The organism is Paenibacillus sp. NPDC101420, assembly GCF_050277435.1.
In the GTDB taxonomy this organism is placed as follows: domain Bacteria; phylum Bacillota; class Bacilli; order Paenibacillales; family Paenibacillaceae; genus Paenibacillus_AQ.
In genome coordinates this window covers 576717-621680 of record NZ_JBNNSE010000003.1, presented here as the reverse complement: position 1 = coordinate 621680, position 44964 = coordinate 576717, and the positions used below count along the sequence as shown (strand labels likewise).

The window sequence follows — 44964 nt, the reverse complement described above, 5'->3', positions numbered from 1 at the left end:
TACGCATCGTCGCCTTGGTGGGCCGTTACCCCACCAACTAGCTAATGCGCCGCAGGCCCATCCCTCAGTGACAGATTGCTCCGTCTTTCATTCTTTCTTCAGGAGAAAAAAGAAATTATCCGGTATTAGCTACCGTTTCCGGTAGTTATCCCAGTCTAAGGGGCAGGTTGCCTACGTGTTACTCACCCGTCCGCCGCTAAGTTATTTTGAAAGCAAGCTTTCAAAATAACTCCGCTCGACTTGCATGTATTAGGCACGCCGCCAGCGTTCGTCCTGAGCCAGGATCAAACTCTCCAATTAGTATTGAAAAGAGCGATATGCTCATTTTGAAACTGACGATTCATTAAATGAATCTTTTAAAAATTAACGCGTTCCATTTGTTCAGTTTTCAAAGAACTTGCTCCCGGCATTTCGACATCAACTGTCTCTTGCACAGGAATTATAGTATATCATGTTGTCGTATTTCTTGTCAACTTATTTTTTTCATCGTTTGTGTTTCATTTGTCCGATGCGTCATAAGCACAAGAGATAATATACCATGCTGTTCTTATGTTTGCAAGCTTTTTTTGAAATAAAAATAATCTACGAATAAATACTTTCAAACTAGCACAAAACAACACAAATTGATTCCAATAATCCTTAATTTATGGCTAAATAGAATTTATCGTAATCCCATATATTAACTTCTATTGATACGTACGAGAGGAGTCTAAATGAAAAACAATCCATCTAGTGCTGCGACCCAAACAAACACCAAGGACAAGGAGCAGCGTAATCTGCAGCAAGCAACAATCTATAAGATTTTGCTGGCTGTCAGCTTTGTTCATTTATTTAATGATTCTATTCAGGCAGTCATCCCTGCAATCTTTCCTATTCTCAAAGATAACTTGATGCTCTCCTTCGCTCAGATCGGGTGGATCTCCTTTGCTTTAAACATGACGTCCTCCGTTATCCAACCAGTCATTGGGTATGCGGCAGATCGTAAGCCACGTCCTATATTGTTACCACTGGGTATGTGCAGCACATTTCTAGGCGTACTTTTATTGGCTTATGCCAACAACTATATTCTTGTATTGTTTTCCGTCATGCTAATCGGCTTCGGATCTGCTACCTTTCATCCCGAAGGCATGCGTGTTGCTCATATGGCTGCCGGTCAGCGGAAAGGTCTGTCGCAATCTATTTTTCAAGTCGGCGGCAATGCTGGACAATCTTTAGGACCAATGCTCACGAAATGGATTTTCATTCCCTTTGGGCAGATCGGCGCTCTTGGCTTCACTATCGTTGCGGCTGCCGGAATTGCCGTACAGACCTATGTCGCTCGCTGGTATCGAGAGATGCTGGATGCGGGATATACGTTTCATAAAAAATCAACAGCTCGCGCAATCGATCCTGCCCGCCGCAAAAGTATTCGAACGGCAACAATCATCCTTGTGTTCCTAGTCTTTGTAAGATCTTGGTACGGCGCTTCTATCGGCAGTTACTACGCTTTCTATTTAATGGACAAATATCAAATGACGCTTGATAAGGCCCAAATCTATATTTTTATGTATCTGGCAGCTGGAGCTGTCGGTACATTCTTTGGAGGCCCACTGGCAGACCGCTTCGGACGGCGTAATCTCATTCTTCTCTCTATGGTCGGAACAGTGCCCTTCGCACTGGCTCTACCCTTCGTGAACCAAATGTGGGCAGCTATACTCTTACTGATTGGCGGCTTCATCCTTTTGTCCAGCTTCTCTGTTACTGTAATCTATGCTCAGATGCTTTATCCAGGCAATATCGGAACAGTTTCAGGGTTAATCACTGGTCTTGCTTTTGGGCTCGGAGGAATTGGCTCCTTGGTACTCGGCAATCTGATTGACAGCATTGGAATTTCAAAAGTGTTTATAGCTTGTGGATTCCTACCTCTTTTGGGTTTCCTTGCTCTCCTGCTTCCTAGAGACGAGAAACTAGAAGAATGGGCCGCTCAATAAACATCAGTAACATCAGTAACCACTTAACGCCTTACTCATGACTGTAGAAAATAGAGCGGCAGCCTTCCCGCTGCCCTCTGTCATATAATTATCCTTATTTGTACGATCAAACCCCATCCACACTGCAGCTGTCCATTCCGAAGTATAACCAACAAACCACAAATCCCGGTTAGCTTTCTTGCTTACGCCTGACAGATCCAATTGGGTTGTTCCGGTTTTCCCCGCTACAGGCCTGTTCATTTGCGCTTTTTTGCCCGTTCCTTCATTGACAACATTACGTAGCATCATCGTCATTGCCTCTGCGGTTCGTTGCGATATTACCTGCCGTGATTCGGAGAGATGTGAATACACAACCTTCCCTTTTGAATCCATTATCGTGCGTACCATATGAGCCTCATTGAATTTACCTCCATTAGCAAAGACACCATAGGCTTGTGTCATTTTAAGTGGCGATACCCCATTATGAAGCCCTCCTAAAGCTATTGATAAATGGTTATCCTCCTCTGTCAGTACAATTCCTAATTTGGCTGCAAATTGCCGTGCAGAAGAGATTCCAACCTGCTTCAAAAGCCAAACAGCTGGCGCATTCACGGATTTTTGCAGCGCTCTACTCATTGTGATTTGACCTTGATACACACCGTTCAAATTCTCAGGTACATAGTTTCCATAAGCGTATTTGCGATCAGAAAGTATGCTATTCGGGCTAAACTTCCCGCTCTCTAGCGCGGGTCCATAATCAATGATCGGCTTGAAGCTGGAGCCTGGCTGCCGCGCATCAATTGTAGCTCTGTTCAAGCTCCCCTCATTTTGTTCACGCCCACCAATTAGTGCCACCACTTCACCTGTACGATGATCCATTATGGTCATAGCTGCTTCTACCTGCTGATCTTTTCCGTTAGGCGGGAAAGAAGAACCCTTTAGAAAAGCCTGCTCTAGCGCCTGCTGTGCTTTAATGTTCAACCCTGTAACAATAGTGTAGCCACCCGTTCGAAGCTCCTCCACAGACTTCCCAGTGATCTGAGCCGCTTCCTTAAGCGTAGCGTCCACATAATGCACACCAATGACTTCTACTTTGTTCGCAGCGGGAGGTTGATACTTTTTATCTCTGGCCTCAAGCATTTGTTCTTTAGTAATCAGTCCTTGATCTAACATAATCTGTAGAACGAGATTCCTTCTTGTTTTGGATAATGTACTATTGTCTACCGGATTATAAATAGACGGTCCTTTAGGGTTTCCCGCCAAGGTGGCGATTTGCCATATTTCTAGTTTTTTCAAATCGGATACGCCGAAGTAACGCTCCGCAGCTGCCTTTACTCCATATTGTCCACGCCCCATGTAAATCTGATTGAGGTAAAGCCCTAAAATCTCTTGTTTTGATAACTGCCTTTCCAATGCAAGAGCAATGGATGCTTCGTTTAGCTTACGTATGACATTCTTGTTCCTATTCAAATAAAGATTGCGAGCTAGCTGCTGAGTAATACTACTCCCGCCCTCGGAGAGATCCATATCCACAATATTATTTAGAAAAGCGCGAGAAATTCCTTTATAATCTAATCCCTGATGCCTATAAAAGCGCCGGTCCTCCACCGCTAAAAACGTATTTATCAATAATGCAGGCATTTCCTCCAGCTCCGCTGAATGTCTATACCCCGAGCCCGGTAAAGGGATCATTCGTAATGTCGTCCCATCCGAGGTCTTAATGATGCTCGATTCCGGCAGCTGAAGTTTATCCTCTTGCTGTTTAACCACTTGCCCGCCGTATTGAAATACGTAAAGCAAACCCACGAGCGCTATTATTATTCCAATGATACTCCCATCAAATAATAAATACCCCAGACGGAGTATCCGGGTACGCACGATCCATCTGCCATCCTTGCCTGAATGGGCTACACTTTGTTTTTTTTCGGTAACGGCATTCATGATTCTATAATCAGGTTCTCTAAGAACCGCTCCATACTACGGGCTTCAACACTCGCTGTTTCAAGAAGTGCTTGGGCTTCCATCCCATCATCCGTGTTGTCAGCCTCCTCTACCTCACGGAGAGCACGGAGAATTGCCCGAGTTCTTATCAATAAAGCTACAGCTGGTGTGTCCTGCATCGTTTCTGTTGCTACGCCTCTATTCGGAACTTCAATTCTTTGCATGCGATTCAGGTTAGCGGCGATTTGGCCTACTTCTCCTCCAGAGAGGACCTTGATTTCTTTTGTTACTCCCTTGTCTGCCAACTCTAAGGTTCCAATCAGTACCGTGTGCAAATCATCGGCAATTTTCTGTGAACGGAGAATAAACAACCCACTGAAGAATAGAACAAATAGAATTATGACGCTAGGGATTGTTCCAACATGATTAATGATCCAATGGATAAGACGAACAAAAAAGACGCCTGATTTCCCCGAATAATGAGAATACAGCAAAGCAACAGCCCGCTGGACAGCAAAAAGAAAGGCAGCACTCAAAAGAGCACTCCCTATAAAAATATAAAGATAATGGATGCGAACCGTCCGAAGTTTGTGCATAGTCATCCCCTCCTTGTGCTCACAAGGATATCTTCCAAATCTTAAGAACCCGCCAAGAGTTTTCTTAAGATTCTATGAAGAATGGGAAATAGGTGATAAAATCCGTCCGAAGCGGGGAGCTTTCTACATAAATAACGCCATTGTGGCGTTCGATGATACTTTTGGAAATGGCAAGACCTAGGCCTGAACCGCCTGTATGCTGTGAACGAGACTTCTCTGCTCGATAGAATCGTTCAAAAATAAACGGAATATCACTCTCTGCGATCATCTCTCCAAAATTGCTAATGCGGATAACCGCTTCATTTCCCCTTTTACTGAAACCAATCTCCACTTTCCCGCCGCTTCTACCGTAACGGATCGCGTTCGTAATCAAATTTTCATAAGCACGAACTAATTCTTTAGGGGAAGCCTCTATCCACAACTCATCAGCTTGGTCATCGATCTCATAGGTCATTTCAGCCTTTGTTAGTTCGGGAACTGACTCTTCCGCTAGCTGCCGTATAAATGCTTTTAAATCTAATCGCTCCATAACCAGAGGGTATTCCCCACTATTTACGCGTGTATATTCAAAAAGATCGTCGATCAGTTTACGCAGCACAAGGGATTTGTTGTAGGCTATGCTCACGTAATATCGTATTTCTACTTCTTCCTGGCATCGATCTTGCTCGATATATTCCAGAAAACCGAGGACAGAGGTAAGGGGGGTTCGTAAATCGTGGGAGACACCTGTGATCAAATCATTTTTTGCATTCACTGCTTTACGTTCCTCTTCCACGGAGTGCTGCAAACGTTCAGCCATTTCATTAATATTCTCAGCCAGCACTCCCAGCTCGTCCGTGGTTCTGACTTCAATTCGGTGCGACATCCCGGAGCTTGTGATTTCCCGAATTCCTTTGGTGATCTCCTCCAGATACAGTACTATTTTACGAGTATAGATAAAAAAGAACAGCAAAAAGCTGATAATACCAGCTGCGGTCAGCAGTGGCATAGAGCCAATATGATTAATGATCCAGCGTAAGATACGTGAATAGGGAGCCGACTCTGACACTGGATTCAGATAGATCATGAAATTAACGAGCTGGTAACCTGCAAACAGCAGTAATCCACCGGAAAGCACACTAAGCAAAAAGGCGTATATAAACTTCCAACGAATCGTAGTTATATATTTTGAATTCAAGAAGCCTCACCTAATCCTTTCAGGAAGGTCCATCTAATTTATACCCAACTCCCCAGACGGTTTGTATATAACGGGGGCGCTTCGAATCCACTTCGATTTTATCGCGGAGGTTACGAATATGTACCATAACAGTATTACCCCCATCTAAAAATGGTTCGTTCCACACCTTATCGTATATCTGCTCTAAGCTGAGCACTTGACCTTGGTGCCTTGCCAAAAGTTCTAAAATAGAAAATTCCCGGGGGGTCAGCTTAATCTTCTGCTGGTCTATATGTACCTCATGCTTAGACGTATCTATAGTTAAATCTTCAAAGCTCAGTTTGCTGTCATTCCCTAGGCTATTACTATCTTTATTGAAAGCGTGATAACGACGCAGCTGTGACTTAACTCGTGCCACAATCTCCAAAGGATTAAACGGCTTGCCCACGTAGTCGTCCGCTCCTATGCTAAGTCCTGAGATTTTGTCCATATCCGTATTTTTGGCTGAAAGGATGATAATTGGCATCTTCCGCTCTTCACGGATCTTCATACATGCAGCTAATCCATCCATCTTAGGCATCATGACATCAAGAATAATCAGATCTACTTCTTCCTTCTGCAGACACGCCAGTGCCTCCATCCCATCATAAGCTTTAAGCAGGCGATAGCCCTCATTACAGAGGTATATCGATAACAGCTCTACAATTTCCTTCTCATCATCTACTAACAATATCGTTTCTCTCTTCACAGGAGGGGGTTCCTTTCAAATATAGTAATAATTATCTTTAGCTTCTATATTAGCAGATCCATTGAACGTTTTTCCTCGAAAATAGAAACATGTACTTAAAATCGAACGACAATAAGTAGGTTACGCAAAAAAAGGGTACCCGCTCCACTCGTACTTAAACGAAATGGAACTGGTACCCTTTTAGAATTTAGTAAAAATATGCTTACATCTCCAGCAGTCGAATCAGCTCATCCTCATCCTCGATGACCTGAATGCCCAGCTGCTGTGCTTTGGCCAGTTTACTACCTGCCTTCTCGCCGGCAATAACCAAATCCGTCTTCTTAGATACACTTCCAGACACCTTCGCTCCGAGTGCTTCCAGACGTTCGGCGGCTTCGTCACGTGTAAGCTTTTGTAATGAACCGGTCAACACTACCGTTTTTCCGCTAAAGAAGGAATCCGTGCTAACAGGGCGTGCGGCCTCAGGAGCTTTTGCTTCAACCCCAAGCGCCCGCAACCGAGCAACATTCGCCACAACTATAGGATCTGCGAAGAAGTTAACAATACTCTCGGCGACAATCCCGCCAATGTCTGGCAACTCGGCAAGTTCTTCCGCTTTAGCCTGCATCACAGCATCCAGATCGCGGAAATGATCAGCCAGCATCTTAGTTGTTGCTTTACCTGTGTTAGGGATTCCTAACGCAAAGAGGAATGAGGCGAGATCGCGACCTTTGCTATCCTCTAACGCTTGCAGCAAATTCTGTGCTTTTTTCTCCCCGAAACGGTTCAGCTGTACAAGCTGCTCAAAGGACAACTCATACAGATCCGCAGAGTCATGAACATTAAGCTCGTCGTAGAGCTGACCTGCTGTCTTCTCACTAAACGTCTCAATATCCATCGCATCACGCGAAGCGAAATGAGTGATCCGACTAATAATTTGCGGTCTACAGTTCAGCTTATTATTACAGAAAAGATGCGCACCACGCATTTCTAGCGGAAATCCACAAGCCGGGCAATCCTCAGGGAAAATAATTTCTCCTCCGTCATTCTCTTCTGTTACCTTGCCGAGAATTTCCGGGATAACATCATTAGAACGCCGAATAAACACTCGTGAGCCTAAGGCGAATTTCAAGTTTTTGCGCTCAATATCGCCCACATTATTTAATGTGCAATTCTGCACGGTAACTCCAGCAAGCTCTACGGCTTCAACACGAGCTAAAGGAGTCACTTTACCTGTACGTCCTACATTCCAGCTAACAGACTCAAGCACGGTCGTTGTTTCTTCAGCTTCAAATTTATAAGCCACTGCCCAGCGAGGGAACTTGTCAGTGTAACCAAGAACTTCACGAATACGGAAATCCGTTACCTTGATCACCGCTCCATCAATGAGGTAATCAAGACTTGAACGACTCTCCTCGATTCCAGCAAGCTGCTCAGTCACATCATCGAAATCATTACAGTAAGTCAGATAAGGATTAACTTTGAATTTATTATTCCGTAGAAAATCCATCATCTCCTGATGATCGGCGAACTCTACACCTTCGCCAAAACCTACATTATAGAAATATGCATTCAAACGACGTTCTGCAGTAGTCTTCGGGTTTAGATTGCGCAGTGCTCCTGCCGCCGCATTACGCGCATTCTTAAGTGGCTCTGCAGCCCGGGTATTATAATCAGCGAGCACAGATAGATTCATAATCCCTTCGCCCTGTACTTCAATGACCCCTTCTTTAAAAGGAATCGTTAATGGAACAGACTTAATGGTCTTCACCTGAGCAAGTATTCCTTCCCCAATGACACCATTACCACGCGTCGATGCCTGTTCGAGAACACCATTCCGATAGGTTAGATTCAGCGTCAAGCCATCAAACTTCAGTTCTACTGCATAACAAGGAGCAGGAAGAGGGTTGCCTGGGTTCTTAAGATTGTACTCATTCACTAAGCGAAGTACCCGCGTATTCCAGCTCCGCAGCTGTTCAATATTCTGTGCTTTATCGAGACTCCAAAGCGGAGCCAGATGCCGATGCGGCGTGAAGCCCTTAAGCAGCTCTCCACCTACACGTTGTGTAGGTGAATCTGGTAGTACGAAGCCACTCTCAGCCTCCAGTGCTACAAGCTTGTCGTATAAAACATCATATTCCTTATCGCTGACTAGCGGAGCATCCAGCGTGTAATAGTGGTAATTATAATTATTTAACTCCGCAACAAGCTCTTCCATCACATGCATAGCATCCATGCAGGTACATCCCTCCGTCAATAAGTTTCCTAATGATTAGCGTGGTCTAAATATCCGTTCGTTAATCGTTTCCTACTATTATTCCACCCTGGTAATCGGTGCAAACCCTGCAAGCAGTCGTTTTACACCCACTGGTGCCGGAAAAGCAATTTGCAGCTCCGTATCATTCCCGGTGCCCTTCACAGCTACAACGGTGCCAGTACCCCATTTGCCATGCGAAACCTTATCACCCGCTTTGTATTCGCCAGCTGCTGCAGCCCCTGCTCCAGTAGCGCGCTGTGCGCCTCCGGAGGTTACTGTCACGCTGCTCTTGCTTGTCGCTGCGGACGCTGTGCTTCCGCTGCCAATCGGCGCCGCACCAGCAGCTCCACTTCGGCCGCCGAAGTTCCCACGACTGCCGCCACTGAAGCCGCGTCCGCCGTAAGCACCGCCTACCTCCGAGCCTCCGCGTTGGAAGCGGTCCTGTGTCTTCGCGGTATCTTCCTTCAACTCCTCCGGAATCTCTTCAATGAAGCGGGACGGCTGATTCGCCGTCGTCCGCCCAAAGAGCGTACGCATCCGCGCGCAAGAGAGAAACAATTGTTTCTCGGCGCGGGTGATCCCTACATACGCAAGCCGGCGTTCCTCTTCGAGCTCATCGTTGTCTTGGAAGGCTCGGCTGTGCGGGAACACGCCTTCTTCCATCCCGACGATAAATACCGTTGGGAACTCCAGACCTTTGGCGCTGTGCATCGTCATCAGGACTACAGCGTCACTACGGTCCTCTTCATCATCATTCACACTATCAATATCTGCGATAAGTGCAAGATCCGTGAGAAAAGAGACAAGCGATTTGTCCTCGTTATTCTTTTCAAACTCCATCGTCACGGACAAGAACTCATCGATATTCTCTAGTCGCGAGCGAGATTCGAGAGTGTTTTCATTTTGCAGCTCCAAACGGTACTGCGACATCTCCAGTATTTTTTCCGTCAGTTCTGTTACGGACAAGAACTCCACCATACGGTGCAGAGCTTCAATCATATCGTAGAACTCTACTAGCATATTCCGCGTCCGTCCGGCAAAGCCCAAATCATCTACAGTTTGTAGTACGCGGAAAATAGAAACACCACGCTCACCAGCCGCAGCTGCCAGCTTACCAACCGTTGTATCCCCTAATCCCCGCTTAGGTACATTAATAATACGCGTAAGGCTGATATCATCATCAGGGTTAGACAACAGGCGTAAATAAGCGAGCAGATCTTTGATTTCTTTACGATCATAGAACTTAATCCCGCCTACGATTTGATACGGAATATCAGATTTAATTAGAATTTCCTCGATTACCCGTGACTGGGCATTCGTACGATACAGTATCGCATGATTCTGGTAGGCTTGACCCTGTTTCACATTTCTGCTGATTTCTCCGGTTACAAAGTAACCTTCATCATGCTCGGAGTCCGCCCGGTATACCTTAATCTTGGCACCTTCCTCGGAATCGGTCCACAGCTTCTTCGGCTTACGTCCACTATTGAGTGCGATCACACCATTGGCTGCATTCAAGATATTAGCAGTTGAACGGTAGTTCTGCTCTAGAAGAATGGTCTTCGCTTCTGGATAGTCCTCTTCAAAATTAAGAATGTTCGTAATATCCGCTCCGCGCCAGCGATAAATCGACTGGTCACTATCCCCTACCACACAAATCCGGTGGTGGCTATCAGCGAGCATACGGCACAACATATACTGCGCTCTGTTCGTATCCTGATACTCATCCACGTGGATGTATTTGAATTTCTTTTGGTAGAAATCAAGTACCTCGGGAACTTCCTTAAACAGTTCGATGGTCTTCATAATCAAATCATCAAAATCAAGCGAGTTATTGCTTCTTAGACGTCTTTGATACATCTTATATACCTTTGCAACTAAGCCTTCAAAATAATCGCCAACCTTCTGCTCATACTGCGCCGGAGTGATCAGCTCATTCTTGGATGCGCTAATGATAGCCTGCACAGCTTTTGGTTCGAATTTCTTCGTATCAATATTCAGTTCCTTCATACAGTTACGTATTACGGATAACTGATCTGTAGAGTCCAGAATGGAGAAGTTGGAGGTAAAACCAATCCGCTCGATATCCTTCCGCAAAATCCGAACACACATAGAGTGAAAGGTGGATACCCAGATATCTCTTCCCTCAGGTCCGACAAGCTTAGATACACGTTCCTGCATTTCCCGCGCGGCTTTATTCGTAAATGTAATCGCCAAAATCGCCCAAGGCGGCGCCTTTCGATTTGCAATCAGCCAGGCGATTCTGTGAGTCAACACTCTCGTCTTCCCACTGCCCGCACCAGCCATAATCAAAAGTGGTCCTTCAGTAGTTTCGACAGCCTGTCTTTGTGGAGGATTCAGTCGACTTACTGCGTCTTGTATGCTAATAAGTTGCATGTGTAACATGCTCCTTTCTAAATATAAAATCACAAATCATAAGTAGTCCTAAAAATAACCACTAAACATAAACGCCTTTGGCGTCCTTATAAGGACGGTAAGTGTTTATGCGAAGAATATAAGGATAATGTATAAGGTGAAACTTATACTTTCTTATAATTTAATCGAATTGCTCTTGTACTGTCTTTTTTACAGCCGCAACTGTTAGCAGTGCCTGCTGTACATCACTATAAATAATATTGCCGACCACTACTGTATCACATAGAGCTGCTGCCTGCTCGGCTTCCGCCTCACAAGTAATGCCCCCACCATAAAAAAGTTGGGCGTGATCCACCATTTCGCGTACTGTCCGCACAGTCTCCATATCCCCGAACCTACCGCTGTATTCAAGATAAACAATCGGCAGTGACATCAGCCTGTCCGCAACCTGAGCATAAGCAGCCGCTTCTTCAGCATCAATGGCCGTCTCAGCCCCTGTAATCCGTGCAACTGAAGAGGCACTATTCAGCACAATATAACCTTCCGTTAGAAGCGAATCCCATGGAATCATAAATCCATAGCGTTCAATAGCTCGGCGATGATGGCCTACAATCCAGGCTGGATCAGGCGTATTAAGCACCATAGGGATCATATAAAGATCAAATCCGGGAACAGCAGCTTCAAGTTCGGATACCTCAAGTGCACAAGGTAACTCAAACTGTTTTACTCTTGCTAGGAGATCCACTGTATTCTCATAGGTTACTCCTGTTGAGCCCCCTATCAGTATGGCATCCGTGCCAGATAAGCAAACGGCCTCCAAATCCTCATCTGAAATCATCCGGTCAGGGTCTAGCTTAAATACATGCCGCCAAGGTTTGATCATTTGCTGCACTGATTTCATGAGAATCATCCTTAATAGTCATTTGGGCAAGACAAAGACACTCCTGCCGCCGCAAAAGATATAGATCTAGTCTATGCCAGCACAGCAGGTGTGTCAATTTAAAGCGAACAAAAATGCGAACATTTTTTCGTATTTTTTAATGGCAATAAGTAGTCTAAGATTTCAACGTACACCTGAGATGTTAATCAAATCCTCTTCGGGTACAAAATCAGTGTAAAAACCATCCACGCCCATACGGGCCAGTTCCCTAATTTCAGCTTCTTCATTTACTGTATGAACATATACACGAGCGCCAGCCTTCTTCAGCTTTTTAACAAAGCTCTTGGTGGCTCGACCAACTGGCATGGTAATATCCACACCTGTTTTATTAACAAACTCAATAACTTGTTCATCCGTATCCTTGGATTGGTACAGAGTGTAAAGCACTTCTGGAAAAGAATACACCTTATTGATCTCATCAAGCATCGACTGATTATATATTTGTGGAACAATCCGATCTAATAAGGCTGGATCCCGGCGCTGCGCCGCTTCTACCAACAATGTAAATTGCTTATTTATAAGTTCAGGTTTGATTTCTTTCGTATCGGTCACGATATAGGCATCTGGATAATGCTGCATCAGATCAAGCAACTTCTCGACATCGATCGGGGAGTATATATTCAGGATTGGACTGTCCATGAATTCCTTATAATCTAGTACTACCCCTTGTTTATTAGCAGGAAGAACATCCAACTGACCTAAAAGCTTACTCATGTTGCCTGACCACTCATGCCTACCTACTAGCTGATCATCAGCCGATAATAACAAGTCTACTTCAAATACGCGAGTTCCCTGTGCATAATTAGCAACAAATGCTTCAAAAGCATTGGTGTATGTATGGCCGTTAATGCCACCCATGGCATGTGCTACGACCTTGTGAGCTTCAAAGCCACTTGCAGGCTGCTTGTCTTCATTACTAAAAGCGATTACAAGTAACATGATAAGAGCTCCAATTACAATCACGGTTGCAACAATCTTTTTCTTATCCATAGTTGAGAGTTTCCTTTGCGAAGTTTAGATTATAAAACAATAGATAAACAATACCCCGCTCTACCATAGGTAGAAACGGGGATCGTATAAAAGTTTAATAAATCCAAAATAAGTGCAGGAATCAATAAGCATTTTTGTTGACGAAGCCGTTGCGAATCGTTTTGAAAATAATTCGAATGTCAAACAGTAAAGACCAGTTCTCGATGTAGAAAATATCGTGTTTGATCCGCTCCTCGATGGAAGTGTCACCGCGGAGTCCATTGCTCTGTGCCCAACCTGTAATTCCAGGTCGTACATGGTGTTTTACCATATACTTCGGAATTTCATCACGGAACTGTTCCACATAATATGGGCGTTCTGGTCTAGGTCCAACCACACTCATATGTCCCAGTAACACATTAAAAAATTGCGGAAGCTCATCCAGACTTGTCTTACGGATAAAGGTTCCAAATCTTGTTCTACGAGGATCTTCACGCGTACTCCAGCCCGTATCCTCTTCGCCGTCCTGCTGCATCTTCATGGAGCGGAACTTATACATCATAAAATTACGACGGTTCAATCCCACACGTTCCTGCCTGAATATAATCGGTCCCGGAGAGGTCAGACGAACACCAAGAGCCACGATAAGCATCACAGGAGAGATCATAATAATAGCGAACAAAGAGAACACAATATCAAACAATCGTTTTGCCATCTTATTACCCGTCATATCTAGTGGAATATCACGAACATTAATCATCGGCATGCCTGCAAAGTTATCAAAGTAAGGGCGGGCTGGTAAGTAGTCGAAAAAGTCAGGGATAATCAATGTGCGCACGCCTGCTTTTTCACAGGCCGCAATAATTGAAGGATACTTCGAATGTGCATCAAGTGGCAGCGCAAGTATAACCTCATCCACAGGCAGCATTTCTAGCATTCCAGACAACTGGTCAACTGTTCCAAGAATCGGTTTATATCGTTGTTCCTCAATTCCATCCCATGTATGATAGTCATCCAGGAAACCAATCGCTTCGTACCCGAGCTCGGGGTATTGCTCTAGATTATTATAGAATCTTTTGCCTAACGTTCCTGCGCCTATAATGAGTACGAACTGGCGGTTGAGACCTTTTTCACGTAAAGATTTAAGCATCTTCTTCAGCACATAACGGTACAGCATAATAGAAAGAATGTTCAATCCCATGTAAAGAGCTAGATATGTTCGAGAGATATTTATTTCTTTCACGAAGAACATCAGACCGAGCAGAATGAAAATGCCCATAATATGCACTTGGAAAATCTTAATGAATTCATCGACAAACCTTTTCTTACGCTTCGGCAAATACAGCGACAGCAGTATACCGATTAGCACTGCAATTCCGCCATAAATCATACTCCAGTAAGCGTACGACTCTACAGGCAGCGGGTTTTCGTACTCCATCCAACCACTTCTAAACTTTAGCCACCAGGCTATAAGGAAGGACAGCTGGATGACAAGAAAGTCAGCCACCATATAGAGCTGTGTCAAAAATTTCTGATTACGCCGAATCATAAATTCACCTCAGTATTCTTTTCGTTACGTGCACCTGTTTCATTAGCGGAGTTAAGACTCTGAGCAGGTGATGGGACTGTTTTAGGTGAAGTTAAGGCATTCCGCAAAAGCGAAAGTGCGAACTTCACACCTACGCCGGCATATACTGTTCCATTTATCATACTGTTGTACTTCTTACTATAATGCTTACGATGAAATAAAATCATTGCCCGGTGGAATTCATAGACGATCTTAAACGGTCTGCGTCTGGCGCTGCCGCCTTTAAGATGTACGATAGAGGTCTTCGGATAATAATAAATCTCCCAACCAGCCTCTTTAATACGATAACACCAATCTAAATCCTCACCGTACATAAAGAACTCTTCATCCAATCCACCCACCTGGTTAATCGTCTCCCGCCGCAGCAGCATAAACGCACCAACCAGACAATCTATCGGGTAATCAAGATCAGGGTCCAGATAACCTAACTGGTAACCGTTAAACCTCGGACGATCCGGAAATAGCTTACTAAATCCAAAAGCATAATAGAACGAAGCAGACGGTGTAGGAAACCCCCGCTTGCAAGCTTTATCCAGCGAGCCATCCGGTAAAATAATCTTGCACCCTGACGCTCCTACATCAGGCCGACTATCCATAAAGGAGATCATCGTCTCTAGCGTATCCTTACGTACCACCGTATCTGAATTCAGCAGCAGCACATACCGTCCGGATGAAGCTTCCATCCCCTGATTATTAGCACGGGCAAAACCGACATTGTCGTTATTTGCGATCAACATTACACCTGGAAACTCTCTACTAATCTTCTCTACTGAATCATCATTGGAATTGTTGTCTATTAAAATAATCTCATAGGAATAGTTCGTTGCTGAGTCATACACCGACCTGAGACAATCCATCGTCAGGCGACACGTGTTGTAATTAACAATAAGTATGCTTACATCTACATTCACTGCGTAACGCTCCTGACAAATATAGTAATCTACCGACAATAATTATAACATAAAACCTCCCTGAGAGGAGGTGACGTTTCAGGGAGGTTTTTCCAGATGCGGTTTAGCTTTTGTGTTTCTTTCTCTCTTTTATCGCGGCTTGTATATACTCCCGCTTCTTTTTTAACGCAGGGAGCTGAGTAAAAAAGGACTTCCACGCTGTAATTAACTGTGGCTCTCTCAGAAGCATATAACCATGAGCTGCAATTTCATAGGGGAGAGAAATGAAGATTGTTTTCAGCAAAGTTCGAGTCGGTTCATTCTTGTAGATCATTTTGTAGCGGTTAATGTAAGATATTCGTCGGATGAACAACGGCTTAGTGTTACGACCAGACGTTTTCCAGCCACGTTCGTGATACCCGATCGCCTCAGCATCATAATATCCCTGCCAGCCAAATAACTCCGCCCTCCAAGCCACATCCACATCTTCCTTATAGGCAAAAAAGTCTGCATCAAAAAACTCGCCATCAACACTTATGTCGTCGATCATCCGTCGGGAATACATCGCAGCCGCTCCAGATACACCGAATACAGAACCCGATTGCGTCCATTGGTCAGCTGGCTCACCCGCACCGCGATCAAATGCACGGCGTACTCTGTTCATAAGGAGACCTGTGCTGTCTACCAGCCCATGATCTGCCTTTAGCAAAAGCTTGCCTGTGGCGCTGCCAATCTGCGGATTATTCTCCATCTGTGTGATTAGTCTGGAAATATAGTCTGGAGCAAGCGTTAGGTCAGGGTTAAGGACGAGCACGTAATCTGTTTCCGTAGCGGCAATCGCTTGATTGTGGGCTGGGGCGAAGCCTGTGTTAAGCTCATTCACCAGAAGGTCAATTGTTGGATATTGCTTTATCTCCCTTGCGGAGTTCATAGCTTCATGCCCCACCAAGAATGCAGCGGGTGAGTCCGAGTTAAACTGGTGATAGAACGTTCTGACCTTATCCGCCGAACCATCAGTTGAAGCGTTGTCCACTACGACAATTTTTTTGACCAAATAGTCCTGTGCCATTACTGCCTCTATACAATCTATGATGTCATCAGCACTATTATAGGTGACGATATGTACACTTACTGTTTTGTTATTCATGAGTATCCTCGACTTTGTAATTTCTTGTTAACTACACACTCCCTTCTTATTATAACGAAAGAATACAAAAAACTCCCGTATCGTTATAACCGATTTGGGAGTTTCAATTGCTACTATCTTATTCTTTTAGCTCTAAGAGGAAATCTCTCAGGCCCTCACGCCAAGGTCGAATATCCTCAAATCCATTCGTACGTATCGACAGATGCTCCATCACCGAATTCCGAGGACGCGGTGCAGGTCTTGGGAACTGTTCCGTAGCACAAGGTTCAAGCTTTGCGGTGAATTTCAAACCCAAAATATCCTCAGCCTCTGCAAAGATCGCCTGTGTAAATTCAAACCAAGTACATGAGTCGCTATTTGACGCATGGTATACACCATACTTCTCAGTTTGGATAAGCTCAAGTAAGAAACGAGCTAAATCAACTGTATAGGTAGGCGAACCCTTTTGGTCATCGACTACTTGAAGCATTGGCTTTTCTTGACCAAGCTTTAGCATTGTTTTGACAAAGTTATTCCCGTATTTACCATACACCCATGATGTGCGTACGATGAAATACTTAGAGGAGAGGGATTGAACGAGCACCTCGCCCGCACGTTTCGATTTACCATATATACTCTTAGGATCTGTATTATCATACTCATGGTAAGGCTGTACTCCCAAACCATCAAATACATAATCCGTACTAATGTACACCAGCTTAGCTCCAGCTTTTTCAGAAGCTAGCGCTACGTTTCGACTGCCCGTTGCATTAATTAAATAAGCTGCATCGATGTCACTTTCTGCCGCATCTACTGCTGTATGCGCAGCACAATGAATGACAGCATCCGGTCCAAACTCACCAATAACCTGGATACACTGATCCAGATCGGTTATATCCATCTCTTGACGGTCGCAGCCCATCACTTGGTGACCTTGATGCTGGAGTAGTAAAACTACGTCCTGACCCAATTGTCCAGCCGCGCCTGTAACAAGTACCTTCAGTTGAGCCATTATAGAGATTCTCCCAAACGATCGCCATATTGTAATTCAGCGTACTTCTGGTATTCCCCAGATTGAATGCGAGTCCACCATTCGCGGTTATTGAGATACCATTGGATGGTTTCTTTAATACCTGTTTCAAACGTATGTTTCGGCTTCCAACCCAGTTCGTTCATAATCTTGGTAGGATCAATTCCATAGCGGCGATCATGACCCGGACGGTCTTGAACATAAGTAATCAGTGAATCAGGTTTGCCAAGTTCCTGCAATACTGTGTTCACGATATGCACATTTGTACGTTCGTTATTGCCACCAATGTTGTATACTTCACCGTTCACGCCCTTGTGGATAACCAAATCAATCGCGCTGCAGTGATCCTCAACATACAACCAGTCACGGATATTCATCCCATCGCCATATACAGGCAACGCTTGATCCGTAAGTGCGCGGGAGATCATAAGCGGAATAAGCTTCTCAGGGAATTGGTACGGGCCATAATTGTTCGAGCAGCGGGTAATGTTCACTGGCAGTCCGAATGTCTCATGGTATGCACGTACAAGCAAGTCGCCACCAGCTTTACTTGCCGAATATGGACTGTTCGGAGTCAAAGGAGTTTCTTCAGTAAACAAACCGGTTGCTCCAAGTGATCCGTATACCTCATCCGTAGAAACCTGAACGAATTTAGTAACACTGTATTTTTTCGCCGCATCCAAAAGTACTTGTGTTCCAAGCACGTTCGTCTTCACAAACACTTCTGGCTCCAAAATACTCCGATCCACATGCGATTCAGCCGCGAAATTTACCACTACATCAACACCTTGGCTAAACAATGCATCCATTGCCTGTACATCTGTAATGTCTGCCTTTACGAATGTGTAGTTAGGATGATTCTCGATTGATTTTAAGTTCTCCAGATTACCTGCGTATGTTAACGCGTCTACGTTAACGATTTGGTAATCAGGGTGTTGTTGCAGCATGTATAATACAAAGTTGCTGCCGATAAAGCCGGCTCCGCCGGTAACTAGCAGTTTCATTTATAGCCCACCTTTTGTTCAATGAAATGTTATGTTTATAATTCGAAGTTAAGTTCCGCGTCCATTAGTACAGGATGACGTTGATCTTTATCCGATAATATCGGACTAGAAGTCGGCCAATCAATACCTAACGCTGGATCATTCCATAATATGCCGCGATCATTCTCAGGGGAATAATATTCGTCCACCTTGTATAACACTTGGGTATTAGGGACCAACGTGCAGAAGCCATGCGCGAAGCCTTTAGGTACAAGCAGTTGGCGTTTGTTATATTCGCTAAGAATTACGCCAACCCACTGACCAAATGTTGGTGAATTACGACGGATATCGACGATAACATCATAAATAACACCGGATAAGACGCGGATTAATTTTGTTTGGGCTTTAGGGTTCAGTTGGTAGTGAAGACCTCGTAGGACACCGACCTCTGCGGAGAGGGATTGATTATCTTGGATAAACTGATAGTTAACGCCGAGTTTATGCATGATTTCTTCGTTGTAGCTTTCCATAAAAAAACCCCGGTTGTCGCCATGGACAACCGGTTCTAGTAGGCTTGCGCCTTGTAACTTCAAAGGAGTGACATTCATTTTGGATCTCCTCCTCGTTTCTATAGTTTTAATTTTCCAAATTCATCATCAAACATAATATTCCTAGCCAATTCATTGGCTCTCGCTAGTGACGAATGCGTACCAGCATCAGTCCACCAACCGCCTAGAACATCATACGTCAGTTCATTTCTTTTAATATATGCATTATTTACATCTGTTATTTCAAGTTCTCCTCGATTTGAAGGAGTAAGCTTCTTAATAATCTCGAAAACTTTACTATCGAACATGTAAATTCCAGTAACGGCATATCCACTTTTCGGTTTAGCAGGCTTCTCCTCAATAGATATGATATTATCGCCTGCCAGTTCAGGCACACCGAAGCGTTGTGGATCAGAGACCTCTTGGATCAATATCTTAGCTCCGGTTCCTTGAGCTTTGAAGTTCTCAATATATTGAGAAATATCTTCTTCAAATACGTTATCCCCAAGAATAACTACACTTTGGTCATATCCAACAAATTGCTCAGCAAGTCCCAGTGCTTCTGCTATGCCGCCGGCTTCATCCTGAACTTTATAGGTAAAGGAAGCCCCCATAGAGTTACCGCTCCCAAGTAGACTTACCACATCACCCATATGTTCTTTACCAGTAACAATTAGAATATCCTGAATACCGGCCTGTTTGAGCTTATAGATTGCGTGGAAAATCATTGGGTACTTACCTACTGGAAGGAGATGTTTGTTGGTCACTTTTGTTAGAGGGTATAGACGAGAGCCTGTGCCTCCGGCTAGGATTATGCCCTTCATAAGCTACACCTATCTTCTTATTAAATTTATTGTCCCTAAAAATAAATGAGAGTTAAACGTATAGCTGTAGCATTCTACAGTCAATATCATCTTATAGTCCGAATGCTTAATTGATAACTTTTAATTTAGAAGCCGGCTTAATTTCGTCATCTATATTCAATTCTTCTTTTACTAAGAAAAGAGGTCTTCGTTTAGACTCATTATAGATTCTGCCTATATATTCTCCTATCACACCTAAGGTTATTAGTTGAACTCCACCAAAAAACAAAATAGCAACCATAAGAGAGGGATAACCAGGAACGGGATTACCTAAAGTGACTGTCGCTATAACTAGATAAGTTGCATACACTAGTGATAAGACCGCAATTAGTAGCCCTAAATAGGTTGCAAATTGTAATGGAGCAAAGGAAAATGAAGTTATTCCCTCAATAGCAAAATTCCAAAGCTTCCAGTAGTTAAAACTACTTTTCCCTGCATATCTAGGTTCTCTATAATAAGTAACACTAGTTTGCTTAAAACCAACCCAGCTAAATAACCCCTTCATGAATCTGTGTTGCTCAGGAAGTTGGTTTAATGCTTCAACCACCTGCTTAGTCATCAATCGAAAATCACCAGTATCAGCAGGAATTTCAAATCGTGTCATTTTTCCCATAATTCTATAAAATGTATGTGCAGTCGCCTTTTTTAACCAAGTTTCACCATCTCTTTTTATACGGGTTGCATATACAACATCATACCCTTCCTTCCACTTCTCAATAAGTAATGGAATAACCTCAGGTGGATCTTGTAAATCTGCATCGATAGGAATTACAATGTCAGCTTTAGAATATTTTAAACCCGCAGACATAGCAATCTCTTTACCAAAATTTCTTGATAGATTAATTACTTTAATACGACGATCACGATTGGCCAAACTTCGAAGTCTCTCCATTGTGTCGTCCTTACTTCCATCGTTTATACAAATAATCTCATAGTCGTAACTTTGACTTACAAGTATTTGAGTAAGTTTTTCATAAAAAACGTTTACGTTTTCTCCCTCATTATACATCGGAACAATAATAGACATATTAAAACTATTAGAAGTCATACCATGATCCTTTCTCAAATATTAAATTTTAGATTTCTTATTTCTTTCTTCTTCCATACGATACTATCTTTCATTTCTCATCCTCAGCTCATTAGTGCTCACCTTAATTAATGAGAAATTTCATCCAAAATTATATTTTCTACAGAAAGTGCTAATTTTCTTTGATCTTCGCTTATTCCTAACATATAAGGAGAAGTAGCATCAGGAAGAATTAATGAAATCTTCAATTGATCACTAACAATTTCTTTTGGGATAACAAATTGATAAGTACCATAAGAATTAATACTGACCCTTTTTATTTCTTGATTATTGGCGGTAACTATCAAATTTTGTACCTTTGTTTCGCCACCAAGAAGCGGTGACATTTTCATTGTCAAAATAAGATCATTTTCAGGTTTCTGTAAAGAAAAATTCAAATCTGCATGATCTCCTTCAGTCCATGTGGAAATTTCCTCTGTAGAACTCCATCCGACGCTTTTTATAATACTGGAATTTCCACTAACCCCAAAATTAACAATATCGCCATAGTTATAACGATAACTATACAAATCTAGATTTAAACTCACAATTTGTTGATCAACTACACCATTCGGTATAAGTACATTGAAACCATCGACCAATAACAATAAATCATTTATTTTCTTATTTTTCATGGCTTTCTCGAGTAATGAATTATCTACTATATATATACTTTTCGAATTCCATTCACCTCTTTCAAAAACCCCCATTAATTCGTTGTCATAGTTATCTTTCTTCTCATTATCATCTCTAGCTGTATAAAAAGAATTTATTGTCATACCTTTATTAGCTGCTAACATTGCAAAAGCAATGTTTTGATCATTCACCTTAGCGGGAACAAAAACAATATTTTTATATTTTTTTTCATCTAGCTTCGCCCACACTTCAGATTTTAATGGATTTTCCAATATTGTATCATTTGTGTACATATTATTATATTCATTAAATTTTCCTGAAAGGTCTGCAAACTGAATAGATAAAGCCACTACTAAAAAAATAATCGCCTGTTTTCTTTTATTATTTTTAATAATAGTAGATAAACTAAATAATATTAACAAGTAATATACAGGCCAAAAAAATCTACCTGATGCTCGAACTATCCCTAATAAACTCATAACAAATGCCGGTAAATTAATTTCTAGTATTACTTTATCTGAGTAGGTTATAACATTACTTAATGCAATAAGCGTAAATATTATACTTAATAATAATAATCCTATATTTCTTCGTATACTAAATTTCCTGTTATTAACCAATGTATAGAAGGACCAAAATAATAGTAAAATTACACCTAAACCTAAATAGTTAAAACCCTCACCTTGTCCATGTGAAGTCAATGGCTGATCTTTAAGAAAGTACTCTGACCATCCAAGTGGATTGAAAATTGAGTTAATATTCATAGAATAGTATCCAAAATCGCCTGTAGAACCAGATGAACCTATATAAAAATAACCAATAAACCAAAGGGTAAACAAAATCAACATAATTGTAGAGATTGAGTATAATATACATTCTCTTATATTTATTTCATTAGAAACAAGTAACTCTATCATTTTCAAAACAAAAATAGCAAAGATCATTATAAACAAATAGGGATGCACAAGAAGACTGACAAAAAATAAAAAAAGCCATTTCCTATGGATGTATGTCGATTTAAATAAATATAATCCGGCAAGTATTATCCAATGTCCCATCAAAGCCTCATGTGAAAATGACCGAAAAAGCATTATTGGACTCATTACAAAAAACATCACCCCTAATAGCTGCAGGGATAAATTTTGCGTTAATTTTCTCATAAGTAGTAATCCAAAAACACCTTGCAAAACGTAACAGAGTAACATCCATATTCCCATATATTGAAATACTGGGGGTAAAATAGGGTTGAAAATTTTCAAAATAAAAGCCAGCAATGGAACTGAATCAGTATATGTAATAGAAGTTCCTATAGGTGTATTAAGATTTTTAATAATTCCTGGAGGAAAACTCCATTCCTCACTTCTAAAAAAATGCCATCCAACAAAGTGTTGGGCCGGATCAACGCGAGTTAAAAGCCAGTTAATTGATGAAGTATCCAATGTATTAGGATTTAAAACGGTTATAAAGAAAACTGCTCCGAGGCCACCACCTAGTATTATCCCAATTGAACTGATTGTTCCTTTTCTAAGGCTCTTTGTCTTCTCATTAAATACAAGAAACAACATACTCATTAATAAAGACAATCCTAATGCCGTATATATAGTACCAAATCTCCAACTGAAAATAAATATTACCATGAGCACTAAAAGAGCAATCAAAAGGTTCTTTTTATTTGATAATTCGTGTTTCATGATTCCTCCAAAGTTTTAAATGTGATTTTTTTATGCCCAATAAAACCTAATATTGTATATAAACCTGATGAAAAAAGAATAATTAAATTATTCACTAAAACAATATTATCTATCATTCTTTCCATATAATCACTAATAAAGGCCCCTAACGAATAAGCAATTATATATGAAATTAAAGAAACTAAAAAAAACTTAGGAAAACTCGAGCCACTATTTCCATTATATTTGAAAGTATATCTCTTATTTAAAAAGAAGCTTACAATAATACCAATAAGATTTCCCAAAGCAGTGGCAAACCAATAGTTAAAATTAAAAATATTAAATAATATCAATACAGCCGATAAGCCTATTATTGTATTTATTACCCCAACACCTAAATATTTCACAAATTCATAGTACTTTTCTCGTTTCATTTAGAACCCCTTATACTTATTTTCCATTTAATAAACCCTATCAAAAAGAATAGGGATTCTGTTTGTAAAAACGAATCCCTTTCCTCTACTTCTAGTTTAAATGTATACATAAATTGGATCTTGTTAGATCTATTTAGGAAAAGACTTTTCAAAATAAAAAAAACATTAAAAATATTATAGAATACGAAATATTTGTTCTGCTATATAATTCAAGTGATTTTGATCAGCAGCATCAAGTCCTATCTCAATAAGTTTCTCTGAAACACGATCACAATACTGTAATTTAAAGTTTCGTCTTGCATTAACCATCTCTGTATCAGAGATACCATTTAAAATGTTGTTAATAATCCCACTTCGGTTGAGGTAATTCATTGCATAACGTGAAGCTTCCTTTGAATATTTTTCTCGCAAAGATTTATCATAGATCAAAACTTCAAGTTCTTTTTTTAGTTCCGATACTTCATTCTCACCATAACCCACTTTAACTATAGATTCATCAGGTAATTCGGAAAACCAACCAATATCAGTTACTATAGATGGCTTGCCAAAAAGCAAAGCACGGATCATACTAGCAGATGTCTCTCCCATATACGGATATCTCAAATTGACGACTATATCAGTTAATTTAATTAGTTTGTCAAATTCTTCAATAGTAGTAAAACCTGTTTGAATAACTATAGATTCTAATTTATATTTCTTTACTAATGGGTTAATATAATCCCCTTCACCAACTAGTAAATACTTTAAACCCTTTGTGTTCATATTCGAGAGGGCATGTAGTACTTGATGGATCCTCTTCGATTCAGCTACAAACCCAAATGAAGCAATAATCAAATCATTCTCACCAATATTATATTTGTTCCTTAAATGAATGGTTTCGTCAACAGATAACTCCTCATTATCTTGTGGCCCTATTTGAGGAATCACCCAACAACTAGCTTTTTCATCTACTGTAAGAATTTGTTTCTTGGCATACTCTGAATGTACTAAAATGCCTTTAGCATTTTCAATCAATCTCTTATTAAGTGGTAGATTTTCGGGATTCTTATATTGAAGAGCAGGCACATCATTTCTCAATATTGATTCCATTAGCTCTTTAGCATCAAAACCACCATTGTAATAAGCTTCTTTAATTAACATCTCTGAGTTATTAATCAACTCTAGATAAAAACCGGTAACTAAATAATACAATATGAGATCATGTAGGATTACATATCCATTATATTTCAAAAAAATATCATAAATATGAGAGTGATAGTACGGATTGTTCCCAATGTTATATATTATCGCATCATATTCAGGAAGCTTCTCAAGAAGTCCGGGATTATCAATATAATCCATAATCAAGAATTTATCCTCTAAATTAATTGGAACAAAACCAGAAACCCACAAATCGACTTCTGCCTTATCTGATAATGCAGTTACCAAATATTCAGAATAATCAGATATACCACTTTTCAAAGGATTAAACGGACTAAAATAAGCGATTCTCATGTAACTAGCCTCTCTATAACATAGTTCCAATCAACTTTCATTTGCTCTAACAGCTTTCTTCCCTGTTGTCCTAAGTCTCTTGCTTTTGGCTTATTATTGAATAAATAATTAATTTTCTCAGCTAACTCAAGGGGACTATTTCCAGTTACATACCCAGAATGCTCGTCCTTTACAAATTCCAATGGACCACCAGAGTCATTATGAGTTATAACAGGCTTAGAGGAAAAAAATGCCTCTAATGTAACATAACCATAATCCTCTTGATAAGGACCATTATAAATCGCTAGTGCATTAGAATAATATTTTCTCTTTTCTTCTTCTGAAATAAACCCTGCAAATAGAACTCTATTTTCAAGTTTGTTTTCCTTAATAATACTATATATCTTCTTTTTATAGCTTTCATCAAGTGTGCCAGCTAGAACAACTGTAATACTTTTATCGCAATATTTAAGCGATTCAATTAGAATATGTTGTCTCTTAATCTCTGTAATTCGTCCAGGATAGAATATATAGTTATCAAAAGCATCACAATAAAATTCTTCATGATTTGAGGGAGGATGATATAGAGGAATAGAATCTAATCCATTATATTTTTTCAAACGATCAGTTACCGTATTAGATATTGTATACAAACCTTTGCTTTCAGCTAAAAATTCACTATCATTTTTCATAATAATTTCTCTAGTTCTCTCACCGTTCTCCATACGATCTAAGTCCCCGTATTCAGTTCCCCATAGTTCGTATGCTTGACGGTGTTGATGCAACATCCAAGTCACTTTATGTTGATGCTGTACATAATACATTGGAAACTTTAAAGCAATAACCCTGTCAATTTTCACACCATTAACTTCTGTTAAATCAATCATCCTTGCAGTTAACATGCTATCAATTATATTTATAGATGGATACCACTTAAAAGGCATAGTTATAATATCAGCTTCATATCCTCGATCCGTTAGTTCTTTAAGTAGGTTAGAAGCTAAATATTCTGCCCCTCCCTTTATAAACGGAATTTGTACAGTTGCAATAGCTATTTTCATATATTTACTCCAATACTTAAATATTCATCAATATAGTCCTCAAACTTCTCCTTCAAAACTGATAATGAGAATCGCAATTGAAAGTTCTCTAGGCCTACATTAGTCAAATAATCATATATATCTCGATTATGAGCTACAGTATAAATTGCTGCAGCGAAATAATTAGAATCAAAAATATCAATTGCTAATTGATTATCACCCAATGTTTCTTTAACAGCTGCTCGATCTAGAGCAATAACAGGTTTATTAAAGTACTGAGCTTCTATTAGAGGGACTCCAAACCCTTCATGTTCACTTAGACAAAGGAAAATGTCACATCCAACAAAAAAGGATTTTAAAGTTTCTGCAGATATCTTATTAGTAAAAATGATATTATCCTCAAGACTATTCTTTCTAATCAATTCTTCAATTTCATGATTATATGAACTTATCTCTTGATCATATCCACCAATTACCCAAAACTTTATTTTCTCGCCATACATTTTCCGATAAGAATTAGCAACATGACAAATGTTTATATGTCCTTTATTAGGAGCCACCCTTCCAACGAACAATACATTTATACAGTTATTATTCCTTAATAGAGAAATCACTTCGTCTTGTTCTTGTATAACTGAAGCTAAAATTTCTATTTTATGAAATGGAGCTAAAATTCGAGTTTTCTCAACATCTACACCTAGTGATATTAATTCTTGATTATTATATTCTGAGTCACTCAAAAAATTAAATTCAGGATTATTGGCTAATCTTTTTGTTTGTTCTCTACCCATTGATGTCTGTCTTTTATAAATCTCACTGTAATTTTCAAAAAAATAAGAGGGCGTTATATTATGGTACTTAACAATCACTCTACATTTAGAGTGATTCAGTACCTCTTCGCCCAATTTCCAGTATATACTATGATGATAAATAAGCACGGTGGTTGCATTTTTAATTTTCTTTTTTAGATTTTCTAAATCGATACGTTGAACATTTTCACTTGTCATAAAATTCTCACAAAATACTCCAACATCAATCCCTTTTTTTTCAATAATTTTATACATTTCTTGTATATCATGTCCAATGGCATCGCCATCACTAATAGTTTGGTGTAGAATTATAAATTCCATTAATAGTAAGTCCACCACTTTCCATTATCATCTTTCTTATTCTATCTCCAAGCGATAATCGCATAATCTTGATTTCCATAAATCATCCCATATAGATCTCCGATAGCTTTGTTAAATTGTTCGGAATCCTCTGCATTAATTTGAGGAATATTAACATGATCTACTGGACTCAAGTACTTTCTTTCAGTCTTATGAAATCCAATTTCTTTTATCACAAAATCTAGTGTTTCAGGATGCACTGGTTTAGTATGGGTTGGGTCAATATAGAACCAATTGCTCATAGCGTATACACTTTGAGCATTTATAGTCTCAATTATAACCTTACCACCAGGCTTCAATGCATTGTGTATAAGAGTCAATAAGTATGCGTATTGTTCAAAACTTAGATGTTCTATAACTTGACACATAGTGATACAGTCATATGATTGCGGAGGTACCATTGACAAATATTGAATTGCATCCGCATACTTAACATTAAATCCTCTTTCAATGCAATATTCCACCATATCTTTATTTAGATCGATACCTTCTGCTGAAATTCCATTATCCATTAATAGTTCAATGAACTCTCCTCTTCCACAACCAATATCAAGTATTTTATCTGTTTGTGAAATATATTGAAGATATTGTTTTTGACGTTCTTTAATAGTTTTTCTCGATCCTCTAAATTTATTTTCAAAAAGCAAGTAGTCTATTTGGTAATCTTGAAGGTCTCTCTTTACTTCTATGTCCATTTGTTGCTGCTCTTCTTTAAATTCATTATAAGATGTAGGTATACCAGTTTCTATTTTCTTCAATTTCCTTCTAACAAATCCCAGTAACTCTTCCGTGATATCAAGTTTTTCATTTATTTGTTGCTGTTGATTATGTTCAATCACAAGTTGTTCTTTTAAAGCTTCAACATGATTAAAAACAAGAGAAAAATTATCTTCAATATTCTTTTCTGATGAATTAATTTTATCTAAAACATCTTTAGTTTTAATATCCTGTGTTTCTAGCAACTGATCCACAACCTTTATTAATCTGTTGTTCTCAGCTATTAAATGTTCTTTATCTTGAACTAGTTGTTCTAATTGCAATGAAATAGTATTAATTTTGTTGGACAATTGATGATCTTCTTTAATTAAATTATCAATCACGTTGTTTTTATAATTAGCCTGTTCTTTCATGATATTCAATGTCTTTGTCACGCTTGCATTATATTCTCTCTGTTTTTGAAATGCTGGGGCAATATACCATCTGAGCATTTTACGAATTACTTTTTTCCCAAAAACAATGAACTTTCCAATATTACCTCTATGCGATGTTATAACAAAATCGGGGCTAACTCCCCATTTTCTATTGACTTGTTCCAATTCTGTTGTTAACTGTAGCTGTAACTGGCTATAATCAGAGGAAGTTTGCATAACCTCTCCCTTTGGCTTTACATTGTTAAAATTATTGTTAATCCTGAGTAAAACATCTTCAAAACTCAAATCTTTTCTCGACATATTATTCACCCTTTACTAAAGCTTGCGGTTGTCTCAAGATAACTAACACCGTTAAAGTGGCTTTCTTTTCCAGAAATGACCTGGAATGTTGCTGCATGATCATACCAATCGTAATTCTTTGTAAGATGATTACTTTGGTCATGTACTGCTACTGTTATATTATAGGTTCCTGGACCAATATTAGCTATAAGATCAAATTCTACAACAACCTTGTCACCCTTACTGTAAACTCCTGATTCTGCACCTAAATAGAAAGTATTTGTTCCAAAAACATCGTTTCCTAAACGGTCTCTGATTTTAAATCCAACAGTTGGTTTTTCCACTTCTTTATTGCAAACCAACTCAACTTTTAAAGTAATAGGATCGCCTACTTGAACCGCGGAGACCTGCTTATTTGCCATTAAGATATCAACAGATGAAATACTAATATCTTTATTTCCGGACCTAGTTATCAGCTTTTTGTTAAGACCAACACTTTGGTTTATTTCATTTTCAGCTTCTCTTTTAGCAATAATAGCATTATAGTAGTCTAAAATTTCATCTGGATGACCATCTTTAATAGCCATTCCTTGATCTAGAAGAATTGCTCTATCGCATAGATTTTTCACTGCAGAAGGATCATGCGATACAAATAGCAAAGATGTTCCTTCTTCTCTAAATTTTCTTATTCTACTAAAACATTTGTGTTGAAAATAACTATCTCCTACAGAAAGGGCCTCATCCACTATAAGAATATCGGGACGAACGGCAGTTGCTGTGGAAAATGCCAATCTAACAGCCATCCCGCTAGAATAAGTCCTTACAGGTTCTTCTAAATAATCACCAATTTCAGCAAAATCAATAATGTCTGGTAATAGTTCATCTATCTGCGAATTATTCATCCCCATAATTTGTCCTAGCATGTAGATGTTTTGAATTCCAGTGAAATCCGGATGAAAACCTACACCCAATTCAAGCAGCGCCGCTACTCTTCCTTTCACTGTCACTGTTCCACTTGTTGGATAAGTAGTTCCTGTCAGAATTTTCAACAGAGTACTTTTCCCTGCCCCATTATGACCTATAAAACCAACCGATTCACCCTTACTGACTTTAAAACTAATATTTTTCAATACGGGTAGTCGTTTATAAGTCTCCCTTCCCGTTAACCATCCCTTAACCCTATTCCATTTATCAGGATACCTTTTATAGGTTTTACACAATTGATCAACATTAATGATTTCCATTACAATTCATCCACCATTTCTTTATCCAGCTTTTTGAAAATATAATATGCGGCAATTAAAAGAAATATCGATATCAACGTAACAGGAAGAAGGCTAGAGTAAGTAGGGACTTTATTATTTAAGAATATTGAATGAAAGCCCTCAGTAATAGGTACCATTATATTCCATTTATAAAACCATTGCATGCTCTCCGGAACAATAGATTTAGCATAAACGATTGGAGTTAACCAAGACCAAAACTGTAATACAATTCCTAAGAAGTGACCGACATCTCGAAAAAAGACATTCAATGTCCCTACAATAAGCCCTAAGCCCAACGCGAAAGCTTGTTGGATTATTAACAAAGGTATTACGTTTAATATTTCCCACCCAGGAACTCTACCAATAATCAATAAAAACACTAGATATAGAGCAGAGATAATTAAAAAATTTATAGTTACCGAAATCATAATGAAAATCGGCAGTGAAGATCTTGGGAAATTAACCTTTTTCAATAAAGATCCTTGGTCTAAAAATACACCTTGAAGACGAAGGAGAGTTTCATTAAAATACTGCCAAGGAAGCAGACCTGCGCATAAATAAATACTATAAGCTAATGTGTTATTCTCACCTGGCAAACGGGCACCCATTATTTGTGAGAAAATTAACGTATATACGAGTATTATTGCAAGTGGTTGTATAATAGACCATACGGATCCTAATACAGAATTCAAATATCTGGATTTAAAATCTCTTTTAACCATACCAACAATAAAATTCCTGTAATTCCAAAGTGATCTTATGATTTTTCTCACCCCAATATTTCATCAAATTACAAATTGCGATAATAATTCAAGATTTCATTTAGTGATGTCTTCACATCGATTTCTGGACTCCAATTTGTATCCTCTTTTATCTTCTTATTTGAACCCACCAAATATTTGTTTTCTATCGGTCTAAACCTGGTAGGATCTATTTCAACTTTTATAGAGCTATCAGATAAACTAATAAATTCATCTAATATTTCTTGAATTGAAAACCCCTTACCAGAACATACGTTATAAATCTCACCTGTTTTCCCTTTTAAAAGCAGCTCATAATAAGCCGCCACAATATCCCTCACGTCAGTAAAGTCTCTAACCGAGCTCAAGTTTCCCACTCTTATATGAGAGCTAATCCTACCCTTCTCAATATCAACAATTTGTTTTGCAAAGTCTTGTGTTACAAATCCCTCAGATTGTTTAGGACCAATGTGATTAAATGGTCTAACATGCAAGGCCTGAACTTGATAAGCTTGCACATATTGTTGTACTAGATAACAAGCAGAAAGTTTACTAACACCATAAGGATTTTTAGGACTAGTTAGATAACTTTCATCTACATACTCAAGCACTTCGGAGGAATTACCATATTCCTCCGAAGAACCAATACTAAGAAAAGTCGTGTACGGTGAATAATCTCTTATTGCATTGAGAATATTAACCGTTCCAATTGTATTATTTAAAATAGTAGTTTGTGGGTCTTCCCAGGCGAACTTGACATTACTTTGCCCTGCGAGATGAACAATATGAGTTGGTTTATGTCCCTTGATAACTTTATTAATCTGGTCAACATCTACTATATCTAAAGTAATAACATCACTATTTCCCACCTGATCTCTTGAAGAACCGATTGCATCAATATTCTTGTTCTCCAAAAAATCCATCATATACTCACCTACAAAACCAGTTGAGCCAGTGACGAGTACTCTCATATCAATTAACATTAAATCTGGATTTAACTCTCTCCAGATCACTATCTACCATCATTTTCACCAACTGTTCAAACCCAACTTCAAGCTCCCAGCCCAGTTTTTCTTTTGCTTTCGTGCAATCTCCGAGCAACAGATCTACTTCAGCAGGTCTAACGAATTTTTGATCAATTACAACGTAGTCTCTCCAATTTAACCCAACATGGGTAAAGGCTATTTCAACCAATTCTTCAATAGTATGTGTTTCGCCAGTTGAAATCACAAAATCATCTGCTTTGTCTTGTTGCAGCATCAACCACATAGCTCTGACATAATCACCTGCAAAGCCCCAATCTCTCTTCGCATCTAAATTACCTAAACGAAGTTCGCTCTGCAGGCCCAATTTAATTTTAGCAACAGCATCAGTAACTTTACGTGTTACAAATTCAATCCCCCGGCGCGGTGATTCATGATTAAACAGAATACCAGAGCAAGCATACATATTATAGCTTTCTCTATAGTTTACTGTGATCCAGTGCCCGTATACTTTAGCAACACCATAAGGACTACGAGGATAAAAGGGCGTAGTTTCTTTTTGTGGAGTTTCCACTACTTTACCAAACATTTCACTACTGGAAGCTTGATAGAATCTAGCATCTGGCTTTACTAAGCGTACAGCTTCAAGCATGTTGGTCACACCGATCCCAGTTGCTTGTCCTGTAGCAACGGGTTGGATCCAAGAAGTTGCCACAAACGATTGAGCCGCTAAGTTATATACTTCATCTGGATTGGAGACACGTACTGCATTAATCAGAGAGCCCATATCAAGCAAATCTCCATCAATAAATTCTATTTCATTCTGCAAATGTTCGATATTTTCAAGAATTGGTACACTTGTTCTACGGCGTAAACCGAACACTTTATATCCTTTAGAAAGTAAGAGTTCCGCCAAATATGAACCGTCTTGTCCAGTAATACCAGTAATAAGTGCGTGCTTAGTCATTGTAATAAATTCCCCTTTAATATTAATTGTTAATTACAAATATTGTTCAAGCTTCTGCATACGTAATTCTTTAAGCAGTAGCTTAACTTCTTGAGCCTTGTCTTTTGTACAAATTAAGGTTACATCTTCGGTATCAACTATTATTAAATCTTCAACCCCAAGAGTAGCGATTAACTTTCCATTACTCTCAATAATACAACGTTTAGTATCTAGGTTTAAAATATTGCCCTTAATAACATTACCATTCTCATCAAGATCACTTATTCTTTCTAAAGCAGTCCAACTACCAACATCATCCCATCCGAATACGCAAGGAATAACATAGATATTATTTACTTTCTCCATAATTCCATAATCAATAGATTGGTCTGGCATTTTAAGAAACTCAGAACGGATAATTGAGTCACGATCAACAGAATTAAAAACTGTTTTCATAGTCTCTAATATATCATGCATCTCTGGCATGAGTTCTTTAATGTATCCTCTGATAGTCTCGATTTTCCAAACGAAAATACCACTATTCCAGTAGAAATTACCAGATTCGAGATAAGATTGAGCCGTCTCCAAATCAGGTTTCTCAACAAATTTATTCACTTTATGAACACTCAACTGGTTGATTTCCTTGAATTGGTCACTACTTTCAATATATCCATACCCGGTCTCCGGATACGTAGGTTGAATACCGAGGGTAACAAGATTGCTATTATCCTGTGCTACCTCAACAGCAGTTTTCAAGATTTGTACAAACCCTTCTTCATTCTCAATAATATGATCTGAAGGTATGACTATCATAGTGCTATCCGGAAATCTGTCTTCAATAATAATGGATGCTAACCCAATACAAGGTGCTGTGTTTCTTCCGACTGGCTCAATAATAATATTCGCATGAGGCAAATGCGGTATTTGAGCTTTAATTAATTCAGCATACAGTTCATTAGTAACAATGAAAATTTGACTGATATCAATCAACTTTTCCAATCTAGCTATCGACTGCTGAATCATCGATTTATTCCCTGAGATGTTTAAAAATTGTTTTGGGAGGTTCGTTCGACTCTTAGGCCAGAAACGTTCTCCCTTTCCACCCGCCATGATTACACAAGTAATTGTCATTTCATCCTCCAAATTTCCACAAAGAGATATGTTCTAACCTCTTTTTAATCAATTCGCCTATTGCTTGTGGAGAGTAGTTCTTTTTAATATGCTCCTCACCTTTAGACGAAATTTTCTCATAAAAGTTCTCATCGTCACTAAGTTTTCGCATATATTGGCTCGCATGCTCCACATCAGGATCGGCCCAATATTGATAAGACTTATAAGGCCCATGATCGTGATCCAGCTGTACTAATCTATAATCCACTAAGCACGAATTGTTAAAGTCCATAAAATCCACATTAGATGACCAGTTTGTCCCAATAACCGGTTTACCTAGATACATAGCCTCTGCTAATCCAAGACCGAAGCCTTCGCTTCGATGAAGAGATACGTAACTATCAATTAAAGAAATTAATGCATTGGTATCATTCCTAGATAGAGTTCTATCTATCAAGAAAATATTTTTGTGATTACCAATAAGCTCATGTAGTTCATTCAACTCTTTCGAATCTTGCTCTACACTGTTCACCTTAATAACCAAACCAACAGAATCATCATCAGGTGGAAAAGCTAACTGGAATGCCTTAATAGAAGCTTGTGGGTTCTTTCTGGCCTGATAACTTTTCAGATCATACATAGAAAGAAAGAGAAACGTCTGTTCAGGCAAATTAAAATAAGACCTATCTCTAATATCAGTAATACTAACTTCAATACTATGAGGAATCTTAACAACAGGAACCGGACTTTTCATAGCAATGGAGTCAACTACAAACGTAGAGGGTGCCCAAATCTCATCCACTAAATTAAAACTTTCTTTCCATTCGTCTGGAAAATCAGGCAGTTCCCAATGCCAGAATCCAATATTATAGCGATCTTTAAAAATAGAGTTTCCGTAATGTGCATAGATTTCAATCATTTGCTCAGCATTAATATGAAACAAATTAAGATTATACTCAGGGTCTGACATTTCCTTATGTACCCAGGTATTATCATTCATGCTTGCAGAATTAGTACCTGTAAAATTGATAATTCCAAATGGAATTTCTACTGCATTCAAGCTTTTAGCTGCTATTCTGCAAGACTCTCCTATACCCATCTCCGCTCTAGAATACCCAACTAAATTCACACCCGTTAATGCACCGTTATTATTGTCCGATGTGCTATTCTTATGGATTGGGAAGGCTGTTTTAAGTAGCCCTTTTTTTATCTTCTGTCTAGTTTCAAAAGAAAACAATTTGACAGCTGTAGGCTTTAGTTTTACAGCTAATTTATAAAGTTTTTTATAAACAAAAGATTTAGCATTAGTCATAATCAATTAATCTTCCCGTTTCGTTTCATTTATTGATTCCTCCGTACATTGTCTGAATAATGTAAGTCACTTATAGTAATTAAAATCATAGAATCTGATTAAAGTAGCTCAATGATTATCTAATATGCTAAAATATTGTCGTACCTACAGGAAAAGGAGATTATAACGTGTCGAAACCAGTATACGGTAAAAACGCCGCTCAGTCGAGAAATGTTGAAAAGATAGCAATTCCGATCTGGGCATTGGTTGTTGCTTTCATTTTATTTTTGTGTTGGGCCCCATTTCAAGTGGGATTATTTAACGGACAACAATTAGACTTCGAGAAGCCAATCTATGTATCAGCACTACTAAGCGGCCTTTTGCTGCTAGTCTGCCTTGGCTTATACTACAAAAAATTCAAACTAGATGAACAGAGGGACTTAGTAGCTTCAGCTTCTATCTTACTGCCTCTGACCTACGCTTTATCATTGTTTGTCGCAGTTTCGCATTATACGGCGATGAATATGCTGTTTATTCAGAGCATGTATGTTGCAGTCTTCATTATAGCCTTTTATCTCTTGAAGCAAAAGCAAGTAAATGTTGTCATTCAAAATGCCATTCTAGCAATTGCTTATTTCATAGTAGGGTTTGGACTACTAAATTGGTTGGGGAGTAACAAACTAGCGGGAGCTCTAGTGGGTTGGTTCTCAAACACCGTAAGAAATAATATCTACTTAGATGCAGTAATGACGGACTCTAACGGACTTCGTCTGACTTCGATCTTTCAATATGCGAATACATACGCTGCATTCTTAATGGCCTTTCTCTTTGTAGCAATATTCGTGCTTATTCGCTCTAAAAAATGGTATGGAACGTTGACTCATGGCTTTATGTTAGTGCCCATCATTGTGTCGATCTTGTTAACCTTATCTCGCGGTGGCTTGGTCCTGCTACCTGTAGTATTCATACTTCTACTTCTGTTCCTAAAACCTGCACAGCAAATCCTTTGGATTCTGCATCTAGGAGTTGCCGGTATTGTATCTTTGCTCATTACGACACCCGTAACTAATCTAGGAATAGAGTTAAACGCGAATTTCACTTCTTCTTCCGCTTTAAAAGGTTGGGCATATCTATTAGGAGCTTCACTAGTTGTGGCTGGCCTATCTTGGGTCATTCAGCGTTTTGTCGCTCCCTGGTTGTATGCAAAACTAGAGAATTGGTCGTCACGTAAACGGACAGGTCTTTGGATCCCACTCGGATCTGTTGCTCTAGTAGCTATTGTAGCTTTCTTACTTATCGGTACGAGTGCAAAAAGCATCTTGCCTGATAATATGGAGACTCGTCTTGAAAATATCAATTTCCAACAACATAGTGTACTTGAACGGATTACTTTTTATAAAGATGCCATGAAGGTAGTAAAGGATTATCCCATCCTTGGAGCTGGTGGTGGAGGCTGGTCCTCACTATATGAGCACTATCAGAACAACCCTTATACTAGCCGCCAGGTGCACAACTTCTTCCTTCAATTTTTGATCGAGGTTGGGATTCTTGGTTTTATCGTATTTATGGGCTTCATTTTATATATTTTCTATAAATATATTCGTGGGTATGTTAAACGGGATAAAAATGATTTTGAGAATGGCTTCTTCTATCTAATCATTGCTTTATCGATTCTTGTGCACAGTTTACTTGATTTCAACATGAGTTATGCCTTTATGGGCATACTCGTTTTCCTTGGACTAGCTGGGATGGCAGTTGTGATGGACAGCAAAAAGTTACGAAAAAATTGGAATAAAACCGGTCTTCGGCTTGGATATTTCGCAGTGCTCACAGTAGGTACTGTATTCCTGTTATTCCTTTCGATCAGCTATATTGGCTCCAGTAATGCTGCTCTAAAGGGTAAGAATCTGATTAGAGTAAGTACTTCATACGAAGAAATTAAAGCGCCGTTGGTTGAAGCTTTAAAAACCCGTCCTAATCATCCTGAATCCGCCATCTCCTTATCTGCTTTGGATATGACGGTATTCAACCAAACGCAAGATGAGCAATTTCTTGAAGAGGCTCATAATGTATTAACTCGAGCACTAAAAGATGAGCCGTACAACAAATATCTTTTAGCTCAAATGGTGAGCTACTATGATTTAAAAGGTCAAAATGATCTTGCATACGGTGTTTACCGTGATAATGCTGATAAGTTCAACTGGGATATTAGTTGGTATGATACTCTCATCAGTCGTTCCTTTGCATTAGGTCAGCAAGCCCTTAACCAAAAGGATGAGACAAAGAAACAAAAGTATTTCAATGAAGCTCAAGAAGCATATAATCATGTTCTCACTGGTATAGAACATTTGAAGACTCTTCCACCAGAACAATTGCAAGGGCGTCCTTTCTCAGTAACACCAGCAATGGCTTTGAACGTCGGAAAAATGCAGCTATTATCTGGGCAAGAAGATGCAGCAAAGACAACTCTGAAGCTTAGTTCAGATGCTAATTACACGGATATTATGAATAGTGAAACTCCATGGAATATTGATTGGTACAGTTCACTCATCAGCCGTTCTTTTGATTTAGGACAAGCGGCTTACGCACAACAAGATAATGAAGATAGATTAGAAAATATGAAAGCTGACTTTTCCGTTGGACTTTTGGCCTACAATCATGTACTTGCGGATAATGAACTTTCCAAGACTCTTGCTCCAGATGTGAAACTGAAGGTAGGGAAAATGCATTATATGTCTGGACAGCTACAAAATGCAGTCTCCATCTTGAAACCAGCCATAAGCCAAGATTTCGCAGATGCAACGAATCGTGAAATTGCCCGTTGGTATCTTGCTGCATTGACGAAAACTGGTGGCGAAGATCAGGCGATATACAATTCACTGATCGCAGCTGATCCTGCGGAAGCAGCACAAATCGAGGCCATCGCAAATTCACAATTCTAAAAAAGGAAGAATCAAAAAAGCGCGTCACTGTAATTACAGTGACGCGCTTTTTTTCAATGATATGAGTTCTATTTAAAGCCCAGCTTTAGCAACTTCACTATCTACAAGCTCTTTCATATAACGAAGTAAATCATCTTTTAACTCTTCATGCTGAAGTGCATAATGAATAGTGGTCTGAATGAAGCCCATCTTCTCACCAACGTCATGACGTTTGCCTTCAAAGTCATAAGCGATAATTCGCTCAACTTCACTTAAGCGGGAAATAGCATCCGTGAGCTGAATTTCGCCACCTACACCCACCTGCTGCTCGCCAAGCATATCGAAGATACGTGGAGTTAAGATATATCGTCCCAAAATCGCTAGATTTGAGGGGGCTTCTTCTCTCTTAGGCTTCTCTACTAAACGATTTGCCTTGTAGACACGTTCTGCCAAAGGCGAAGCGTCTACAACACCATAACGCGATACTTCTTCCCATGGAACGGGTTGAACGCCTACAATTGAAGATTTATATTCATCATAAACATCTATCATCTGTTTGAGGCACGGTTTATCCGCTTCAACGATATCATCACCTAGCAGAACAGCAAACGGCTCATTTCCAATGAATTTACGTGCACACCAAATCGCATGTCCAAGACCTCTTGGTTCTTTTTGGCGAATGTAATGGATATCAGCCATTTCGGAGGATTTGCGAACGGATTCAAGAAGTTCCCACTTCTGCTTTTCTGCTAAGTTAAACTCTAGTTCAAAAGAGTTGTCGAAATGGTCTTCAATCGCACGTTTCCCTTTCCCCGTCACGATAATAATATCCTCGATTCCCGAAGCAACTGCTTCTTCGACAATATATTGGATCGTCGGTTTATCTACTATCGGTAGCATTTCTTTAGGCATTGCTTTAGTTGCAGGCAAAAAACGGGTACCAAGACCTGCAGCGGGGATAATGGCTTTACGGATCTTCATCACATTAACTCCTTCTGTCGGTTACTCTTCCATCTTAAATACTCTGTATAGTAAAATGGCATATTTCCTTTAATTATAGCAGTTATAACAGATTAATGTCAGAGTGTTTGTTATATTTGTATATCTATTCCAATCAAATCGGAGAGGGAGAAATTATATAAGTCTTTTACAAGATCCCCCCCTTTGCTAACTCTCACCTATATATTATCTAGTATATGCAAGTAACAAAGAGGACGAGAGGGTATCTACAAAAAAGGGCCAAGCAACACCAGAGCACCCTCTGGTAGTCGCCTAGCCCTATTTCTTTAACCTTAATTACTTCGCGTTAACCAATTGTCCCCGTGTAACCCCCAGCTGGTTGGTAGCCTTCAAGCTCTTCCATACCTGTGTACCAGAGATTTCGCCACGCAGTGCGCGGCTGTACAGGCTAATTACCTCAGCCACTTGCTCTGGTGTCTCTTCCAGGAACTCCACGCGGTACGAGGATACACCTAGATCACGGAAGTTGTTCAAATACTCCGCACCGGACTGCTCAACTGCATTATAGACGGTATTACGGCAGCCTTCATCCACACGAACAGGATGTGACATTCCAATGCGGTCTTGCAGGGAAGCGCGATGCTCTTCACATGGGCGACCACAGTTCGTAAAGTCTGTGCCTTCACTCATGAAAGTACAGTATACACAGTGCTCTGTGTGGAACATCGGCAAATGCTGATGGATTACGATCTCCATACGAGAAGTATCGCTGTGCTCAAGCAGGTCGACCATCTGTTGAATGTTCAAGTCATAGGATGGTGTTACCATGTCACAGCCTGCCTCAAGGAACAGATCCACTGCCTTATGATTGGCAATATTCAATGAGAAATCGCCGATCAGGCGTGGATGCACGGCATCAGGCTGCTCTTGGCGGCGGCGCAGGTAATAATACAGCGCGCCGGTGTTGCGTACTAACACGGCATCCGGCTGCAAGCGCAGGATATTGGCGTGGTAGCCGTTCTCGCCCGGCATATGAATGCGCGGTGTGGCCAGCGCGATGCTGGCCCCTGCAGCCCGTACCGCATCTACCGCTGCCGGGAACTGCTTGATAAACTCGAAGTCGGCGTAGATGTTTCTCACGCCGGCCTCGAGCGCAGCCTGCACCTGCGGCAGGCTGCGGCACAGCGCGGTGAGCTCCGCTTCACCGGCGCGCTGCGGAGCGACGTCCCTGCGGGTAGCGTCGCCGTAGACCTCAATCGCCCGTTTCACGTACACGGGCGGTTTCGGGCGCTCGCCCGCAAGCAGCTCCACCGCTTGGCGGCGGATGCTGTTCAGCTCGCGCATAGGGACGATGACGTCGCCTTGCAGATGCGACTCTAGCGCGTCAAGCTGGAACACGGTTCCGCCCAGGCGGCCGAATTGTTCTTCCAGCAGCGCGGTATCCATCGGACGCTTTTGTGCCGCTTCCAGCGCAAGCTCCGAGTCCACACGGACGGTAACGTTCTTCTGAACGTCCGTCCACCAGGTGGTCAGCTTCTCGCCGACGCAGCCCTGCACTCGCACATGTACCGGGAATACCCGGTACGGCTTCTCTGTCTCATAAGTCTGGCGCAGCGCCTTGTCTAACGCAGGGTCATTTGTCTTCCAAATGCGGTCACCGACATTTAGACGACGCAGATCCACATCATTACGACCGGCTACGATGTCGATGATCCAGCCTTCTCCGGCTTCACCTTCGAGCTTCACACCTTTACGACGAAGGTCGTAAACGCGTCCGCCTTCTTCTTTTTTCGTCGGATCCCCTGCATCAAACACGATTCCGTCTCCCCGCTTAAGAGGTGCATGAATACGGCAGACAACTCCATCACGAAGAATTTGTTCAACCGTTCCGAGATATACACCACGGCTTTTCGGGAAAGTGCCGTCTACGAGCTTTTTATTGTTCGTTCCATCTAGGAAACCATGCGTGAAACCGCGTGAGAAGCTTTGTTGCAGTTCACGAACTTCTTCCTTCGATGGTTTGGACATATCGCCATCAAAATACCGGTCAATTGCCTTACGGTACTTACTAACTACATTCGCAACGTATTCCGGGCTCTTGAGGCGCCCTTCGATTTTGAAAGAAGTTACACCCGCCTCGATCAGCTCAGGCATAAGATCAATAGCTGCCAAATCCTTAGGGGAGAGCAAATAAGTCACATCACCCATTGGTTTAACTTCTCCATCCACCATCAGATCATAAGGCAGACGGCAAGCTTGAGCACATTCTCCGCGGTTGGCGGAGCGTCCACCCCACATTTCCGAAGTTAGACATTGACCCGAATAAGAGACACATAAGGCTCCATGCACGAATACTTCCATCGGCAGGCGGGCTTGTTCCCCAATCGTCTTAATTTGCTTCAGATTGTTCTCACGACCGAGTACCACACGTTCCAAACTGAAAGGCTTCGTGAACTCGACCGCCTCCGGGGAAGTAATCGTCATCTGTGTCGATCCATGAATAGGGAAGTCTGGTGAGATTTCACGAATCATTTTGACCAACCCTAAATCCTGAACAATCACTGCGTCCACGCCAGCATCTACACATGCGTCAATCAGTTCTTTTGCATCGGACAATTCATTTTCAAAAACCAGTATATTAAAGGTCAGGAAACCCTTCACACCATAGCTATGCAAAAACGCCATAATTTCCGTCAGCTCGTCCATGCGAAAGTTGTTCGCTCTCGCCCGTGCATTAAACTTCTCTACGCCAAAAAAGATAGCATCCGCTCCGTTCGCTACCGCCGCACGCATGCAGTCCCAGTCACCTGCAGGTGCCAATAGCTCCACGTCTTCTCTGCGTATTTGTTGCTCTTTCATTTATATCCTCCCAAACCGCCATGTGGCGGGTCATTTCTAGTTGATTAACTTGATAATTGTATCAAATATCACATCTCAGCGCCATGTGTTTACCAACATTTATATAAAGAAAAGAACGCCCCATGCCATTTAGGCTACAAGGACGTTCTCATCTAATTGAATTACACTCTACTATTAGTTAGTCATGAACTCCAATCACCTCTAAACTACTCATTCCCCGTAAACCGAAACGACTGCAGCGTTTTATCCAACAAAGCTTGCTGTTCTGCAGTAGCATTGGCATCATTCAGCGTAACAGTAATCGTGTAGACCACCTCATTTTTGCCAAAAACAACGTGCTTACTGCGGAGAGGAACACCATTCTTGATTTGATGCACAGTAAGGATCGTAGCAGAAACACCTGCAAAGGTAGACTCCACTATACTTTCAATGCGAGGACCTTTAGGATCATTATTTTTATTCTGATAAGAATCTTTGAGCATATTCACCGCATAATCGATTGAGCCCTCAGGTTTCGAATTAATCTGGAAACGTCCTCCGATGAACCGATACTCTACCAACTGTGTCTCGAATACATCTTGATTGGGTGTCCATAAACGTGGAATGTCGATGGCATAGCCGTATCTTTTAGATACTTTGGTTATCGTTTTATTCTTGATTGTCTTATAGTCATCGCTAGCGAGTCGCCCGAAGTTCTCCTTCAACAGATCAAAATCAATATCAATAGAGGATATAATGGCTTTAAATTTGGTCTTATCGTCTTCTTGTCCAGCAGGTGTCACATATTCGAAATAGTAACGGTACCCATTCTTGAGTACGAGTGCCTGATATTCTGTCGCCCAACCGTTGCCGAAATTCAGCTGTGTCTCACTTATTTGCGCAGGTACGCCGGAGATTTCAGACTTCATGCTATCCTTAAAAACATAAGCGTCCGCTACAAAGTTCTCCTGCGTTTTTGTCTTCAACTCTTCAGCCCAGCTCTCTAGTGTAGAACCAGCAGGTGCCGATGTAATCGCCACACTCAAATGACTTCCTTGTTTGCTTTCATAATAAAAATGCTGGTCATCCTTAGTCCAAGCGGCAGGAACCTGTAGTGAGATACCATAGTCCTCATTATAGGCTTCACTTAAGCCATTCTTTACGGTAGAGAGATCACGGATTTTGTTATCCTTAGTGTCAAAAGAGGGCCGAAAAGAGCTCAGTAACCCCGCATATTTGGCTAAATCCTTATAATTAGTGGCTTTCTCATCCGTCAAATAAATCTCGTAAAGTCTACCTTCAGCATAGATCAGCCTGTTTTCCCAGAGTGCTCCGCTAGAATCTTTACTGACCAATCGTGCATAGGGTACAGAGGCTTTCGGGAACGACTCCCGGTCTAATATCAGTTCACTGCCTAACTCGACTTCCCGGACTAGTTGTTCTAATAGCCCCTCTGCATCAACAGCAACTGCCTGATCACTTGCATGAATCTCCAAATAATAAAGATTGTCCGCACTGGAGAAGGTAGCCACACTCTCATCACCACCGCTATTTCCAGCAATCAGTCCAGACGGATAATTTAGTGTCCATCGATAATAGCTGTTCCCAATTTGCGTCTTCCCCACATCGCTATCAATACCAGTATCCACTGGCACATCGCCTTCATTGTCAGCAGGAGCTAAGGTAATGATCAGCTCACCACCGTTACCCTGGGAGAGGGTTGCACCCAGTACACTCGCCACAAAACGCAGCGGCACCATCAACACACCTGAAACCATCCGAGGCGCGGAGGTGAGTTTAACTTTAGTCGCATCCTTCCAGGCACTAATACTACCAATCGTCATTAACCCTGTATGAGAGCCGTACGTTACTTTCACTACATCATTTCCTTCTAAGGAAACCGTGCTGCCAAATGTCTTTTTAAAAACCCCGAGCGGTACCATAACCGTTCCGTTCTCCATATAAGGCCGCTCGATAGTCACCTTCTTGCCATTCACCGTAGCAGAAGTACTGCCAACTTTAAGACTCAGCTGCAGCTTGTCTGTTTCTGCTGCCCGTACGGTTGGTATCGGTAATATAGAAAATAGCAATAATAAGGCCAGCATCGCACACAATACTTGTTTTAAAACTTTAAAGCCCATTTACCGTCCCCCTCTCGAGTTTCCTGATCAATCTTCCGTATGCTCTTCTCCATCTGCTCCTGCACCCTCTTCACTTAATAGGGGATCACCCTGAGTGAGCACCAGCTTACGGATGACGATATCCCCATCACTTTGCATAACCAGTCGTACCGTTGTACCTGGAGAATAGCTTTTAAACAATTCATTAATATCAACTAGTGAGACCACACGGTGGCCGTCAATGCTGTACAAGACGTCGTCTTCGGCAACACCCGCCTTGCGTGCTTCAGCAGAAATCACTTTAGTTACAGTCAGGGGATCGAGCGTTGGCAAGCCCACAATCGAGGACCAACTCGGCTCTAACTCCAATCCAAGACTCGGGTGTTTTACTTCACCGTATTTAAAAAGCTGGTTCATAATATACTGCACGGTATCCGACGGAATAGAGAAGCCCATATTCTCCACGCCCACCGCTGAGTATTTCAGACTGTTTATTCCCAGCACTTCGCCCTTCATATTCACTAGCGGGCCCCCGCTATTCCCGGGATTAATCGCTGTGTCACTTTGGATCAGACGATAAGCCGCAGCTACTTCACGGTTAAGGCCACTTATAACCCCTACGGTCGCTGAATTCCTTAGAGAAAAGCTAATCGGTGTTCCGACGGCCACTACCTTCTCACCAACAATGGTTTTGCCGGTCGAAGGAATAAACTTTGCAGGTTTAAGGGAGGTTGCATTGATTTTTATCAGGGCCAGATCACTAACTTCATCTAGATATGTTTCTTTAATGCTGTAGGTTTTGGAGTCCGACGTCACTACCAAAGCATTCTGCAGATCCTTGATGACATGTGCATTGGTTACAATCCATCCATTCGATTTCACAATAATGCCAGAACCATGCGTCAGATTGTATCGATCATCCGGTCCGCTAGT

At 40.7% G+C, this 44964-nt stretch carries 34 protein-coding genes and 1 rRNA gene (1 of these 35 cut by a window edge); 2 read left to right on the top strand and 33 right to left on the bottom strand.

Annotated features, from left to right (window positions below):
• A 16S ribosomal RNA gene (locus tag ACQKMP_RS17900) occupies positions 1 to 300 on the bottom strand; the annotation flags it as partial.
• Positions 301 to 713: 413 nt separating this feature from the next.
• Here ACQKMP_RS17900 and ACQKMP_RS17895 point away from each other — a divergent pair.
• Positions 714 to 1970 (top strand): MFS transporter, encoded by a 1257-nt coding sequence (locus ACQKMP_RS17895; protein ID WP_149645253.1) that lies wholly within the window; start codon positions 714 to 716, stop codon positions 1968 to 1970.
• Positions 1971 to 1982: 12 nt separating this feature from the next.
• Here ACQKMP_RS17895 and ACQKMP_RS17890 read toward each other — a convergent pair whose 3' ends face one another.
• From ACQKMP_RS17890 to ACQKMP_RS17755, 28 genes are all read right to left on the bottom strand, one after another.
• The gene (locus ACQKMP_RS17890) at positions 1983 to 3890 is read right to left on the bottom strand and encodes a transglycosylase domain-containing protein (RefSeq protein ID WP_427470264.1); all 1908 of its coding nucleotides are present in this window, start codon (positions 3888 to 3890) and stop codon (positions 1983 to 1985) included.
• Positions 3887 to 4486: a hypothetical protein gene (locus tag ACQKMP_RS17885; RefSeq protein WP_427470262.1), complete on the bottom strand. Its 600-nt coding sequence runs from the start codon at positions 4484 to 4486 to the stop codon at positions 3887 to 3889. The genes ACQKMP_RS17890 and ACQKMP_RS17885 overlap by 4 nt, the downstream gene beginning before the upstream one ends.
• 64 nt (positions 4487 to 4550) lie before the next feature.
• Entirely contained in the window at positions 4551 to 5663 is a 1113-nt protein-coding gene (locus ACQKMP_RS17880) for a sensor histidine kinase (RefSeq protein WP_427470261.1), read from the bottom strand.
• A gap of 19 nt (positions 5664 to 5682) precedes the next feature.
• Positions 5683 to 6390: a response regulator transcription factor gene (locus ACQKMP_RS17875; protein ID WP_076297845.1), complete on the bottom strand. Its 708-nt coding sequence runs from the start codon at positions 6388 to 6390 to the stop codon at positions 5683 to 5685.
• Between the two features lie 202 nt (positions 6391 to 6592).
• The gene (ligA, locus tag ACQKMP_RS17870) at positions 6593 to 8605 is read right to left on the bottom strand and encodes an NAD-dependent DNA ligase LigA (RefSeq protein ID WP_427470259.1); all 2013 of its coding nucleotides are present in this window, start codon (positions 8603 to 8605) and stop codon (positions 6593 to 6595) included.
• Positions 8606 to 8683: 78 nt separating this feature from the next.
• Complete coding sequence (pcrA, locus tag ACQKMP_RS17865) at positions 8684 to 11023, bottom strand: DNA helicase PcrA (protein ID WP_427470257.1); 2340 nt, start codon at positions 11021 to 11023, stop codon at positions 8684 to 8686.
• 160 nt (positions 11024 to 11183) lie between these two features.
• Positions 11184 to 11903, bottom strand: coding sequence for a heptaprenylglyceryl phosphate synthase (locus tag ACQKMP_RS17860; protein ID WP_427470255.1), 720 nt, complete (start codon positions 11901 to 11903; stop codon positions 11184 to 11186).
• Positions 11904 to 12065: 162 nt separating this feature from the next.
• Complete coding sequence (locus tag ACQKMP_RS17855; protein ID WP_427470253.1) at positions 12066 to 12932, bottom strand: phosphatidylinositol-specific phospholipase C/glycerophosphodiester phosphodiesterase family protein; 867 nt, start codon at positions 12930 to 12932, stop codon at positions 12066 to 12068.
• Between the two features lie 121 nt (positions 12933 to 13053).
• A complete protein-coding gene (locus tag ACQKMP_RS17850; protein WP_427470251.1) occupies positions 13054 to 14460 on the bottom strand; it encodes an undecaprenyl-phosphate glucose phosphotransferase in 1407 nt (468 codons plus the stop codon).
• The gene (locus ACQKMP_RS17845; RefSeq protein ID WP_042194604.1) at positions 14457 to 15356 is read right to left on the bottom strand and encodes a glycosyltransferase family 2 protein; all 900 of its coding nucleotides are present in this window, start codon (positions 15354 to 15356) and stop codon (positions 14457 to 14459) included. The genes ACQKMP_RS17850 and ACQKMP_RS17845 overlap by 4 nt, the downstream gene beginning before the upstream one ends.
• A gap of 157 nt (positions 15357 to 15513) precedes the next feature.
• Positions 15514 to 16536, bottom strand: coding sequence for a glycosyltransferase family 2 protein (locus ACQKMP_RS17840; protein ID WP_427470249.1), 1023 nt, complete (start codon positions 16534 to 16536; stop codon positions 15514 to 15516).
• A 118-nt stretch (positions 16537 to 16654) separates the two neighbouring features.
• Positions 16655 to 17518 carry a dTDP-4-dehydrorhamnose reductase gene (gene rfbD / locus ACQKMP_RS17835; protein WP_427470282.1) on the bottom strand — a complete coding sequence of 288 codons (864 nt, stop codon included), beginning with the start codon at positions 17516 to 17518 and terminating at the stop codon, positions 16655 to 16657.
• 8 nt (positions 17519 to 17526) lie between these two features.
• Positions 17527 to 18549, bottom strand: coding sequence for a dTDP-glucose 4,6-dehydratase (gene rfbB / locus ACQKMP_RS17830; protein ID WP_427470247.1), 1023 nt, complete (start codon positions 18547 to 18549; stop codon positions 17527 to 17529).
• A gap of 35 nt (positions 18550 to 18584) precedes the next feature.
• Positions 18585 to 19136, bottom strand: a complete 552-nt coding sequence (gene rfbC, locus ACQKMP_RS17825; protein WP_427470245.1) for a dTDP-4-dehydrorhamnose 3,5-epimerase — start codon at positions 19134 to 19136, stop codon at positions 18585 to 18587.
• Positions 19137 to 19156: 20 nt separating this feature from the next.
• On the bottom strand, positions 19157 to 19900 hold the full coding sequence (locus tag ACQKMP_RS17820; protein WP_427470243.1) for a sugar phosphate nucleotidyltransferase: 744 nt from the start codon (positions 19898 to 19900) through the stop codon (positions 19157 to 19159).
• A 106-nt stretch (positions 19901 to 20006) separates the two neighbouring features.
• On the bottom strand, positions 20007 to 20987 hold the full coding sequence (locus tag ACQKMP_RS17815; RefSeq protein WP_427470241.1) for a glycosyltransferase family 2 protein: 981 nt from the start codon (positions 20985 to 20987) through the stop codon (positions 20007 to 20009).
• Positions 20988 to 21094: 107 nt separating this feature from the next.
• Complete coding sequence (locus ACQKMP_RS17810) at positions 21095 to 23332, bottom strand: DUF6311 domain-containing protein (protein WP_427470239.1); 2238 nt, start codon at positions 23330 to 23332, stop codon at positions 21095 to 21097.
• Positions 23329 to 23745, bottom strand: coding sequence for a GtrA family protein (locus ACQKMP_RS17805; protein ID WP_427470237.1), 417 nt, complete (start codon positions 23743 to 23745; stop codon positions 23329 to 23331). Before ACQKMP_RS17805 ends, ACQKMP_RS17810 begins: the two co-directional genes overlap by 4 nt.
• A gap of 174 nt (positions 23746 to 23919) precedes the next feature.
• On the bottom strand, positions 23920 to 25239 hold the full coding sequence (locus ACQKMP_RS17800) for a glycosyltransferase family 4 protein (protein WP_427470235.1): 1320 nt from the start codon (positions 25237 to 25239) through the stop codon (positions 23920 to 23922).
• On the bottom strand, positions 25236 to 26279 hold the full coding sequence (locus tag ACQKMP_RS17795; protein WP_427470233.1) for a glycosyltransferase family 4 protein: 1044 nt from the start codon (positions 26277 to 26279) through the stop codon (positions 25236 to 25238). Before ACQKMP_RS17795 ends, ACQKMP_RS17800 begins: the two co-directional genes overlap by 4 nt.
• The gene (locus ACQKMP_RS17790) at positions 26276 to 27388 is read right to left on the bottom strand and encodes a glycosyltransferase (RefSeq protein WP_427470231.1); all 1113 of its coding nucleotides are present in this window, start codon (positions 27386 to 27388) and stop codon (positions 26276 to 26278) included. Before ACQKMP_RS17790 ends, ACQKMP_RS17795 begins: the two co-directional genes overlap by 4 nt.
• Before the next feature lie 41 nt (positions 27389 to 27429).
• Positions 27430 to 28878 carry a class I SAM-dependent methyltransferase gene (locus ACQKMP_RS17785; protein ID WP_427470229.1) on the bottom strand — a complete coding sequence of 483 codons (1449 nt, stop codon included), beginning with the start codon at positions 28876 to 28878 and terminating at the stop codon, positions 27430 to 27432.
• Positions 28879 to 28883: 5 nt separating this feature from the next.
• Positions 28884 to 30101 carry an ABC transporter ATP-binding protein gene (locus ACQKMP_RS17780; protein ID WP_427470227.1) on the bottom strand — a complete coding sequence of 406 codons (1218 nt, stop codon included), beginning with the start codon at positions 30099 to 30101 and terminating at the stop codon, positions 28884 to 28886.
• Complete coding sequence (locus ACQKMP_RS17775) at positions 30101 to 30844, bottom strand: ABC transporter permease (protein ID WP_427470225.1); 744 nt, start codon at positions 30842 to 30844, stop codon at positions 30101 to 30103. Before ACQKMP_RS17775 ends, ACQKMP_RS17780 begins: the two co-directional genes overlap by 1 nt.
• A 68-nt stretch (positions 30845 to 30912) precedes the next feature.
• Positions 30913 to 31875, bottom strand: coding sequence for a GDP-mannose 4,6-dehydratase (locus ACQKMP_RS17770; RefSeq protein WP_427470223.1), 963 nt, complete (start codon positions 31873 to 31875; stop codon positions 30913 to 30915).
• Positions 31835 to 32812, bottom strand: coding sequence for a GDP-mannose 4,6-dehydratase (gene gmd / locus ACQKMP_RS17765; protein ID WP_427470221.1), 978 nt, complete (start codon positions 32810 to 32812; stop codon positions 31835 to 31837). The genes ACQKMP_RS17770 and gmd overlap by 41 nt, the downstream gene beginning before the upstream one ends.
• A 33-nt stretch (positions 32813 to 32845) precedes the next feature.
• Entirely contained in the window at positions 32846 to 33922 is a 1077-nt protein-coding gene (locus ACQKMP_RS17760) for a mannose-1-phosphate guanylyltransferase (protein ID WP_427470219.1), read from the bottom strand.
• A gap of 1 nt (position 33923) precedes the next feature.
• A complete protein-coding gene (locus tag ACQKMP_RS17755; RefSeq protein ID WP_427470217.1) occupies positions 33924 to 35213 on the bottom strand; it encodes a glycosyltransferase family 4 protein in 1290 nt (429 codons plus the stop codon).
• Positions 35214 to 35380: 167 nt separating this feature from the next.
• On the opposite strand from ACQKMP_RS17755, the gene ACQKMP_RS17750 reads away from it, so the two are divergent.
• Positions 35381 to 38134, top strand: coding sequence for an O-antigen ligase family protein (locus ACQKMP_RS17750; protein WP_427470215.1), 2754 nt, complete (start codon positions 35381 to 35383; stop codon positions 38132 to 38134).
• A 72-nt stretch (positions 38135 to 38206) separates the two neighbouring features.
• On the opposite strand, the gene galU is transcribed toward ACQKMP_RS17750, so the two are convergent.
• The 4 genes from galU to ACQKMP_RS17730 form a co-directional block, all read right to left on the bottom strand.
• Positions 38207 to 39094 (bottom strand): UTP--glucose-1-phosphate uridylyltransferase GalU, encoded by an 888-nt coding sequence (gene galU, locus ACQKMP_RS17745; protein ID WP_427470213.1) that lies wholly within the window; start codon positions 39092 to 39094, stop codon positions 38207 to 38209.
• A gap of 315 nt (positions 39095 to 39409) precedes the next feature.
• Positions 39410 to 41932, bottom strand: coding sequence for a DUF3656 domain-containing U32 family peptidase (locus ACQKMP_RS17740; RefSeq protein WP_427470211.1), 2523 nt, complete (start codon positions 41930 to 41932; stop codon positions 39410 to 39412).
• Positions 41933 to 42138: 206 nt separating this feature from the next.
• Positions 42139 to 44052 carry a stalk domain-containing protein gene (locus ACQKMP_RS17735; RefSeq protein ID WP_427470209.1) on the bottom strand — a complete coding sequence of 638 codons (1914 nt, stop codon included), beginning with the start codon at positions 44050 to 44052 and terminating at the stop codon, positions 42139 to 42141.
• 27 nt (positions 44053 to 44079) lie between these two features.
• On the bottom strand, positions 44080 to 44964 hold the 3' portion of the coding sequence (locus tag ACQKMP_RS17730; protein ID WP_427470207.1) for a S1C family serine protease. The gene runs 225 nt beyond the window's last position; the window shows 885 of its 1110 coding nt (coding positions 226-1110); the start codon falls outside the window, past its right edge; it ends in the stop codon at positions 44080 to 44082.

What these genes read in the sequence shown, in the direction of transcription:
- ACQKMP_RS17855 (WP_427470253.1), bottom strand. Translation starts at nt 12,932, where the DNA reads ATGGATAAGAAAAAGATTGTTGCAACCGTGATTGTAATTGGAGCTCTT.
- galU (WP_427470213.1), bottom strand. Translation starts at nt 39,094, where the DNA reads ATGAAGATCCGTAAAGCCATTATCCCCGCTGCAGGTCTTGGTACCCGT.
- ACQKMP_RS17885 (WP_427470262.1), bottom strand. Translation starts at nt 4,486, where the DNA reads ATGCACAAACTTCGGACGGTTCGCATCCATTATCTTTATATTTTTATA.
- ACQKMP_RS17840 (WP_427470249.1), bottom strand. Translation starts at nt 16,536, where the DNA reads ATGAATAACAAAACAGTAAGTGTACATATCGTCACCTATAATAGTGCT.
- rfbC (WP_427470245.1), bottom strand. Translation starts at nt 19,136, where the DNA reads ATGAATGTCACTCCTTTGAAGTTACAAGGCGCAAGCCTACTAGAACCG.
- ACQKMP_RS17735 (WP_427470209.1), bottom strand. Translation starts at nt 44,052, where the DNA reads ATGGGCTTTAAAGTTTTAAAACAAGTATTGTGTGCGATGCTGGCCTTA.
- ACQKMP_RS17810 (WP_427470239.1), bottom strand. Translation starts at nt 23,332, where the DNA reads ATGAAACACGAATTATCAAATAAAAAGAACCTTTTGATTGCTCTTTTA.
- ACQKMP_RS17775 (WP_427470225.1), bottom strand. Translation starts at nt 30,844, where the DNA reads ATGGTTAAAAGAGATTTTAAATCCAGATATTTGAATTCTGTATTAGGA.
- ACQKMP_RS17850 (WP_427470251.1), bottom strand. Translation starts at nt 14,460, where the DNA reads ATGATTCGGCGTAATCAGAAATTTTTGACACAGCTCTATATGGTGGCT.
- ACQKMP_RS17755 (WP_427470217.1), bottom strand. Translation starts at nt 35,213, where the DNA reads ATGACTAATGCTAAATCTTTTGTTTATAAAAAACTTTATAAATTAGCT.
- ACQKMP_RS17860 (WP_427470255.1), bottom strand. Translation starts at nt 11,903, where the DNA reads ATGAAATCAGTGCAGCAAATGATCAAACCTTGGCGGCATGTATTTAAG.
- ACQKMP_RS17795 (WP_427470233.1), bottom strand. Translation starts at nt 26,279, where the DNA reads ATGAAAATAGCTATTGCAACTGTACAAATTCCGTTTATAAAGGGAGGG.
- ACQKMP_RS17815 (WP_427470241.1), bottom strand. Translation starts at nt 20,987, where the DNA reads ATGACTTCTAATAGTTTTAATATGTCTATTATTGTTCCGATGTATAAT.
- ACQKMP_RS17845 (WP_042194604.1), bottom strand. Translation starts at nt 15,356, where the DNA reads ATGGATTGTCTCAGGTCGGTGTATGACTCAGCAACGAACTATTCCTAT.
- ACQKMP_RS17820 (WP_427470243.1), bottom strand. Translation starts at nt 19,900, where the DNA reads ATGAAGGGCATAATCCTAGCCGGAGGCACAGGCTCTCGTCTATACCCT.
- ACQKMP_RS17790 (WP_427470231.1), bottom strand. Translation starts at nt 27,388, where the DNA reads ATGGAATTTATAATTCTACACCAAACTATTAGTGATGGCGATGCCATT.
- ACQKMP_RS17895 (WP_149645253.1), top strand. Translation starts at nt 714, where the DNA reads ATGAAAAACAATCCATCTAGTGCTGCGACCCAAACAAACACCAAGGAC.
- gmd (WP_427470221.1), bottom strand. Translation starts at nt 32,812, where the DNA reads ATGACTAAGCACGCACTTATTACTGGTATTACTGGACAAGACGGTTCA.
- ACQKMP_RS17740 (WP_427470211.1), bottom strand. Translation starts at nt 41,932, where the DNA reads ATGAAAGAGCAACAAATACGCAGAGAAGACGTGGAGCTATTGGCACCT.
- ACQKMP_RS17805 (WP_427470237.1), bottom strand. Translation starts at nt 23,745, where the DNA reads ATGAAACGAGAAAAGTACTATGAATTTGTGAAATATTTAGGTGTTGGG.
- ACQKMP_RS17760 (WP_427470219.1), bottom strand. Translation starts at nt 33,922, where the DNA reads ATGACAATTACTTGTGTAATCATGGCGGGTGGAAAGGGAGAACGTTTC.
- pcrA (WP_427470257.1), bottom strand. Translation starts at nt 11,023, where the DNA reads ATGCAACTTATTAGCATACAAGACGCAGTAAGTCGACTGAATCCTCCA.
- ACQKMP_RS17780 (WP_427470227.1), bottom strand. Translation starts at nt 30,101, where the DNA reads ATGGAAATCATTAATGTTGATCAATTGTGTAAAACCTATAAAAGGTAT.
- rfbB (WP_427470247.1), bottom strand. Translation starts at nt 18,549, where the DNA reads ATGAAACTGCTAGTTACCGGCGGAGCCGGCTTTATCGGCAGCAACTTT.
- ACQKMP_RS17890 (WP_427470264.1), bottom strand. Translation starts at nt 3,890, where the DNA reads ATGAATGCCGTTACCGAAAAAAAACAAAGTGTAGCCCATTCAGGCAAG.
- ACQKMP_RS17785 (WP_427470229.1), bottom strand. Translation starts at nt 28,878, where the DNA reads ATGTCGAGAAAAGATTTGAGTTTTGAAGATGTTTTACTCAGGATTAAC.
- ACQKMP_RS17800 (WP_427470235.1), bottom strand. Translation starts at nt 25,239, where the DNA reads ATGAGAATCGCTTATTTTAGTCCGTTTAATCCTTTGAAAAGTGGTATA.
- ligA (WP_427470259.1), bottom strand. Translation starts at nt 8,605, where the DNA reads ATGGATGCTATGCATGTGATGGAAGAGCTTGTTGCGGAGTTAAATAAT.